Below are 57309 nucleotides of genomic sequence, written 5' to 3'. Positions count from 1 at the left end.
AGCACCAGCCCGACCACCCAGACCCGCTGTGGCCCGAACCGGTCGGTGAGCCCGCCCAGCGGCACCGTGCCGAGTAGCGACACCCCCGCCGAGATGGACAGGCCCAGGCCGACCTGGGCGGCGCTGAGCCCCAGCGCGCGGGTGAAGAAGACGGCGCTGCCGGCGTGGAACAGGCCGCTGCCGACGGCGTAGACCATGGCCTGCACGGCCAGCGCCCGGGTCAACCCGGCCGGCGGTACGACGTTCACGACGGCGGTACGAATGCTCTCTCTGGCCCCCATGGGCGGGAAGTGAACCGGGTGCCCACAACGGCGGTCGAGCCTTTTAGGCTGAACCGAATCCTGCTCCCGGGGGAGGGCGTGTGTCCGAGCTGCGGTTCAGTCTGGCCGACGTGGCGGGCGTGCGGCTCGCCGTGTCGCCGGCCAACGAGACGGTCATGAGCATGTGGGCGCTGGCCAGCCCGGTCCGCTACGCGGTGCACCTGCCCTGGATCGACCGTGCTCGGGTGACCCTGCGTCGTCCCGAGGTCGCCGCCCGGGTCCGACCCCTGACGGAGCTGACCTGGCGTGGTTGCCCGTTGCCCGACTTCATCACCCCGGCCGCCCGGCCGAACGTGGAGGTGGCCGACCAGCTCGACCAGATCGCCGCGACGCCGCCGGCCGTGGTCGTCCAGGACCTGCTGTCGACCATCGGGCGACGACCGCTGAGCTCGTTCGGGCAGGCGCTGCTCGCCGACCCCCGCGGGCTGTTGCCGCAGCTCGTCGACGCGATGCGGGTCTGGTACGACGAGGCGATCGCCCCGGACTGGTCGCGGATGCGGGCGCTGCTCGACGCCGACGTGGCGTACCGCGCCGCCCAGCTCGCCGAGAGCGGCGCCGGTCGGTTCTTCGAGCAGCTCCACCCGAGCCTGCGCTGGCTCGGCGACCGGGTGGTCAGCGACGACCCGTTCGAGCGGGACTTCGACCTGCGGGACCGGGGGTTGGCGCTGAACCCGACGGTGTTCTCCGAGCGGCGGGTGCTGTGGAACCTGCTGGAGGACTCGCTGCCGGCGGCCGCGTACCCGGTCCGGGCGGTCGGGACGCTCTGGGAGACGGCCGCGCCGCCGCCCGGCGACCCGTTGGCCCGGGTGGTCGGCTCCGGCCGGGCCGCGCTGCTGTACCTGCTCGACACCGCGTCCACCACCACCGACCTGGCCCGACGTACCGGGATGTCCGCCGGGAACGTCTCGGCGCACCTGACCGCGCTGCACGCCGCCGGCCTGGTCGACCGCGCTCGACAGGGTCGGCACGTCCTCTACCGCAACACCGACGCGGCTGCGGTGCTGCTCCGCGCCAGTCGGGGCGGCTGACGTCAGGGTCGGCCCGCCTCGGCTCGGCCGCCCTCCGGGAACAGCGCTAGGCGAGCAACAGATCGACGACCGGGCGGCGGTGCCGCAGGCCGGTCTCGCTGGCGCGCAGCTCCGCCGGCAGGGCGAACGGGTCGCCGAGTCGCCCGACGGCGGCGACCACCAGCGGTCGGATGCCGCCGGGCAGGTCGAGTTCGGTGGCGAGGCCGGCCCGGTCGAACCGGGTGAGCTGGCGTACGTGCAGGCCCAGGGCGGTGGCCTGCAGCGTCAGGTGGGCGATCGCCTGACCGAGGTCGTACGCGGCCCGCTCGGTGTCGCCGCCGGTGTGCGCGCCGACGACCAGGGTCGCGGCGTGCCGGGCCCAGCACTGGTCGCCGTCCGGGAGGTTGATCAGGATGCGCTTGAAGTTGTCGTCGTCCCGGTGCCCGAGGGCGAACCGCCAGGGCTGCCCGTTGTCCGTCGACGGTGCCCACCGCGCGGCCTCCAGCAGCGATGCCGCCTCCTGCGGCGTCAGGGTGGCGCTCGGGTCGAAGGCCCTGGGGCTCCAGCGGAAGGCGAGGAGAGGGGTCAGGTCAGCCATGCCGGCAATCGTCCCGTATGGGCGTTTAGCGGCGGAAAGTGGGCTGCGGAGATGTGGGCAAGAGCACCCGTAACGGTACGAAGATCAGGACGTTCCCGCGCTCGGGCTGACTGACGGATCGGGAGTCGGCGGGGCCGCGGTGTCCAACGGTTCCGCGTCGACGACCGGCCCCGCCAACTGCACGGTGGCGGGTGCCGCGCCCGGCGGGGCGGCCAGTCGCAGCGTTCCGGCATCGGTCCGGGCACCGGTCGGCGTGCCGTCCGGGTCGTAGCAGTAGATGCCGACGTCCAGCGGCGCGTTCAGCGAGGCCGAGGTGGAGTCGACCGAGTAGCAGGCACCGGTCAGGCCGTTCGGCGTGGTGGCAGCGGCCACCGCGAGCGGCGCGCGTCGGTCCGTCAACACGTCCAACCAGTCGGTGAGCGGATGCTGGATCCGGGGATCCAACCGGCGTGGGATGGCGTCGTCGCGGTCGCCGAGGCGTACGCAGCGCGCCGGCTCCGGGTGGCCCGTCGAGGGCAGGGCGCACTGGAACAGCCCGTCGGAGGTGGCGGCGAGCGAGACGTCGGCGGTGCCGCCGAGCGCCCCACCCGGCACGTCGACCCGCCAACTGCCGTCGTTCGCGCTGGTGAACACGATGGTGCGGTCGGGCTGACCACTCCGGCTGAACACGTACCGCGCCACCAGGTGGCGATCCTGGGCGGCGGCGGCCAGGGCGGCCAACTCGTCACGGGTGCCCTCCACCTGGACCGGGCCGGGATCGGCCGGCGGTGGAGGCGGGGGCTGGGCGCTGTCGCAGGCGACCAGGGCTACCGGCAGAGCGAGCACGAGCGGTCCGAGCACGCGGCCGGCCGGGCGGAGGAGGACGGGCACCGGCCCATTCTGGTGGGTGCGGGGCACCTGCGGGCAACGGCGCACAGTGGCCGCCTCCCGGCGTGTCGGAGCAGTTTGTCCGCGTACCCCTGGCCTCTTGCGGACCTGGCCAAGCGCGTCGGCCGGACGGCCGCGCGGGCCGGATGGTGGGATCACCCGACCCGCCGCCGTGACCCGCCGGATACGCTCAGGGGGTCTGACACGCGCCGCCGGCCCCGGTTCCGGCGGCGTCGGCACGCTCAGGGTCGCTGGGAGGGAGTGCACCGTCGTGGCACTCGTGGTGCAGAAGTACGGCGGGTCCTCCGTCGCCAACGCCGAGCGGATCAAGCGGGTGGCGGAGCGCATCGTCGCCGCCCGCAAGGCCGGCGACGACGTCGTGGTGGTGGTCTCCGCGATGGGGGACACCACCGACGAGCTGCTCGACCTGGCCAACCAGGTCAGCCCGCTGCCGCCGGGCCGCGAGCTGGACATGCTGCTCACCGCCGGGGAGCGGATCTCCATGGCCCTGCTGGCCATGGCCATCCACAACCTGGGGTACGAGGCCCGCTCGTTCACCGGCTCGCAGGCCGGCGTGATCACCACCTCGGTGCACGGCCGCGCCCGGATCATCGACGTCACGCCGGGGCGGCTCAAGGGCGCGCTCGACGAGGGCTCGGTGGTCATCGTGGCCGGCTTCCAGGGCGTCTCGCAAGACACCAAGGACGTCACCACGCTGGGCCGGGGCGGTTCGGACACCACCGCCGTGGCGCTCGCCGCCGCCCTGCACGCCGACGTCTGCGAGATCTACACCGACGTGGACGGCGTCTTCACCGCCGACCCGCGGATCGTGCCCAACGCCCGGCACATCCGGGACATCACCTACGAGGAGATGTTGGAGCTGGCCGCGTGCGGCGCGAAGGTGCTGCACCTGCGTAGCGTGGAATACGCCCGCCGGGCGGGGTTGCCGATCCACGTCCGTTCGTCATACTCGACCAACACCGGCACGATGGTCACCGGATCGATGGAGGACCTTTCCGTGGAGCAGGCACTGATCACCGGGGTCGCGCACGACCGCAGCGAGGCCAAGATCACGATCGTCGGCGTACCCGACGAGCCGGGTGCCGCCGCGCGGATCTTCGACACCGTCGCCGACGCCGAGATCAACATCGACATGATCGTGCAGAACGTCTCCACCGAGGGCACCGGCCGTACGGACATCTCGTTCACCCTGCCCAAGGCCGACGGTCCGACCGCGATGGCCGCCCTCAGCAAGATCCAGGAGCCGGTCAAGTTCAAGGGCCTGCTCTACGACGACCACGTCGGCAAGGTCTCGCTGATCGGCGCCGGCATGCGCTCGCACCCCGGCGTGGCCGCCGGTTTCTTCGCCGCGCTCGGCGCCGCCGGGGTCAACATCGAGATGATCTCCACTTCCGAGATCCGGGTCTCCGTGGTCTGCCGGGACACCGACCTCGACGCCGCCGTCCGCGCCATCCACGACCAGTTCGAGCTGGGTGGCGACACCGAAGCCGTGGTCTACGCCGGGACGGGTAGGTAGCGCCGATGACGGCGCTGCCCACCCTCGCCGTGGTCGGAGCGACAGGTGCCGTCGGCACCGTGATGTGCGAGCTGCTCACCGGGCGTCGCAACGTCTGGGGCGAGATCCGACTCCTCGCCTCCGAGCGGTCGGTCGGCAAGCGGGTGCGCTGCCGGGGCGAGGAGATGGTCGTCCAGGCGCTGACCCCGGAGGCGTTCGACGGGGTCCACGTGGCGATGTTCGACGTGCCCGACGAGGTCTCCGCCGAATGGGCCCCGATCGCGGTCGAGCGAGGCGCGATCGCGGTGGACAACTCCGGCGCGTTCCGGATGGACCGGGACGTCCCGCTGGTCGTCCCGGAGATCAACCCCGAACAGGTCCGCAACCGGCCCCGGGGCATCATCGCCAACGCCAACTGCACCACCCTCGCGATGATCATCGCGATCGCGCCGCTGCACCGCGAGTACGGCCTGCGGGAGCTGGTGCTCGCCTCCTACCAGGCGGTCTCCGGGGCCGGCCAGGCCGGTGTGGACATCCTGCACGACCAGCTCGCCAAGGTCGCCGGCGATCGGGCGCTCGGCTCACGCACCGGCGACGTCCGCCAGGCGGTCGGCGACGACCTCGGCCCGTTCCCGGCGCCGCTGGCGCTCAACGTGGTGCCCTGGGCGGGCTCGTCGGCCGACGGCGGCTGGTCCTCGGAGGAGATGAAGATCCGCAACGAGTCGCGGAAGATCCTCGGCCTGCCCGATCTCAAGGTCAGCTCCACCTGCGTCCGGGTGCCGGTGGTCACCGCCCACTCGGTGGCCGTACACGCCGTCTTCGCCACCGAGGTCGACGCCGAGGGTGCCCGCGAGGCGCTGCGCAACGCGCCCGGCGTGATCGTGGTCGACGACCCCGCAGCGGGCGAGTTCCCGATGCCGATCGACGCGGTCGGCACCGACCCGAGCTGGGTCGGCCGGATCCGCCGTGCCCTGGACGACCCCCGCGCCCTCGACTTCTTCGTCACCGGCGACAACCTCCGCAAGGGCGCAGCCCTCAACACCGCCCAGATAGCCGAACTCCTAGCCAAAGAACTCCGCACCCCCTAACCCCCGCGCTCCGCGCTGCCCCGGCCCCGCGCTCCCCGCCGCGTCGATCTTGCACTTTCTGTCGCCGCATAAGGCGTGAAGGTGACAGAACGGCAACCGAAAGTGCAAGATCGACGCGCTCCAGCGGGGCCTGGGGGTCGGGGGTTGGCGGGCCGGCCTGGGGGTTAGGCCGCCGCTAGGTGGACTCCGTCTCGGCCTTGGCGTTTTACCGCGTAGAGGGCCTGGTCGGCTCTTTTCAGGGTGCGGTCGGGGGTTTCGCCGGGGCGGGGGAGCGCGACGCCCACACTGATCGTGCGGCCGGTACGGCGGGCCGCCTCGGCCAACCGCTCGGCGATCCGGACCGCCTCCTCCGGGCGACTCACCTCGATCACCGCGACGAACTCGTCACCGCCGATCCGGTACAGCTCGTCGCCGTGCCGCAGCGCGCCCTCCAGCGCCCGCGCCAACCCGACCAGCACCTGGTCGCCGGCCTGGTGCCCGTACGTGTCGTTGACCGTCTTGAAGCCGTCCACGTCGATCGCCAGCAGGGCCGTACGCCCCGGGGTGGCCGCCGCGATCCGTTGCCCGAACGGGCCGGTGTGCCGCAGCCCGGTGAGCGGGTCGGAGCTGGCCTGCTCCCGCAGTCGGACGAGCGTACGCAGGCGGTCCAGGCTGGTCCAGGCCTGCCCGGCGAGCAGCTCCATGAGGCTGACCGTGGTGGGGTCCGGGTGCAGGGCGCGGCCGTCGGCGACCAGCAGCACTCCGTCGGCGTCCGCCGGCCCGACCGGCACGGCGACAAGCGTGCGTACCCCCGCCCGGGTCAGCGGTCGATAGTCCTCGGTCGGGGGATGCCCGGCCTCGCCCAGCGTGTATCCGGCGCCGTAGCGGTGTGCCCGTTCGACGATCCGGTCCAGGGCGGCCGGGCCCGCGCCGGCCAGCTCGGCACGGATCCGGGTCTCCAGTTCACCCGGGGTCGCCGGGGACGGGCCGAGCTGGCCGCCGATCACCAGCACCGCGGTGGAGAGGGTGGACACCTCCCGGGCGGCCTCGGTCGCCGCGCTGATCACGGCCGCCTCGGTGGGGGCGGCGGACAGCGCTGCGGCGTGCCGGAGCAGCTTCTCGCTGCGGCTCTCGGACGGCGGGCCGCCCAGCGTGGCGATCCGCGCGCCGAGCCGGGCCGCCAGCCGCTGCGCGGTCTCCCGCCAGGGCCGCAGGTCGACCGGGTCACTCCACTGCAGGTCCAGTACGCCGATCACCCGGCCGCCCGGGTCGCGTACCGGAACGCACAGCTCGGTCGTGACGTCGGGGCGTACCGGTAGGTAGTCCGGGTCGACGGTGACGTCCGGGACCGCGGCGGCGGTGCCGGTGGCGTACACCCGGCCGACGATCCCGGTGCGCGCCGGTACGGTCGCGAAGACCTGCCACGCGCCGGTCGCCGCCACGCACCGCAGCCGGTCGTGGGCCTCGAGCAGCACCGAGATGGTGGCCGGGGTGTGGTGGGACAGTGCGCTGACCGTCCACCGACAGGCTTCCGGCGCGCTGGACGCCATCGACAGGCGGACGCTGACGTCACGGATGACTCGCTGATGATCCACTCGCACGTCGTTCCAGGTAGGGGAGGGGCTGGAGCAAGCGTACTCACGTTTTCCGGAAGGGCTTCCGGCTTCGTACACATGTGCTATCCACAGGCTGTGGACGGGCCTGTGGGTAAGGTGCCGGGCGATAGCGTGGGGGTCCCGACGTCCTGGAGGCGAGCCGATGCTCATCGCGCACATCAGCGACCCGCACCTGACCACCGGTCTGCTCGCCGCCGAGCCCGCCGCCGGGCTGCACCGGGCGCTCGGCCGCGTGCTCGCCCTGAACCCGCGACCGGACTGCGTGGTCATCACCGGCGACCTGGCCGACCACGGCCGACCCGACGAGTACGCGGCGCTGCGGGAGTTGATCGGGCGGTTCCCACTGCCGATCTACCTGACCACCGGCAACCACGACGACCGCGAGTCGCTGCTCGACGCGTTCGGCGGCACGCCCTGGCTCGGGAACGGGTTCTCCGCGTACTACCACGTCGACCACGAGGCGGTGACCATCGTGGTGCTCGACTCGCTCGTCCCCGGCAGCGACGCCGGCCAGCTCGGCGAGGAGCAGCTCGGCTGGCTCGACGGGGTCCTCGCGGGCCGTCCGGAGGTGCCCGCCATCCTCTGCCTGCACCACCCGCCGGTCGCGGTCGGCATCCCCGCGGCCGACGCCATCCGGCTCGCCGACGGGCCCGCGCTGGCCGAGGTGATCGGCCGGCACCGGCACGTCGTGCGGGTCGCCGCCGGGCACCTGCACCGCACGGTCACCACCGGGTACGCGGGCATCGTGCTCACCGTGGCGCCCAGCACCTGGAAGCAGAGCACCCTCACCATGGCCACGGACGAGGTGATCGGCTGGGTCGCCGAGCCGAGCGCCTTCCTGCTGCACCGGATCGAGCCGGACGGCTGCGTGACGCACACCGTCCAGGTCAGCCACTCGGCCGGGCAGACCTGCGGCTTCTGAAGTCGCCGCCATGCCCGTCTGGTACGTCGCGTACGGGTCGAACATGCACGCCGCCAGGCTGGCCTGGTACATCGGCGGCGGCTGTCCACCCGGCGGCCGACGGACGTACCCGGGTTGCCGCGACACCCGTCCTCCGAGCCGGTCGGCGCCGGTCTGGATGCCCGGCGGGATCTACTTCGCCGGTGAGTCCGGCGCATGGACCGGCGGCATGGCGTTCTACGACCCGCGGCTGCCGGGTGAGGCTGCCGCGCGGGCCTACCTGGTGACCATCGACCAGTTCACCGACATCGCCGCGCAGGAGATGTACCGCCCGCCGGGCGACACCGCCGACCTGCTCCCGGCGACCGGCGCGGCCATCGACGCGGCCGTCGCCCACGGCCAGGCGACGCTCGGTCCGGGGCGCTACGAAACCCTCGTCTGCCCCGGTCGGCGTGCCGGCATCCCGATGCTCACCTTCACCGCGCCCGAACCGGCGTCCGCCGTGCCGCACCGGCCACCGGCACCCGCCTACCTGCGGATGATCGCCCAAGGGCTGCACGAGTCACACGGTTGGCCGGCTGAGCGGATCGTCGACTACCTGGCGCGGCGACCCGGGGTCGTCGACGGCTGGCGGCCCGAGGCGGTCGCCACAGTGGTCGCCGAAGCGCTCACCGCGGTCGGCTGATCCCGTCCCCTCTGGACCTTCGACCGACGTTGTTCCGCCACCGGTCATCGATTGTTCGACACGTGGGCCTGGTCCGACGATGGGCATTTCCGCAGCTCTCACGCTCAGCCCGACGCGTCGGTCGCGATCCGTCGCTCGACTCGACCGGCCGGCGTCCGGATGAGAGGCTGTCCGGGCGGGAGGCGATTCCCAACCGTGACCGACCCTCTCCGACGGTGTCGGTCGGCGGCCCGGTCGACCCACCGGCCGGGTACCGCACGCGTCGATTCTCACGAGGAGTTCCATGTCCGTACCCGGGATGCGTCGGGCCGCTGTCGGCCTGACCGCGCTCGCGGTGGCAGCGCTCGGCGCGGTCGCCACCACCCCCGAGCAGGCCGACGCGCGACCGAAGCCGGTCGACGTCACCCTGCTGGCCCTCAACGACTTCCACGGCAACCTCGAACCCCCGAGCGGCTCCAGCGGCACCATCGCCGGACAGACCGCGGGCGGCGTCGAATACCTCGCGACCCACCTGGCCGACCTGCGCGCCGCCGCGAAGAAGAAGAACACCATCACCGTCGCCGCCGGCGACCTGATCGGCGCGTCGCCGCTGCTCTCCGCCGCGTTCCACGACGAGCCGACCATCGAGGCGCTGAGCATGGCCGGTCTGGACTACGCCAGCGTCGGCAACCACGAGTTCGACGAGGGCGCCGCCGAGCTGCTGCGTATCCAGAACGGTGGCTGCCACCCGGTGGACGGCTGCGCCGACGGCACGCCGTACCGGGGTGCCGGCTTCACGTACCTCTCCGCCAACGCCTTCAAGACCGCCACCGGCAAGCCGCTCATGGCGCCGTACGCGATCCACAAGGTGCAGGGCGTCAAGGTCGGCTTCATCGGGATGACCCTGGAGGGCACCCCGCAGATCGTCAGCCAGCAGGGCGTCGCCGGCCTCACCTTCGCCGACGAGGCGGAGACCGCCAACCGGTACGCCCGTGAGCTGCGCCGTAAGGGCGTTCAGACCATCGTCGTGCTCCTGCACGAGGGGGGCGCCCAGGCGGCGACCGGTGGCATCAACGACTGCGTCGGCATGACCGGGCCCATCGTGGACATCGCCAACCGGATGGATCCGTCGATCGACGTGGTGGTCAGCGGTCACACCCACCAGGCGTACAACTGCAACATCAACGGCAAGCTGGTCACCAGCGCCAGCTCCTTCGGCCGCCTCGTCACCGACATCGACCTCAAGATCGACCGGCGCAGCGGTGACGTGATCTCCGCCGCCGCGAACAACGTGGTCGTCACCCGGGACGTCGCCAAGGACCCGAAGCAGACCGCCCTGATCGACCGCTACAAGACCGTGCTCGGCCCGGTCGCGGACCGCCAGGTCGGCGAGACCACCGAAGCCATCACCAAGACCCAGGAAACCCTCTTCGGTACGACCCTGGGCGAATCCCCGCTGGGTAACCTGGTCGCCGACGCGCAGCTCGCCGCCACCGACGACGAACAGAACGCGGTGGCCGCCTTCATGAACCCCGGTGGTGTCCGGGCCGACCTCAACGCCGGGCCGGTCACCTACGAGGAGGCGTTCACGGTGCAGCCGTTCGCCAACAACCTGGTGACCCTCGACCTGACCGGGGCGCAGCTCTACTGCGTACTGGAGCAGCAGTTCGTCACCGGTCGGACGCTGTACCCGTCGTCGACCGTCGGCTACGTGGTCGACCCGGCCGGCGCCACCGGCACCGCGGCCGACCCGTGCGCCGGCACCCGTGTGGTCCGGGGCAGCCTCACCATCGGCGGCACCGCCGTCGACCCGGCCGCCACCTACCGGGTGACGGTGAACAACTTCCTGGCCGGCGGCGGCGACGGCTTCAGCGCCCTCACCGGCGGCACCAACCAGGTCACCGGCCTGATTGACCTGGACGCGCTGGTGGCGTACCTGACCGCGCAGTCGCCGGTCTCCGCCCCGGCGCTCGACCGAATCCGCACCACCGCCGAGGTCCCCGCCGCCTGACGGCCGACCCCGCGACATCGGGCCCCGGAGCGGACGCTCCGGGGCCCGACCCGTCCCCGGCGGCCCCGCGCTGCCTGTGCGGCCCCGCGCTGCCTGTGCGGCCCCGCGCTGCCTGTGCCGCAAGATCACGCTCGATCATGGAGGTAGTGGCCTGCGAGTGCCGGGATGCCACTACATCCAGGATCGAGCACGATCAAGCGCGGAGTGCGACCAAGATCCGCGCACTATCGGGGATGTTGCCGTCTCCGACGCGGCGGAGGCAGCAGCATCGGTGAAGCTGCGGGGGCGGCCGAAGGGGTCTCACCGGGCGCGGGGACTCCGGGTTGCTCGCCGGGTCGGGGGGTGCTTGCGGAGGCGAGCGGCGCGGCCCGCCGGGCGAGGAGGCCCGGGGCGCCCACGGGTGCGGGTCAGGCGGAGGCGGGTGCCGGGATGGGCGTGGGCGGAACGATCGTCACGCGGCCGTCCTGCTCGACGGTGAGCAGCCGGCGTAGCGAGAGCGCGATGAGTGAAGCGGCCAGGCAGCCGCCGACGACGACCGCCACCCAGACCATGCCGTTCGCCGCGCCGATGAGCGGGCCGGCGGTCACCGGACCGATCACCCCGCTGATGCCGAAGATCATCGAACTCATGGCGTTGTACCTGCCGCGCAGTTCGTCAGTTGCCAGGGCGTTGGTGAGCGCCGGCATCACCGGCGACAGCAGCGTCTCGCCGAAACCGAAGATCGCCGAACAGGCCACCACGCACAGGGCGGCCACCAGGGCGTTGCCGGTGCTGACGACGCCGGCGACACCGAGGACCAGCCAGGCGGCGGCGAACACCGCCCCGACCACGGCGAGCGCGCCGGTGCGGCTGCGGCCCTCGATCCGGCGGATGACCAGCAGTTGGGCGAGCACGATCGTCACCGTGTTGCCCGCGAGCGCCCAGGCGACGACGCGGGGGTTCACCTCGGCGACCCGTATGGCGTACGCGGCGAATCCGACCTCGACCTGGGCGTACCCGCAGGTGGTGAGGACCAGGCCGAAGATCACGAGCCGGCGGAACGGGCGGTCCCGCAGCACCGTCAGGTAGCCCCCGCTCGACGGCCCGGCGTCGGTCGAGCGTTGACCGAGTCGGTGGCCGACGCCCGGCAGGGTCAGCAGGATCAGGGCCGGCATCAGATAGCTGACCGCGTCCAGCAGATAGATCGTCTGGAAGGTGTCGGGTCGCGCCGTGTCGACGATCGCCCCGGAGGTCATCCCGCCGATGCCGATGCCGAGGTTGAGCAGCGCGAAGTTCAGCCCGAAGACGCGTTGCCGTTCGCCGTCGTCGGTGAGCGACGCGAGGATCGTGTTCCCGCCGGACCAGATCGCCGAGCTGCCGATGGCGATCACCGTCATCACGAGCAGCGCCGAGCCGGTCGAGTGGACCAGCGCCAGCGAACCGGTGCCGATCGCCTCGATCACCAGGCACGGCACCACCACCCGGCGCGCCCCGATCCGGTCGATCAGCGTCCCGCCCAGCGGTGACAGCGCCAGGGTGACGACGCCGTACCAGCCGATCACCAGTCCGGCGCGGGTGTCGGTGAGCCCCCGCACGTCGGTCAGGTAGATGAACAGGAACGGCAGGGTCAGGCCACGCCCGATCGCCGACAGCAGGGTGCCGAGGAGCATACGGCGGGCTTCTGGACGGCGAGGCAGGGCGCGGCGCAACATGTCCGGCATTCTGTTCGGTGGGTGTGACGCACGCGAACCGTTTTGGACCAACGTCGCGCTGCCCCGGCGCGGCGTGACCAATGCCACGACGTCCGCCGGTGTCGGCCCGGTCTGCGATGCTGGCCCGATGACCGGCACCTGGCGACACCTGCCCGCGTCCGCCCGCGCCATCGCGGTGACCGCCACGGCAGCCGTCGCCGCCGCCCAGGCCCGCGACGACCAGGCGTACGACGAGACGGTGGACGACCTGGCGGCCGACGAGCGGTCCGGGCTGGTGCTCGGCACGGTGGTCCGGCTCCTGCTGGAGGAGAGCCACCCGGACGGCTTGGACGGCGACGACATCCGCCAGGTTCTGGCACGCTGCGTGCAGGACGCGGCGCGCTGGCGTTCGGATGTGGACCCGCACGTGGTGCTCGTACTGTTGGCTGGCGCGTTGGGGGTGTACGACCCCGAGGGCGACGACTCGCCTCCCGGCGCGTCCGCCCTGGCGCGGCATGCTCCGCTGCTCGTGGCCGATCTGTTGGCGGTGACGGGTGCGCCGCTGGCCGACTACCTGGCCGCCGCGTTCAGCGAGATCGAGCGCACTGAGCGACACGACTGACGGTGTCCGTCTCCCGACTCGGGGTGCTGTCGGTCACGGTGCTGGCCGTACGCTCCGGCCGTCTGACGACCACAGTTTCCGTCAGGGGTGGGCGTGCGACCTCGACAGAACCGATCTCCGATCTCGTGGCGGGCGGCCAGCCCAACGGTCCGGTTGCTCGCGCTCGTGTCCTGGGCTGTCGGCGTGGTGGTGCTGGCCGCGGGATGGCTCGGGGATCGGGAGGGCTTCTGGTCCGACCGGCCGTTCCTGACGAACGTCGCCTCGTCGCTGGCGACCGCCGCACTCGGGTTGCCGATCGCGCTGGTCGTGATCCAACAGTTGGTCGCCGGTGAGGAGTCGTACCGGCAGGAGTGGTTGGCCAGCGAGGAGCTGATCGAGGCCGTACGGGAGGCCCGTGGGTACGCCGAGGCGCTCACCGCCACCGCACCGGCGGCGGGCCCTGCCGTGCAGGGCATGCACGACGTCAATCTCCAACACGTGATCCTCGGGGCTCAGATGCTGCCGCTCGTGCCCGATCACGCGACGGCGCTGGCCGGGCAGTTGCAACTGCTCGCCGCCACGTGGCCGCTCTACTCGGTGGTCCTCGGGCACCTGCCGGCAACCGTGTCCGGCCTGCGGGACGCTTGGGCGACGGCCGGGACCGCCCTGACCGCTCTGCCGGCCGCGCGGAGGCCAGGGCTGGCCGACCAGATGTTGACCGAGACACACGAACTGGTCGATCGGACGGCCGCCGCCTTCGACCAACTCACATTGGGCGACCTCGACATGGCCTTCCTGCACCGCCTTGTCCGGGAACTGACGCGGGACCGGCCGATTCAGAAGTCCCGGGTGCTGCGGGACGTGCAAAAGCTCGCCCAACTCGGTCCGCCATTGGCGTCCGCGCAGTCGGCGGCAGCGGAACTGGCCGAACGACTGCGGGGTATCGAGGCGTTGATACGTCGATAGTCGCGGCCTGACGACATACGCAGAGGGCACATCCGATCGATCGGATGTGCCCTCTTACCTCTGGTCGGGGTGGCCGGATTCGAACCGACGACCTCTTCGTCCCGAACGAAGCGCGCTACCAAGCTGCGCCACACCCCGAGGCGTGCCGACAAATAGTAGCCCACCCGCTCCGATGGTCAAACTCGGTACCCCCGCCGCCCCAGCCCGGTCACGAGGGTGATCGACACGCCTTCTTTGAAAGCGCGGTGTCCGGTCCGGGCGGATGGGCCGGTTTGCGGGAAGTCGAGTCGATCAAGCCTAGCGGGGGATCAGGGTCAGGATGCTCGCCTCCGGTGGGCAGGCGAAGCGGACCGGGGCCGTCGGGTGGGTGCCGAGGCCGGCGGAGACGTGCAGCCACGAGTCCGAGCCCGGCCATCGGTGCAGACCGCGCGCCATCGAGCGGGGCAGGCCGCAGTTGGTGACCAGCGCCCCGTACCCCGGGACGCAGACCTGCCCGCCGTGGGTGTGCCCGGCCAACAGGAGGCCGAAGCCGTCGGCGGCCATCTGGTCGAGCACCCGCGGCTCGGGGGAGTGCGTCACGGCGATGGACAGATCGGCGGAGGACGCCACCCGACCCGACACGGCCGGGTAGTCGTCCCGGTCGATGTGCGGGTCGTCGACGCCGACGAGGTCCAGCTCGCGACCGCCGGCCTTGAGGCTCGTCCGGGCGTTGTTCAGGTCTGCCCAGCCGGCGCCGGTGAAGACCTGGCGTAGCTCCTCGTAGGGCAACTCGACGCCCTCGGTGTACTCCCGCTCGGGCAGGAAGTAGCTGAAGGGGTTCTTCAGCACCGGACCGGTGTAGTCGTTGGAGCCGAACACGAACGCCCCCGGATAGTCCAGCAGCGGTTGTAGCGCCCGCAGCACGCCCGGCACCGCCCCGGGGTGCGCCATGTTGTCGCCGGTCACCACCACCAGGTCGGGGTCCAGGGCGGCCAGCGACGCCACCCAGCGCTGTTTGCGGGCCTGGTTGGGCATCATGTGCAGATCCGACAGGTGCAGCACGCGCAGCGGCTCCGCGTCGGCCGGGAGCATCGGCACGTCGTACCGCCGCAGGGTGAACAGGTTGCGCTCGACGAGCGACGCGTACGCGAGGGTGGTCGCTCCAACCGCTGCGGTTCCGGCGGCGAGGCGGAATAGTGTGCGCTTTCGCATGGCGTTCAGGGTAGTTTGACCGTCCATGAGCACGCTGAAGGACCGCCTCACCGCCGACATGCGTTCCGCGCTCAAGGCGCGCGACGAGCTGACGACCTCCACGCTGCGGATGGCCCTGGCCGCCGTCGGCACCGCCGAGGTGGCCGGCAAGGCCAAGCGCGAGCTCACCGACGACGAGGTGCTCGCGGTGTTGACCAAGGAGGCCAAGAAGCGCCGGGAGGCGGCCACCGCCTTCGCCGACGCGGGCCGCACCGAGCAGGCCGCCAAGGAGACCGCCGAGGGCGAGGTGCTGGACCGCTACCTGCCCAAGCAGCTCTCGGATGCCGAGCTGACCGACCTGGTCGCGGGGGCGCTCGCCGCGGGCGGCTTCACCGGGAAGGCCCAGATGGGCCCGGCCATGAAGGCGGCCCAGGCCGCGGTGGCCGGCCAGGCCGAGGGGGGTCGGGTGGCCGCCGAGGTACGGCGACAGCTCGGCCTCTGATCCGCCACGCGGCTCCGGTTCGACCCAACGCAACGGGCGGGCACCCCCGAGAGAGGGTGCCCGCCCGTTCGCAGGTGTCGCCGGGCCTCAGCCGCCCGGACGGTTACCGGGGCGGCCGGGCGGGTTGCCGGGCTGCCCGGGCTTGTTGCTGTCCGGCGGAGTGCCGCCGGCGCCGGTGCTGATCTGGATGGTGACCACGCCGCCCTTGATGGTGCGCCCGTCCGGACTGGTGCCGGCGGCGGTGCCCGCCGGGCAGGACGACGCCACCTTCGTTTCGGACACGACCGGCTCGAAGCCGGCGCCCTTGATCCGGGACTTCGCGGTGTCGACCGGCTGGCACTTCACGTCGGGGATGCTGCGCTGGTCACCCTCGGAGATCTTCTGGCCCGGGGGTTCGAAGTTGATGCGCGGCTTGCCCTTCATGGCGTCCCGCAGCGTCTCGTACACCGGCGGGTTGATGCCGTCCTTCTCGGAGTGCTTCATCTTGACGTTCGTCTGCGGCCAGTCCGGGTCGGCCATGATGCCGGCCACCGCGTACTGCTTGGTCATCGCGACCAGCGCGGCCGTCTTCTCCGAGTCGGTGGTGCCGGACTTGCCGGCCACCGGCGCGTCGACGATGCCCTTCACCGCGGCGGCCGTACGGCTGCTGCCGCACTTGCTGGTCTTGGAGTTGTCGCCGACCGGGCAGCGGGCGGCGTCGACGGCGGCGCGGGCCACCTCGGTGCTGAACCGCTTCTCACAGCGCGGGTTGGCGATGTCCAGCTTCTTGCCCTCCGGGTCGCGGATCTCCTGCACCGGGATCGGCTCGCAGTACTTGCCGTCCGCCGCGAGGGTCGCGTACGCGTTGGCCAGGTCCAGCGGCGTGGTGGAGGAGACGCCCAGGGTGAATGCGCCCCACTGGTGGGCCGCGTCCTTGGTGGCGGCGAACTTGGCGTCGTTGCTGGCCCGGAACTGGATGCCGGCCCGCTTGGCGACGTCGACCACGTTCTCCGCGCCGACCTGCTGCTGCAGCGGCACGAAGTACGTGTTGACCGACTGGGCGAACGCGGTCCACATGTTCTGCACGCCACCGGCCTTTTTGCCGGAGTTGGTCGGGCAGTAGAAGTGGGTGCCGGGGCAGGCCGCTTCGCTGCTGCTGTCGATGATGTATTCCGACTTGAACTGCTGCGGCGCGTTCATCGAGTAGCTGAGCGGGACGCCCTTCTCCAGGGCCGCCACGATCGTGAAGATCTTGAACGTCGAGCCGGCCTGGTAGCCGGCGATGCCGTCACCGCCGGTGAGCAGCGGGTTGACCGTCGCCGGGTAGTTGCCCTTGATGCCCCGCTTGCTCTTCGCCGGATCGCTGGAGATCTTGTTCTTCGGGTGCTTCGGGTCGTCCAGCTTGAACTGCCGGTTGACCGCGAGCGCCCGCACCCGGCCGGTGCCCGGCTCGACCACGGCGACCATGGCGGCTTCCTTGCTGTTCTCGCTCTTGGACTTGCGGACCGCCTTGTCCGCGCCCTTCTGCGCCTGCACGTCGATCGACGTCACGACGGTGTAGCCGCCGCTCTTGAGCCGGCGCTCACGGTCGTACGGCGTCGAGCCGAACGTCGGCTGCTGCATCCACCAGCGGTAGAAGTAGTCGCAGAAGAAGCCCCAGCTGTTGACGTTGGTGGCGACGCAGCCGTTCGGGGTGCGCTTGTCCTGGACCTTCAGCTTGACCGCCTTGGCGGCGTCGGCCTCCTGCTGGGTGATGGCCTTGGTGTCGACCATGTTCTGGATGACGTAGTTACGACGGTCCAGCGCCAGCGGGTAACCGCTCTTGGTGGTCGGGTCGTTCGTCGTCGGGGCCTTGACCATGCCGGCCAGCAGCGCCGCTTCCTCGATCTTCAGCTTGCTCGGCGGCTTGCCGAAGTAGACCTGGCTGGCCGCGTAGATGCCGTACGCGCCATTGCCGAACGAGGCGAGGTTGAGGTAGCGGGTCAGGATCTCGTCCTTGGAGAACTCCTTGTCGACCTGCAGGGCGAGGCGCATCTCGCGGAGCTTGCGGGCGCTGGTGTCCTCGGTCGCCGCCACCACGTCGGCCGGGTGGGTGGCCGAGTAGGCGATCGCCAGCCGGACGTACTGCATGGTCAGCGTCGAGGCGCCCTGGCGGCCGGCGCTCTCGTTCTGGTTGTTGACGAACGCGCGGGCGACACCGTTGATGTCGACGCCGTTGTGCTTGTAGAAGTCGTGGTCCTCGGCCGCGATGATGGCCTTGATCATGTACGGCGAGATGTCGGCGTGCTTCACGTCGCGGCGGTTCTCGTCATACATCGTCGCAAGCGGTGTCTTGCCGTCCGAGGCCAACAGATAGCTGATCTGTGGCGCGCGGGCCACCGTCAGCTCCGTTGGCAGGTTGCCGAATGTCTCAGCGCCGGCCTTCGCGGCCAGTCCGGACATCGCCACCGCGGGGAAGGCCGCCGCAGCGACCACCACGCCGGCCAACAGGCCGCAGATGGCCAGCGATGCGGCGTTGGTCAGCACATTGTGGTCACGTTTCCGCATCCAGGTCACCTCGGCATGGTACGCGAGTAGGGAACGAGGGGCGCCTGGGCGTCTTTCCCCATTTCCTGCGCGCGCTGCCCTCGTTGTGCTAAACGCATGACCCCCGGTACGAGGTTGCGTGTGATCGGCGTGAGTCTCCTCCGTTTGGTGAAGGCGGCGCAGCGTTTTCGTGGACCTCGGCGGGGTAACCGGCGGTCGAGAGCCCGGGAAGCCGGGAGTGTCCGGAATGATGGATTTCGCCGACAACGTTGCGTAATCAGTCGACTACAGAGCATGATGATGGCGGCGACAGCGCCACATGTCGTCCGCGCCGCCTTGGGGAAGGTGAGCCGGGCGATCGGGGGGAAATTGCCGGCTGCCGTGCAACGAGGTCGGTAGGTACTGCAAGGGGGGACGAGTACACATGGGCATGATCACTGACTGGCCGTCGCTGGCGGCGTGTCAGAACGGGGACCCGGACGCGTTGTTCGTACAGGGCGCCGAACAGAACGTGGCCAAGCGGATCTGCCGAAGCTGCCCAGTTCGGTACGAGTGCCTGGCCGACGCGCTGGACAACCGGATCGAGTTCGGTGTGTGGGGCGGTATGACCGAACGGGAACGCCGAGCGTTGCTGCGTCGTCACCCGCAGGTGACGAGCTGGCGCAAGATGTTCGAGGCAGCGATGAAGAAGAACAGCAAGGACCAGGCCGGCAAGGACAAGATCCTGGTCACCGCGGCAACCTGACGCCGCTCACGACCGGCTGATCGCCGCGCCGATCGTCCGTAGCCCGTCGACGTCGTGCACGTCGGCGGGCTGCGCCGTCACCGACACCGCCGGCACCGCCGGGAACGCCTCGGTGAACCGCGCGGCGACCTGCTGCTCGCGTACCGCCTGACGCGCCAGCGCCGCGTGCGCCCGCAGCACGTCGGCGGTGCCCTCGTGTCCACCCAGCTCCGCCAACCGCTCCGCGGCGGCGCGACTCCGCTCGGCGTCCAGCTTCGGAACCACCGGGCGGTGCACCCGGTTGAGCACCAGGCCGGCGAGCGGCATCTTCTCCTCGCGCAGGCGGCCCGCGAAGTAGGCGGCCTCCCGGACCGCGTCCGGCTCCGGCGTCGCGACCAGCAGGAAGGCCGTCTCCCCCGCCTGGAGGATCCGGTACGTCTGCTCGGCCCGCTGCCGGAAGCCCCCGAACATCGAGTCGAGTGCGGCCACGAAGCCGGACAGGTCGGTGAGCAGCTGCGCGCCGAGGACCTTCTGCACCACCTTCGAGAACATCCCGAACGACGCCGTGACCAGGCTGAACATGCTCCGCCCGCCGCTGCGCGCCGGTGCCAGCAGCAGGCGCAGCATCCGACCGTCGAGGAAGCGGGAGAGTCGGGCCGGCGCGTCCAGGAAGTCCAGCGCCGAGCGGGACGGCGGGGTGTCCACCACGATCAGGTCCCACTCGCCGCGCGCGTGCAACTGGCCCAGCTTCTCCATCGCCATGTATTCCTGGGTGCCGGCGAACGTCGAGCTCATGGCCTGGTAGAACGGGTTCGCGAAGATCTCCGCGGCCTTCGTCGGGTCGGTGTGCGCAAGGACCACGTCGTCGAAGGTGCGCTTCATGTCCAGCATCATGGCGTGCAACTCACCGCCGCTGGCCTCGACGTCGATGCCCTTGACCTGCCGGGGCGTGTTGTCCAGCTCGGTCAGGCCCAGCGACTGGGCGAGCCGGCGGGCCGGGTCGATGGTGAGCACCACCGTGCGGCGGCCGTGCTGCTCGGCGGCCCGCAGCGCCAGCGCGGCGGCCGTGGTCGTCTTTCCCACCCCGCCGGCACCGCAGCACACGACGATCCGCACGCCCGGGTCGGCGAGGATCTGGTCGACGTCCAGCTGCGGCGCCGCGTCTTCGGAAGGCACCAATCGAGCGTATCGGGCCGCGTCGGTCCATGCGCCCGTGCTGCGCTCAGGTGTGAGTCAATCGGCGTGGACGAGGGCCTGGGCCAGGGTCGCCAGGCCCGTCCGGTCCACCCCGTCCGGCAGCAACGGCAGCTCGACCATCGGCAGCCCCAGCTCCACCAGGTCGGCGCGGAGGGAATCCTCCAGTTCGCGCCGGATGAGCTGGTCCCGTGCCTCGTCGTGCAATCCGGCCACGATGTCCTGATCAGCCGGCAGTCCAGCGGCGACCAGACCCCGCCGCAGGTCCGCCGCGGTGACCGCCGGTCCGGCCGGCAACGAGGGCCGGGCGCCGTTGACGATCACCTTCCCGATGCCGAAGCCGAGGGAGGTCAGGTCGGCGATGGCGTCGACCGTCTCCTGCACCGGCATCTCCTCCAGGAGCGTGACCACGTGCACGGCCGTCATCGGGGAGCGCAGCAGGGCGGAGACCCCCTCGCTCTGGGTCTTGATCGGGCCGACCTTGGCGAGCCGGGCCGTCTCGGCCGTCACGTTGAGGAAACGACCGATCCGACCGGTGGGCGGGGCGTCCAGCACCACGGCGTCGTACGCGCGCCGCTGCCCCGAGGTACGGGTGGTGGCCTCCTTCACCTTGCCGGTGAGCAGCACGTCCCGCAGGCCCGGGGCGATGGTGGTGGCGAAGTCGATGGCCCCCAGCTTGCGCAGCGCCCGCCCCGCCGCGCCCAGCTTGTAGAACATGTCGAGGTATTCGAGCAGGGCCTCCTCGGCGTCCACCGCGAGCGCGCGCACCTCACCGCCGTCCGGCGCGTCGGCGAGGTGTCGCTCCTCGTACGGCATCGGGTCGAGGCCGAAGAGTTGGGCGATGCCCTGTCGGCCCTCGACCTCCACCAGCAGGGTGCGCCGGCCACCGGCGGCCAGCGCCAGGGCCAGCGCCGCCGCCACGCTGGTCTTGCCGGTGCCGCCCTTGCCGGTCACGACGTGGAGGCGGGCCGACCATCCGCTACCGGCCGGGTCGGACGGCCGCTCAGGTGCACGCACCTGTCGAGCCTATCCAGGGCGACGGGTCACGCGACCTCGCAGACCCACCAACCCGTCTTCTGCACCACCGTGAAGCGCAGGTCCTGGTCGGCAACCTTCTCGTCGGCCGTGGTCATGGTGACCCGGGTGGAGACGGTGGCCCGGTCGCCGGTCTGGTTGTCGACCTTCGGGGTGGTCCACTTGAATCGGGGGTTCTGGTACGTGGCGGCGTACTTCTCCACCTCGGCCACCTTGGCGGCGATCTTCTTGTCGTCGCGCGAGGCGGCGCAGACGTGCTCGGCGGCCTTGCCGGCGTCCCGATCCTTGTAGACGGCGGTGAGGAACTCGTCGACGGCGACCGCCGGCTCCTTCGCGCCCTCGCCGGACTCGGCGTTGCGCAGGGTCAGGAACGTCACGACGCCACCACCGACGCAGAGCACCATGATCACGGCCAGCGCGATGACCGCGATCAGCAGACCGCGCTTCTTCTTCGGCTCGGCGGTGCCGGCGTACGGCGGGTAGCCGGGCGGGGGCGGCGGAATCGCGCCCGGGGAGACGGGCAGCGCCGACGTGTCGGCCGGGCCCCCGTTCTGCGGGACGCCACCGGGCGGGGCGGGCGCGGCCGACGCTCCGGGCTGCGCGGGAAACGCCCCTGCCCCGAGCTGACCGGACGAGAGTGGCTGGCCGGAGACGGGCTGGCCGGAGAGTGGCTGACCGGAGACAGGCTGGCCGGAGAGTGGCTGACCGGAGAGTGGCTGACCGGAGACGGGCTGGCCGGAGAGGGGCTGACCGGGGACTGGCTGGCCGGAGAAGGGCTGGCCGGGGAGGGCGAGCTGCCCGCCGGGGGCGGATGGGCCGGACCCGGCGCTCTGAGCGGGGAACGCCGGCGGGCTGGCCCCGGCGGGCTGGCCGGGCTGGGCCGACGGGCCGGGCTGGGCCGGGATAGCGGGCTGGGCCGGTGTGGTCGGCGAGCCGGACTCACCGGTGGAGGTCGTCGGGTCGGACTGTCCGGGGCTGGTCGCCGCGTCGGGCTGGCCGGTGGGGTCCGGGTGGGCCGGCGGAAGAGCGCGCGGGCCGGCCTGGTCGCCGCTGGGCGGTTGGGTCATCTCGTTCCCCCGGGGGTGCGGCGCCCGGCCGCCACCCCGGGCGCCGAGCGAGATCGAGCGGGCGGCCGGGCGCTGCGCGACCGTCCGACCGAGAGGGTAGCGGCCGACCGCCGGTTCGGTGTCGCCCCTACCGCGCCGTACGTCACTTCTCGAGCCGGAGAAGCGGATGGTGACATCCGACGCAGTCGGGATTCCTGCCCCCGGTCTGTCACATATGTGACTCTGGGTGACTGATCGTGCGCGTCCTGTTGGCGAGACCGCCCCCCTGGACCTACCTTCGTCCCGGTGCGGGGGACCGGAACGGTTGGTTGAACCCGACCGGAAGCGTGATCCGAGAGGTACGACCGGAGGCAGTTCATGCGCGACGCGGACAACATCCCTCGCACCCAGTTCCCGACGAACGATCGGCAACGGCGGCTCGGGTCCACGGGTGAGGTGGCCGGCGGGCTGGTCGGCAACCTGCCCATCAACGAGCGGTCGTACCGCCGGGTTTCGGAGCCGCCGGAGATCGCCCGAGCGTCGAACCGACCGGTCGAGCGGTCGCGGGACGACGACGAGCCGGGTTTCGTCATCCATCTGCCGATCCGGGTGCCCGATCTGGCGGCGGCGACCCTGCTGGCCGGGCGGGTCGCGGTGTCGCTGGGCTTCCTGCCGGAACTGGACGCGGGTGAGACGACCGTGTCCAACGCGGACGACCAGAACAACCGGCACCGGGTCTTCTGCGACCTGTTGCTGCCCGACCGCTCGCGTTGCCCGCAGGGGTACGGGCACGAGGGGCCCTGTGGAGAGCTGCCGGCCACGCCGGAGCAACGTCCCGCGCCCCGCCCGGCCAGCGGACCGTAGGCTGTGCCTCGACGAAGTCCGCACCACGAGGGAGCCCTCCAGCGATGCAGAAGTGGGAATACTCCACGGTCCCTCTGCTGGTCCACGCGACCAAGCAGATCCTCGACAACTGGGGTGAGGACGGGTGGGAACTCGTCGCCGTGGTCCCCGGCCCGAATCCGGACCAGCTCGTGGCGTACCTGAAGCGGCCCAAGGCGTGAGCGCCGGGACTCCGGCGCGGCGACGCTCCGCGATCGCGAACGACGAGGTGACGCGATGAGCAACGGCCCCCACGCGAAGCTCGCCGAGTTGGGCCTCGAACTGCCCGACGTGGTGCCGCCGGTGGCCAGCTACGTGCCGGCCGTGCAGTCCGGGCAGCACGTGTACGTCTCGGGCCAGCTGCCCATCGCCGAGGGCAAGCTCCTGGCGACCGGCAAGGTCGGCGCGGGGATCTCCGCCGAGCAGGCCAAGGATCTCGCCCAGCGGTGCGCGCTCAACGCGCTGGCGGCGGTCGACTCGCTGGTCGGCCTGGAGAACGTGGTCAAGGTGGTCAAGGTGACCGGTTTCGTGGCCTCGGCCCCCGGATTCATCGGCCAGCCCGCCGTGATCAACGGTGCCTCCGACCTGTTCGGCACCGTCTTCGGCGAGGCCGGCCGTCACGCGAGAAGCGCGGTAGGCGTGGCCGAACTCCCCCTGGACGCCCCGGTGGAGATCGAACTGATCGTCGAGGTCGCCTGACCCCACCGCGATCTTGCACTTCCTGTCCCGACGAATGCCGTGAACAGGCATGAAGTAGCAGCAGGAAGTGCAAGATCGCGGGGAGTGTCGGGCGGGGTCGTACGATCGCAGCCATGAGCGGGCACGTGACGGGGGCCGTGGCGGCATTGGCTGGCGAGCTGCCGGCGTGGGTTTCGCTGCTGCGCGCGCCGAACCCGGGGCCGATGACCCTCGACGGGACCAACACCTGGGTGCTGCGCGCGCCCGACGCCGACCACGCCGTGGTGGTCGACCCCGGGCCGGCCGACGAGGGGCACCTGAAGCGGATCGCGGAGCACGGCCCGATCGGCCTGATCCTCATCACCCACGGCCACCCGGACCACACCGAGGGCGCCGCCCGCCTGCGTGAGCTGGTCGGTGCGCCGGTCCTCGCCGCCGACCCGGCGCACACCATCGGCGGTACGCCACTGAGCGCCGAGACCACGCTCGACGACACCCTCGGCATCCGCCTGCTGAACACTCCCGGACACACCGCCGACTCGGTCTGCTTCCTCATCGAGTGCGGCGACGAGCGGGTGGTGCTCACCGGTGACACCATCCTGGGCCGGGGCACGACGGTGGTAGCCCACCCGGACGGGAACCTCGGCGACTACCTGGGCAGCCTCGAGCTGCTGTCCGCGTACACCGGGATCGCGGCGCTGCCGGGCCACGGCCCGGCGCTGGCCGACTGCGCCGCCGCCGCCGAGTTCTACCTCGCCCACCGGCGGGCCCGGCTCGACCAGGTCCGGTCGGCGGTCGACGCCGGCGCCCGGACGCCCGCCGACGTGGTGGCGGCGGTCTACGCGGACGTGGACCGCTCGCTCTGGTGGGCGGCGGAATGGTCGGTCCGTGCCCAGCTCGAATATCTGGGCGTCGACAGCGGGGAATCCGCGCCGGGGGTCAGTGGGTTGGAGCACACGTGACCTGCCCGGTGTGCGGAACTGTCGCCGTCCCCGGCGCACGGTTCTGCCACAACTGCGGCGCCGCGCTACCGGCGGCCGCCACGTTGCCGGCGGCCGAGCGCCGGGTCGTCACCGTTCTCTTCGGTGACCTCTCCGAATTCACCTCCTGGTCGGAGGACCTCGACCCGGAACGCGTCGGCGCGGTCACCGACCGCGTGCTCGCCGCCCTGGCCGGTGCCGTCAAGACCTTCGGCGGGCACGTCGACAAGCTGACCGGCGACGGGATCATGGCGGTCTTCGGGGCCCCGGTGGCGCACGAGGACGACGCCGAGCGGGCCGTCCGGGCCGCCCTGTCGATGCAGCGGGCGGTGCGCCGGGTGCTCGACGACGAGCGGGGCGGCGGCGCGCCGCTCGGTCTGCGGGTCGGCCTGAACACGGGCGACGTCATCGCGGGTATCCAGGCCGCCATCGAGTACACGGTCATCGGCGACACGGTGAACACCGCCGCCCGGCTGGCCGACGCCGCTGCCGTCGGCGCGGTCTACGCCGGCGGGCGTACCGCCGCCGCCACCCGGCACGTCGCCTCCTGGCGGGCGCTGCGCCCGCTGCGGCTCAAGGGCAAGCGGGAACCGGTCGAGGCGTACGAGCTGCTGGGCCTGTTGGACGCGCCGGGCACCCGCTCGGGTCTCGGCGACGAGGCGCCCTACGTGGGCCGGGAGACCGAGATCGGGCGGGTCGCCGGCCGACTCGCCGAGGTGATCGACCAGGGTGACCCGCGGGTGCTGCTGATGACCGCCGAGGCGGGCATCGGCAAGTCCCGGTTCGCCGCCGAGGTGGAGCGCCTCGCGGCCGGGTACGACGTGGGCGCCGGCCGGTACGCGGCGCACACCGGCGCGCGGGTGCTGTCGGTACGCTGCGCCGCCTTCGGCGAGCGGCGTCGGCTCGCGCCCCTGGCCGACCTGGTCCGTGCCGCCGTCGGTCTCCCCAGCGACGCCGCCACCGCGCTGACCCGGCCGGCCGTGGAGGAGCGGCTACGCCGACTCGGCCAGCGTCTCGCCCGCTCGGGTGAGACGGCTCCGATCGCCAACGACCAACTGCTCGCCCTGCTCGGCTACGCCGAACTGCCCGCGCACTCCGGCACCGACAACGGCGAGTGGGGCGCCGCGGGTGCGGCGGCCGCCGACGCCGAGGCGGTGCCGAACGCCGTGGCCGACCTGCTCAGCGGGCTCGCCTCGGAAGCGCCGCTGGTGATCGTGGTGGACGACCTGCACGACGCGACCGCCGAGACCATCAGCGCCCTCGGGTCGACCCTCTCCCGACTCACCGGCCCGGTGCTCGTCCTGCTGCTCGGCCGCCCCGAACTGGTCCGTACCGCCGGTGCGTTGACCCGTGTCGCGGACGCCGAGGTGCACTCCCTGCCGCCGCTGCGGGGCGCCGACGCGGCCCGCCTGCTGACCAGCTATCTCGGCGGCGGGAAGTTGCCGCCGGCCGACGCCGACCGGCTGCTCGCCACCGCCCAGGGCAACCCGTTCTACCTGGCCGAGTTGGTCACCCTGCTGATCGAGCGCGGTGCGCTGACCACCGCCGCCGGCACGCGGGACCAGGACTCGTCCGGCTGGCGGTTGGTGCCCGGCTCGCTGGGCAGCCGGCTGCTCTCGCGGGACCTCGCGGCCGTCCTCGCCGCCCGGATCGACGCGCTGCCTCCGGACGCCCGTTCCGTGCTGCGCGACGCCGCCGTCGTCGGCGACACCGTGCCGACGGGCGCGCTGGAAGCGCTCCGCGAGCAGCGCCGGGACGGGAGGCCGTCGGCGGTGGTCGCCGTCGAGTTCGACCGCGCCGTCGAGGAGCTGCTGCAACGCCGCATGCTGCACCGCACCCGCTCCGGGTACGCGTTCGCCACCCCGCTCATGCGGGAGGCCGCGTACGCCGGGGTGAGCAAGGCGGAGTTGGCCGAGCGGCACGCCGCGTTGGCCCGCTGGGCCGCGCCGGCCGAGGGTGTCACCGCGGGCGGCTTCTCGGAGGAGGCCCGCGACGACTTCGTCGCCGCACACGTGCAGCGGGCGGCCACGCTCGCCGACGCGGTGAAACTGCGACCGGACGCGCCGGCCCGCGCCGTGGTCCCGCTCGGGATCGCCGCACTCGGCCGGGCCGCCCGCCGCTCACTGTCCGCCGGGGAGCCCGCCCTCGCCGTCGAGTACGCCGAACGCGCCAGCGAACTGGCTCGCGACGGGGTGCCGGCGACCGACCGGGTGGTGCACGCCCGCGCGCTGCTGCAGATCGGTCGGGTGGTGGACGCGCTCGCCTTCGCCGAGAAGATCGCCGCGAACGCGGGAGACGACGCCACCCGGGCCAGCGCCCTGCTGCTCGCCGGGCAGGCCCAGCAGACCCTCGGTGAGCAGGGCCGGGCGGAGGCCGCCTGGCAGGAGGCGTTGCAGGTGGCCACCGCCGAAGGGCTGCCCACGCTGCGCGCGTCCGCCATGCGCCGGCTCGGCATGGGCGACTTCGTGGCCGGTCGGCTGAGCCAGGCGAGCAGCCGGCTGGCCGCCGCGTACCAGGTCAGCCTCGCCGCGCAGGATCGGCGCGGGCAGGCCTGGTCGCTGCAGAACCTGGCGTGGGTGACCACCACCCGGGGTGACTTCGCCGGCACCGACGCCGTGCTCGGTCGGGCCGCACGGCTCTTCGCCGAGCTGAAGGACCCGTACGGTCGGGCGTGGCTGCGGGGCACCACCGCGTTCGCCCGGCTGCTCGCCGGTCGGCTGCGGGAGGCGTGCCGCCTGGCGCAGGTCTTCCTGCCCTTCGGCGAGCGGGTGGGCGAGGCGTGGGCGGTGGGTACGCTGCGCGCGGTCGCGGCGTACGCCACCGCGGAGCTGGGCGACCTGGCCGAGGCGGACCGGGAGGCCCGCCGCGCGTACCGCGAGTTCGCGGCCGCCTCCGATGACTGGGGGCGCGGGTTCGCGCTGGTGGTCCGGGCCGTCGTGGCGCGTGGGCTGGGCGAGCCGGAACACGCGGCCGACCTGCTCACCGACGCCCTGGTGTACGCCGAGCAGACCTCCCACCCGCTGCTCACCGGAATGGCCGGCACGCTGCGCGGCTCCGTGGCGCTGGACATGGGCGACCACGAGACCGCAGAGCAGGCCGCACGGGCGGTGTTGACGGCCGTCGAGCCGCACAACCCGCAGGCGCCGGCGCAGGTCGCGCCCCGGGTGCTGCTGGCCACCGCCCGACTGGCGGCCGGCGATCCGGCGACTGCGGTCGGGCTGCTCGCCCCCGTGGCGACGGCCGCCGCCACCACGCCCTCCCTGCTCCTGTCCCGCCGCCAGACCATGGCCCGGTACGCGTCGGCGCTGCTCGCCCACGGTCAGCGGGAGCAGGCGCTGGACTGGGCCCGACGGGCGGTCGCCGCACCCGCCGAGGACGTACGCAGTCAGGTGATCGCGGCGAGCGTGCTCGCCGAGGCGTTGGCGGCCTGCGGCCACCCGGAGGAGGCCCGGTCCTGCGCCGACGAGGCGGTCCGCCTGGCGTACGCGACGGAACAGCGCAGCGAACGACGGGCCGCCAAAGCCCTCCAGGAACGCCTGACCCCCACGAACCCCCCGCCCGGTGATCATGAAGTTGTTGCCACCGACGCCGGCGTGTCGACGCAATAACTTCATGATCGTCGCCCGCGGGCGGGTGGGGGTTCGGTGGGTTTTGGCGGTTCTGGGGATGTGGTTGTCCCGGGGAGCGGCTAGCGTGTCACCACCGCGCGGTGCTCCACAGTGGTGACCGTCGCCGTGCCTGGGGGAGGCCCACCATGAAGCTGCCGCGTTCCGTCGCCGGCTGGACCATCGCGGTCTTCGGCGTCCTGGCGCTCGTGATGGGCGGCGTCGGTCTGCTCTGGCCGGAGGCGCAGTTGCGCATGCTCGGGTTCGAGGTGCCGGCGACGCGTTCCGCCGGCGACTACACCGGCACCTTCCTGCTGGCGTCCTCGATGGCGGCGTTCAACATGGGCGTCTACTACCTGCTCGCGACGGTCACCGAGTGGCGGTCGTTCTACCGGTTCACGGTGGTGTTCCGGTTGGTCACCTTCACCGTGTTCACCATCGCCGTGCTGGCCGACATCGCTCCCGACAGGTTCTTCGGCGTGGCCGCGTGGGAAGGGCTCGGTGCGGTGGCGACCGCGGTCGGCCTGCGGATGGACGCTCGCCGGGGCGCGCCGCCCGCCTCTGCCGCTTCAGCGCCGGCCGCTTCGGCGGACGCGGTGCGCTGAGCCACCGGCAGGGTTGGGTATTTTCGAGCGGTGACCGACACCCCGACCGGCGGCCTGCCGGTGCCGATCGTGCCCGGTCTGACTGATTTGCGGGTCTTTGCCCGAGGTGGTTACGCCACCGTCTACCAGGCCACCCAGATCTCCGTCGACCGCGAGGTCGCCGTCAAGGTCGAAAATCGCACGCTGGACAGCGAACGCGACCAGGCCCGCTTCCTGCGCGAGGCGCGGGCGGCCGGACGGATGTCGTCGCACCCGCACGTCGTGGACCTCTTCGACGTCGGCGTGACCGTCGACCAGCACCCGTACCTGATCATGGAACTCTGCGACGGGTCGTACGCCGAGCGGATGCGCAACTCGCCGCTCGGGCCGGTGGAGGCCCGCGACCTCGGCATCAAGATCGCCGACGCGTTGGCCCATTCGCACGGCGCCGGGGTGCTGCACCGGGACGTCAAGCCCGCGAACATCCTCTACTCACACTTCAACTCGGCGGTGCTTGCCGACTTCGGGCTGGCCGTACTGGCCGAGGCCCGGGACGCCTCGGTCACCCTGGAGGTGCTCACCCCGGCGTACGCGCCACCGGAGATGTTCAGCCACAGCCCGCCATCGCCGGCCGTCGACGTGTACGCGCTCTGCGCCACCCTCTACGCGGTGATGCACGGCCGACCGCCGCGGTGGCAGTCCGAGCGCAACCCCAGTCTGGTGACCGTGCTGGAGATGTTCAACCAGCCGATCCCCGCCCTGCCCGGCGTGCCGGACGAGCTGATCGACGTGCTGCGGCTCGGCATGGCCAACGATCCGGGCGAGCGGCCGTCCGCGCTCGAACTGCACGACCTGCTCACCACCCTGCCGTTCGGCGGGCCGGCCGCCCCGGTGAGTGGCGCCCCCCTCAGTGGCGGCGCCTCGATCGGCGGTGGCTCGCCCCGATCCGGCCTGTACGGCACGGGCCAGCCCGGTCCCCGTCCACCGGTCGAGGACACCCGCCCCGGCGTGCCCGGCGGGCGGCGCTGGCGGCGACGCTGGTTCCTCGGCGGCGCCGGCGTGCTGGCGCTCGCCGCCTCCGCCACCACCGGCGCCTGGGTGGCCAGCAGTGACGGGCCGCCCAGCCCGTCCCCCTCGGTGACCCGGGTCGCGGCCCCGGCAACCGGGCCGCTGCCCGGTTGCGCCGGCGTGCCGACCGCACTGCCCAGTGGCGCCCGCTGTCTGCCCGAACTGGAGTGCTTCGGCCCGGTGCGCATCCGCGGCGAACGTGCGGAGGCGGCCCGGGTCCCCTGCGACGGCCGGCACACCTGGGAGGCGTACGCCGAGGGCATCCTGCCGGTGCCGCTGGTGGGCGCGGACCACGACGAGGTGGTCGCCGCCGAGCAGGTACGACAGGTGTGCAGCGCCACGACGTTCCGGCTGACCACCGAGATCACCGAGCCGGCCGGCTGGCACCTGGAGGTGTTGCCGCCCGTCGACGGCAACGTCGACCGGGTCTACCGCTGCCTGGCCGGCCGGGGCGTCGACGCGCTCACCGCCCCCACTCTCACCGGTCGCTGAACCCGCCGCGCGTCCGTCCCCGGTCACGCACCGCACGCAACGCGTCCCGGCTGTCCAGCGCGTCGAGGGTGTCCGCGTCGATGCCGTACGGCATCAGGTCCGGTGGGGCGGTGGGGTTCGGCTGCTCCGCCGGCTCCGGTTCGTCACGCTGGCGGGCGGCCGACACGGCGACGGTGGCGACCGTCGCCAGCAGCACGCACAACAGCGCGAGAACGACCCCGACAAGGTCCTGCCGGCGCAGGACGACCAGCAGGATCAGCAGCGCGAGGGCACCCGGGGCCGCGACCGCCGCCACCATCCGCGCATCGATCCTGGAGAGTCGATTCACCCTTCCAGCATGTCGTGGCCCGGCTCGCTGTCAACCGCAGAGGCGATCCGCCACGCCGAGCGGCGTCGATCAAACGGTTGGGTCGACCTGACCGATCGGATCGCGTACGCAGTGGACTCGCCTCGCTACTCTCGGTGTTCCGCAGGCTGCTCCGTCAGCGAGGTCGCCCATGAACGTACGCCCACCCCGGTCCCGGCTCCGCTCGGTCGCGACGACGCTGGCGGTCGCTCTGACCCTCACCCTGGCCGCTGCGGCCGGATGCGACAGCCGCAAGGAGCCGGATCTGCCGTCGGTCCAGCAGAAACTGCGGGAGTCGCACACCTTCGGTCAGTCGACGCTGCGCATCGGCGTCGCCACCAAGGAGCCGCTGATGGGCGACCTGCGTAACGGCCAGCACGTCGGCTTCGACGTCGAGATCGGCAAGTACATCGCGGCCTCGCTGGGCTACCAGGGCGAGCAGCGGCTGGAGTTCGTGTCGGTGGCCACCGAGAACCGCATCCCGGCGCTGCAGGGCGGCACGGTGGATCTTGTGGTGTCCAGCTTCTCGATGACCGAGGAGCGCGAGAAGCTGGTCAGCTTCGCCGGCCCGTACTTCGTCACCACCCAGGAGGTGATGGTGCCGGTCCGGCTCAAGGACAAGATCCGCACCATTGAGGACCTGCGTGACCCGGCCTACAAGGTCTGCACCAGCGGTGGGTCCACCACGGAGGCCGAGCTGGAGAAGCACCAGGTCAGAACGTTCGTGGTGAAGGACGTGGGGGACTGCGTCGACGGTATCCGGCGCGGCCGGTACGACGCGGTCAGCTCCGACGAGACGATCCTCGCCGGCTTCCTGTCCATCTACCCGAGGGAGTTCGAGGTCGTCGACATGCCGTTCGGCACCAGCGAACTGCTGGGCATCGGCGTGCCGATCGGCGACCCCGCGCTGCGTGACCTCGTCGCGTACTTCCTGCAGAAGAGCTACCAGATGGGCCGCAACGGGGAGGCGAGCCCCTGGCAGATCGCGTACAACAGCACCCTCGGGCCGTGGTTGCACGTCGAGAAGCGTCAGCCGCAGCCGCTGAACGTGCCGAAACTGGTGGACTTCGACGACAAGTCGCCCTCGTCGTGAGCACGACGCCGACCGCCACCGACGGCCCGGTTCCACCGCCCCGTGCGGCGGTGCCGGTCGAGCCGACCGCCCAGGTCGAGCCCGGGCGCGTGCCCTGGGACCCGTCGGAACGGCGGGCGCGGGCCAGCCAGTCGTTCTGGACCGCAGTCGTGGGCGTGCCGGCGATCTTCTCGGTGCTCCGGCTCGGCGTGGAGGCGGGCGGCGAGCTACAGACCACCCTGTTGCTGGTCGCCAACGTCGGGACGGTCAACCTGCTCGCGGGTTTCCTCACCACCGCGGCCCGACTGCTCTCCACCGGGCTGGTCGCCGTCTTCGCGCTCGGCGCGGTGCTGGCCGTGAGCGTGGAGCGCCTGCCACCCGGCACCCGACGTCGTCCACTCTTCGCCCGCTGGGCGGACCTCACCCCGGCCTGGTTCGTGCTGGCCAGCTTTCTGCTCGCCCTGCTCACCTGGCCGCTGCTCTACCTGCCGCTGCTGCTGCCCGCGTTCGCGGCCGCGTTCCAGCTCCGGCCGGAGCGGTTGCACGAATGGGTCGTACCCCGGTTCCTGGCGATCATCGCGCTGTTCGCCGGGTACGGGTGGCTGATGGTGCCCACGCTGCGCGCCGCCGGCGCGGAGGGTGACCTGCTGGTGCTGGCGCTGCTGACGGTCCCGCCGGTGCTGGCGCTGTTCATCGCCGGGCCGCTGCCCGGCGTGGTCATCCGTCCGCTGGCGTCGGTGACCGAGGTGGCGGTGCTGGCCATGCTGCTCTGGGCCGCGCTGCCGGTGATCAGCACACCGGTCCTACCGCTCACCGTCACCACGGTGGGCGCCGAGAACGGCCCGACCGAGGACGTACGAGGGCACGTGGTGACCACCGACGACGTCAACATGGTGATCCTGCAGGAGCGGGGTGGGGTCCGGTACGTGCCCGTCGGACTCGTCCGGGCGCAGGTGCTCTGCCCGAGCGAGGAGGAGTTGCCCCGGCACCGGCTGCGCATCCACGACTTCCACGTCGAGGACTCGCTGCTGGAAGGGCTGGGCCGCCGCGTCCGCCCGGTGTACCGCATCGACGCCGCCTGCCGCGCCCCCGGGCCGCCCGCCGCGCCTCAGTAGGACTTCTCCTGACCCAGGACGTGCTGGGCGACGAAGTTGAGGATCATCTCCCGGCTGACCGGGGCTATCCGACCCGCCCGCACCGCGCCCAACAGCGTCGCCACCCCGTACTCGGTGGTCATGCCGGCCCCGCCGAGGGCCTGCACGGCGGTGTCCACGGCGAGCGCGGCGGCCTCGCCGGCCGCGTACTTGGCCATGTTGCCGGCCACCCCGGCCTCCAGGTCACGGCCGGCGTCGTACAGCGTGGCCGCCTTCTGGATCATCAGGCGGGCCAGCTCCACCTGCACGGCCGCGTGCGCCAGCGGATGCGACACCCCCTGGTGCGAGCCGATGCTCCGGCCACCCCAGACCTTGCGGGTGGCGGTGTACTCGCTGGCGCGCTCGATGGCGTACCGGCCGGTGCCGGCACCCATCGCCGCCACCGTGATCCGCTCGGGGTTGAGCCCGCTGAACAGGGCCGGCAACCCGGCGTCGAGGGACTCGCCGACCAGCGCGTCGGCGGGCACCCGCACGTCGTCCAGGTAGAGCAGGAACTGGTTCTCCGGGGACACGATCTCCATGTCCAGCTTGGACCGGGTCAGCCCGGCCGCGTCGGTCGGCACGATGAAGAGCGCGGGCTTGAGCTTCCCGGTGGCGGAGTCCTCCGTCCTCGCGACGACGAGCACGTGACCCGCCTCGTCGACCCCGGAGATGTAGCACTTGCGGCCGTTGAGCACCCAGTCGTCGCCGTCGCGGCGGGCCACCGTGCCGAGGCGGTGGAAGTTGGATCCGGCCTCCGGCTCGGTGATCGCGAAGACGATCTTCGCCGAGCCGTCGGCGAGACCGGGCAGGTGCCGTTTGCGCTGTTCCTCGGTGCCATGTCGGGCGATCACGGTGGCCGCGATGGCGGGGGACACCACCAACAGCAGCAGCGGGCAGCCGGCCGCCGCCAACTCCTCGCAGACGATTGCCAGTTCGGTGATGCCGCCGCCCCCACCGCCGTACTCGGTGGGGATGTTGACCCCCAGGTAGCCGAGCCGGCCCGCCTCGGCCCACAGCTCGGTGGTGTGCTCACCGGCCTTCGCCTTCTCGACGAAGTAGCCGTGCCCGTACCGGCGGCCGAGCGCCCGTACCGCGTCGCGCAACTGGTCCTGTTCGGAAGTGAGGTCGAAGTTCATCAGTGGTCCTTTCCGATAACGGCCAGCACGTCGCCCGTCCGTACCTGACCACCGGCGGACACCGGCAGTTCGGCGACCACGCCGTCGGTCGGGGCGAGCACGGGATGTTCCAGCTTCATCGCTTCGAGGGTGAGCAGAAGGTCGCCGGCCGCGACACGCTGGCCGACCTCGACGTGCACCCGGGTCACCGCGCCGGGCAGTGGCGCGAGCAGCGAACCGGCGGCCAGCTCCGCGGTCGGCAGGGGCAGACGCGGCAGCTCGGCCAGGCTCGCCGCCCCGTCCGGGCCGTCCACGAAGACCTCCGACCCCACCCGGTGTACGCGGTACGACCGCCGCACCCCGTCGACGTCGAGGACCACGCGGTCCGGGTTGGCCTCGACCAGCTCGACCACCTGCCGCTCGGCGCTCCCGTCAGGGGCGCCCGGTTGGCCGGCGGCGCGGCGTCCGTCGGGGTCGTCCGGGTCGGCGTGCTGCGCGACGGACCAATCGACCAGGCCGCCGGTGCGGTCGAGCCGGTAGTGGACCTCGATCTCGCCGTCCGGACCGGTGAAGCGGGTGACCTGTCCGACGGCCGGCACGTTGCGCCAACCGGAGGGGAGGCCGGCGAGCACCGGTGCGGTCGATCGGCGGTGTGCGGCGCCGGCCAACGCGGCGGCGAGCGCGGTGACCGGGAGCTGGTCGGCGGGGAGCAGCGGCGCGAAGACCTCCGGGTGCCGGTCCAGAAAGCCGGTGTCGATCTCGCCGGCCGTGAACTCCGGGCTGCGCAGCACCCGGACCAGCAGATCCCGGTTGGTGGCGACGCCGTGAATCTCGGCCCGCGCCAGCGCGCCCGCGAGCGCGCGGATGGCCTCGGACCGGGTCGGGGCCACGGCGATCACCTTGGCCAGCAGCGAGTCGTAGTGCACGCTTACCACCGAGCCGGCCACCACGCCGGAGTCGAGTCGCAGGCCCGCCCGCTGGATCGAGCCGAACTCGCGGTCCACGCCCGGCACCTGGAAGCGGTGCAGGGTGCCGGTGGCGGGCCGCCAACCCTGCGTCGGCTCCTCGGCGCAGAGCCGCACCTCGATCGCGTGGCCACGGGTGTCGGGATCGTGGTGCTGCGCCGGCAGCGGCTCACCCTCGGCCACCAGCACCTGCATCCGGACCAGGTCCAGCCCGTCCGCAGTGGTCAGTTCGGTGACCGGATGCTCCACCTGGAGTCGGGTGTTCATCTCGAGGAAGTAGACCGCCCCGTCGGGCGTCAGCAGGAACTCGACAGTGCCCGCGCCCACGTAGTCGACAGCTCGTCCGGCGGCCTCGGCGGCCTCGTGCAGACGCTCCCGCACCTCGGCTGACACGAGACCGGGCGCCTCTTCGATGATCTTCTGGTGCCGGCGCTGGATCGAGCACTCCCGGACGCCGAGCACCTGCACGGTCCCGTGGGTGTCGCCGAGGATCTGCACCTCGACGTGCCGGCCGTGCTCGACGTACCGCTCGATGAAGACCGTGCCGTCACCGAACGCCGAAGCCGCCTCGCGCCGCGCGGAGGCGACGGCCTCGGCGAGCTCGGCCGCGTCCCGGACGATCCGCATGCCCCGGCCACCGCCGCCGGCGGACGCCTTCACCAGCACCGGGAAGTCGGTGACCTGGTCGACGTCGGTCCAGCTCGGCAGCATCGGCACGCCCGCCTCGGCGAGCAGCGCCTTCGCCGCCAGCTTGTCACCCATCGCGGCGATGACCTTGGCCGGCGGACCGACCCAGGTCAGACCCGCGTCGGTCACCGCCGCCGCGAACTCGGCGTTCTCGGCGAGGAACCCGTAACCCGGGTGGACGGCGTCCGCGCCGCTGCGCCGCGCCGCGTCCAGGAGGAGATCCACCCGCAGGTACGTCTCGGCCGGCGTGGCGCCCGGCAGCCGGACCGCCTGGTCGGCCTCGGCGACGAAGGGCGCGTCGGCGTCCGCGTCCGAGTGCACGGCGACGGTCTGCACGCCCATCGCCCGGCAGGTGGCGAAGACCCGGCGGGCGATCTCGCCCCGGTTGGCCACGAGCAGTCTGGTGATCATTGGCGACTCCCTCTACATCCGGAAGACGCCGAAGCCGTCGGCGCCCCTGACCGGTCCGTTGTGGATCGCCGATAGACAGAGGCCGAGGACGGTACGCGTGTCCCGAGGGTCGATCACCCCGTCGTCGTAGAGCCGGCCGGAGAGGAACAGCGCGCCCGACTGCGACTCGATCTGCTGCTCGACCATCATCCGCATCGCCGCGTCGGACTCCTCGTCGTAGTCACGTCCACGGGCGGCGGCGGCCTGTCGGGCCACGATCGACAGCACCCCGGCGAGCTGTGCCGGACCCATCACCGCCGACTTGGCGTTCGGCCAGGTGAACAGGAACCTCGGCTCGTACGCCCGACCGCACATGCCGTAGTTGCCGGCCCCGTACGAGGCCCCGAGGTTCACCGTGAGGTGCGGCACCGTCGAGTTGGACACGGCATTGATCATCAGCGCGCCGTGCTTGATGATGCCGCGCTGCTCGTACTCGGTGCCGACCATGTAGCCGGTGGTGTTCTGCAGGAAGATCAACGGGGTGTCGGAGGCGTTGGCGAGCTGGATGAACTGGGCCGCCTTCTGCGCCTCCGCGCTGAACAGCACCCCCCGCGCGTTGGCCAGCACGCCAACCGGATAACCGTGCAGCTCGCCCCAGCCGGTGACCAGCGAGTCCCCGTACGCCGGCTTGAACTCGTCGAAGTCACTGCCGTCCAGGATGCGGGCCAGCACCTCACGCGGGTCGAACGGCACCTTCAGATCGGAGCTGACGATGCCCAGCAGCTCCTCCGGGTCGTACTTCGGCGGCCGGGGCACCGCCGTCCGCGGCGCGGGACCCCGCTTGCGCCAGTTCAGTCGGCGTACGCACTGACGGGCCAGGCGGATGCCGTCGCGCTCGTCCTCGGCCAGGTAGTCGGCCAACCCGGACGTGCCGGCGTGCATCGCCGCGCCGCCCAGCGACTCGTCGTCGGTGACCTCTCCGGTCGCCATCTTCACCAGTGGTGGCCCGGCCAGGTAGACCTGTGACCGGTCCCGAATCATGATCACGTGATCCGACATCCCGGGCACGTACGCGCCACCGGCCGTCGCGTTGCCGAACACCACGCTGACCGTGGGGATGCCCGCCGCCGAGAGGCGGGTCAGGTCACGGAACACCCGACCGCCGGGAATGAAGATCTCCGCCTGCGTGGGCAGGTCCGCCCCGGCCGACTCGACCAGGTTGACCATGGGCAGCCGGTTGGCCAGGGCGATCTCGCCGGCCCGCCGGGTCTTCGCCAGGGACCATGGATTGACCGCGCCGCCGCGTACCGTCGGATCGTTGGCGACGATCAGGCACTCCACGCCCTCGACGACCCCGATGCCGGTGACCACGCTGGCCCCCACCGGGAAGTCCGTGCCGTACGCGGCGACCGGCGACAGTTCGAGGAACGGACTGTCGGCGTCGACCAGCAACTCGATCCGCTCCCGGGGCAGCAGCTTGCCGCGTGCGTGGTGCCGCGACACGTACTTCTCGCCGCCGCCCGCGCGCGCCTGGTCAAGCGCGGCGTCCAACTCGGCCAGCCGCTCCACCAGGGCCGCCCGGTTCGCCGCGTATCCGGGCGCGGCCGGGTCGATCGCGCTGTCCAGAATGGTCACAAGCCCATGCCCTTCGCGATGATCTCGTTCATGATCTCGGTGGTGCCGCCGCCGATGCCGAGGATCCGCGCGTCGCGGTAGTGCCGCTCCACCTCGGCGTCGCGCAGGTAGCCGAAGCCACCGTGCAGTTGCAACGCCTGGTCGACGACGTGGTCGCAGGCGGCCACGGCCACGTTCTTCGCCATCGCCACCTCGGTCACCACGGGCTCGCCCGCAGCCACCCGGGCGGCCACCTCGTGGACGTACGACCGGGCCGCCTCGGCCCGCGTGTGCATCTCGGCCAACCGGTGCCGGACCACCTGCCGGCTGACCAGCGGACGCCCGAAGGTCTGCCGGTCCCGGCACCAGCGCACCGCCAGCTCCACACAGCGTTGCGCGGTCGCGTACGCCTGCGTCGCCAGCGAGAGCCGCTCCGCCGCGAAGTGCTGCATGATCGCCAGGAAGCCGGTGTTCTCCGCGCCGATCCGGTTGGTAACCGGCACCCGTACATCCACGAAGGACAGCTCAGCGGTGTCCGAGCAGTGCCAACCCAACTTCTCCAACCGGCGTCCCACGGTGAACCCGGGCGAATCCTTGTCGATCACGAGCAGGGTCAGGTTGCCGCTTCCCGGGAAGTCCGTGCACACCGCCGTGGTCACGAAGTCGGCCCGGTGACCGCTGGTGATGTAGGTCTTCGACCCGTTCACCACGTAGCGGTCGCCGTCCCGGCGGGCGGTCGTGCGGATGCCGGCCACGTCCGAACCGCCGTCCGGCTCGGTGATGGCCAGGGCGCCGATCATCGTGCCGGCCAGGGTGGGTCGGACGTACCGCTCGATCAGGCCGTCGTCACCCGGGGACGGGACGCCGGTGAGGCGACCGCCAAACGATCCGCCGGTGCGGGCACCGGCGGCGGCGACCATGTGCGGCAGCGCGATGCCGTGCGTGAACAGGGCCGCGACCAGCCCGGACGATCCGCCGGAACGGATCAGCTCCTCGGTCACGATGATCGAGTCGAGCAGGTCGCCGCCGCTGCCACCGACCGACTCGGGAAAGCCGATGCCGAGCAGGCCCAGCTTCGCGGCCGTGGCGTGCAGGGCCCGGGGGACCTCGCCGGCCCGCTCCCAGTCGTCCAGGTGCGGCAGCACCTCCCGGGTGACGAACGCCCGGGTCAACTCACGGAGCTGTCGACGCTCCGGCGTGTCCACGATGCTCATCGGGCGACCTCCGCCGGTAGGTCGACGATTCGCGCGCGGAGCAACTCACCGAGCGCCTTGGCCTGCGGGTCGAACCGGGTGGACGCGGCGACCCCGGCCCCGAGCAGGCCCTCGATCACGAAGTTCACCGCGCGCAGGTTCGGCAGCTCGTAGCGCCGGACGGCCAGCGGCGCCGTCTCCGGCAGCAGCCCGGCCAGCCGCTCGACGGTCAACCAGGCGCGCAGCCACGCGTACCCGGCATCGGAGCGCGCCCAGACGCCGAGGTTGGCGTCCCCGCCCTTGTCGCCCGAGCGCGCGCCGACCAGCTCACCCAGCGCTCCGCGCCGGGTCGGGCCGGTGACCGCCGCGTCGCCAGCCGACGCCGCCTCGTCCGGCGCGATCGGGGCCGTGCGGACCGGCGGGGCGATCGACACCCGTTCGCCGCCGGGCAGGACCGCCACCTGCGCTACCTCGTCCTGCGGCACGGTGTCGGCGGTGAAGACGCCGTACGGGGTCGCGTCGCCCGGCAGGGTGGTCAGCGTGCAACCCGGGTACGAGGCCAGTGCCAGCTCCACGGCGGCGGCCGAGAAGACCCGCCCGGCCCGCGTCCGGTCACTGTCGCGCAGGTGTACGTGCAGCAGGGCGCTGGCCGCCTCGGTGTCGGCGGCGTCGGGGTGGTCGGTGCGGGCGAGGGTGAACTCCAGCCCGGCGCTGCCGACCGCCTCGGCGATCTGCCCCCGTACCAGGGCCGCCTTCGCCTCGATGTCGAGGCCGCACAGGACGAACGTCATCGAGTTCCGGAAGCCGCCGAGGTTGTTGACGCCCACCTTGAGCGTGGGCGGCGGCGGGGTACCCCGTACGCCGGTGACGCGCACCCGGTCCGGTCCGTCGGGGTGCAGGGTCACCGTGTCCAGCCGGGTGACCACGTCCGGCCCCAGGTACGCCGGCCCGCCGACCTCGTACAACAGCTGGGCGGTGACGGTCTCCACGGTGACCGCGCCACCGGTGCCCGGATGCTTGGTGAGCACAGCGGAACCGTCGGGGCGCACCTCGGCGATCGGGAATCCGGGCCGGTGCCCGCCGTCGGGCAGCTCGGTGAAGAAGCTGAAGTTGCCGCCGGTGACCTGTGCGCCGCACTCGAGGAGGTGCCCCGCGACGGTGGCCCCGGCCAGCTCGTCGAGATCGTCGCGACTCCACCCGTACCGCGCGATGGCCGGGCCCACCACCAGCGACGCGTCGGTGACCCGACCCGTCACGACCACGTCGGCCCCGGCGTCGAGGCAGGCGGCGATCCCGAACGCGCCCAGGTACGCGTTCGCGGTGAGCGCGTCGGCCCGTTGGAGGGCGTCGCCCTCGACGTACCCGACCCGCACCGCCAGGCCCAGGCGGCCGGCGAGCGCCTCGATGGCGGCGGCCAGTCCGGCCGGGTTCAACCCGCCCGCGTTGGTCACGACCCGCACCCCCCGGTCGAGGGCCGTGCCGAGGCACGTCTCCGCCTGGCGCAGGAACGTCTTCGCGTAGCCGAGGTCGGGGTCGCGGAGCCGGTCCCGACCGAGGATCAGCATGGTCAACTCGGCCAGGTAGTCGCCGGTCAGCACGTCCAGCTCGCCGCCGTCGAGCATCTCCCGCCAGGCGGTGAACCGGTCACCGTAGAAGCCGGAGGCGTTGCCGATACGGATCACGGGCGTACCCCGTCTCCGCTGGCTGGCGTCCGGCCGTCGCCCGGCGGTCCGGCGAAGGCCTGGGCCACGTCGAGCCATTCGTCGGCGACCGGGCCGGTGGGCCGCAGGGCGAGATCCGCCCGGTGCCGGCGCTGGGTGACCAGGAGACAGAAGTCCCGGGCCGGACCGCTCACCCGGTCGGCGGCGTCCGCCGGCCCCCAGACCCAGGTGTCGCCGCCGGGCGCGGCCAGCTCGACCCGGACCGGCGACGCTGGTACGGCACGGCCGTGGGCGGTGAAGCCGTGCCCGAGGGTACGCACACCGAGGTGCGCCACGTGGCGGAGGCGGTCGGTGGCCGGACGGACGACACCGAGGGCATCGGCCACGTCCTCACCGTGCGCCCACGTCTCCATGATCCGCGCGGTCGCCATCGAGGTGGCCGACATCCGGGTGCCGTACCAGGGCAGTTTGTCGCCGGCCGGGACGGCGGCCAGTGCGTCGACGAGCGCGGCCCGGCCGGCCCGCCAGCGGGCCAGCAGGTCGGCGGGGGGTGCCAGGAACTCGTCGACCCCGGCGTCCACCAGTCGGGTCACGTCCGGCGCTCCGGTCACCGTCGCGTAGAACGCCTCGGCGTCGGTGGCGGCCAGCAGCGCGACGTGGTCGGTCCAGGCCAGGTGGGCGATCTGGTGCGAGATGGTCCAGCCTGCCGCCGGGGTCGGACGGGCCCAGTCGGCCACGGACAGCGGCGCGACCAGCGCGTCCAGGTCGGCGCACTCGTCGGTCAGATCCGTGAGCAGGTCACTGAGGTCGACCATGGTGCCTCCGGTCGGTGCGGGCCCCGATGGCCGGGGTCAGGGCGTGAGCAGGGTGGCGAGCTGACGTTTCCAGGTGACGAGCAGGGCGGTACGACGGGCCGAGTCGTCGCTGAGCAGGTTGGCCACTCCGAGCCCGCGCATCAGGTCGAGGGTGGCCTGCACCGCCTCGCGGACGCCAGGTCGGCGCTCGTCGACCCCGAGCAGCGCGACGGTGAGCCGGTGCATCTCCCGGCCGACCGTCGCCTCCAGCGGCACGAGGGCGTCGCGAAGCTCGCGGTCGGTGCGGGCCGCCACCCACAGTTCGAGCGCGGCGACGAAGAGCGGCCCGGTGAAGGCCACCCCGAGCAGATCGATCACCCGATCCAGTCGCTGCGGGCCGGCCGGCAACGCCTCGGCCTCGGTGCGCAGCTCGTCGGCGCGGCGTTCGGCCAGGTGCGCCACGGCGGCCGTGACCAGCGCGGCCTTCGTGGGGTAGTGATGCAACTGGGCACCCCGCGAGACGCCGGCCCGGGCGGCCACGACGGTGGTCGTGGTGCCGGACCAGCCGTGCTCGATGAGGCAGTCGACAGTGGCCTTCAGCAGGCGGGCCCGGGTGGCGCGACTGCGCTCCTGCTGGGGAACACGTGTCGATGCGGGAGGCATGCGAACAGCCTGTGGCCTGGGAAACAAACAGTCAAGACTGACTTTTTGTGGCGCCAGGCGACGAGCGGTGGCCCGGGGCGGCTCCCACCGGAGGTCTGCGGGCTCTGTCGAGCGGCTCTCACCTGGTGTTCTTGCGGTCTGTCGAGTGGCCCCACCGCTCTCCTTGGGCCCTGTCGGGCGGCTCTCACCTGGTGTTCTCGCGGTCTGTCGGGCGGCCCCACCGCTCTCCTTGGGCCCTGTCGAGCTGCCCCAGGAATGGGGCAGGCGGGTCGCGTCGCCTCCCGAATCGCCTGCCCCAGATTCGGGGCAGCTCGACAGGGCTCAACCACCTACTCCGCGGTCCTGCTCGCCACCGATCACCCGGCCGTGCCGGGGCGAGGGCTGGCTGGTCGAACGTGTAGGCGTCGGGCGGATCCGTGCGGTTCAGCGGCCGTCGCGGGGGCCGAAGACGGCGAGCGCGTCGGCGTCGCTGTGGCGGGAGCGCAGGTACTCGTCGGCCCACGCGGCGGCGTCCGGATAGCCCGACTCCGTCGTCACCCGGGCGCAGGCCGCGTCCACGTCGAAGGCGGTACGGCGGAGCTGGACGCCCGGCCCGAGCAGGGCCCACCACGCGCCCGCGCCCCCGTACGGCATGCCGACGCTGCCCGCGTTGACGACCAGCCGTCGGTCGACCAGCCGGGTGAAGGGCATGTGGGTGTGACCGCAGACGACCGTGGAGACCTCGGCCGGCAGACCGGCGAACACCTCCGCCCAGCGCGCCATCCGGGAGTCGACGAGCACCATCTCCTCGTCGTCGCGGGGAGTCGCGTGGCAGAACAGCGTCGGGCCCAGGCCGTCGATCTCCAGCGTCACGGTCGCGGGCAGCGCGGCCAGCCGGGCTACCTGATCGTCCCGAAGCTGGCCGGCGGCCCAGTTCGACACCTCTATCGGGGCGGGGCTTCCCGCACGCGCCTCGACCAGCTCACGTTCGCAGTTGCCGCCCACCCAGCAGGCCCGGTCACCGAGCCCGGCGAGCACGTCCAGCACCTCGACCGGCTGCGGACCGGCCGCGATGTCGCCGGTCAGCACGATGAGGTCGGCGGCGGCGACGTCCGGCTCGGCCAGCACCGCCTCCAGCGCGGGCAGCACACCATGGATGTCGGAGAGCACGGCGACCCGGTTCAGCATGGCCCCACACTTCACCCCGCCAGCCGTCCCGACCCAGCGATTCTGCGCCGGGCAGACAAACGGGCAGACAGATACGTCCCCGCCTTGCCGTCGGGGACGGAGGGCGGGGACGTACCGATGTCTCAGACGCGGGCGCGGCGGGCCAGACGCTCCGGGTCCAGGATGATGATGCTCTTGCCGTCCAGCCGCAGCCAGCCGCGCGAGGCGAAGTCGGCAAGCGCCTTGTTGACCGTCTCCCGGGAGGCGCCGACGAGCTGGGCGATCTCCTCCTGGGTGAGGTCGTGGGTCACGCGCAGGACGCCGCCGTCGCGGGTGCCGAAGCGGCCGGCCATCTGGAGCAGGTTCTTCGCCACCCGGCCCGGCACGTCCGTGAAGATCAGGTCGGCGAGCGAGTCGTTGGTCCGGCGCAGCCGCCGGGCGAGCACCCGGAGCAGCTGCTCGGCGATCTCCGGGCGGTTGTTGAGCCACGGCCGCAGCGCCTGCTTGCGCAGCCGTACCAGCCGGGTGTCGGTCACCGCGGTGGCGGTCGCCGTACGCGGACCCGGGTCGAAGAGCGACAGCTCGCCGACCATGTCCGACGGGCCCATCACCGCGATCAGGTTCTGCCGGCCGTCCGCCGCCCGGCGGCCGACCTTGATCTTCCCGGACAGCAGGATGTAGAGGCTGTCACCGGGCTCGCCCTCATTGAAGACGATCTCGCCCTTGCGGACCTCGATCGTCTCCATCTCCTTGGCGAGCGCCTCGGCAGCTTCCGGGTCGACACCCTGGAAGATCCCGCTGCGGGCCAGTACCTCGTCCATTGCGCACCTCCGGTTGCGCGTGCCGTCCGTCGGCCGGGGCCGCCGTCCGCTGATCCCCTCGCGCGCCGCCAAGTCTAGGCGCACGTGAGCACGAATCAGAGGTCGCCCCTGGAAACTTGATCGGTGGGCGTAACCTGCCCGACGTGCTGAGGGACCCGATTCTGACCAGCCGCGTCGAGGGCGGGCGAAACGTACCGCTGCTCGTCTGGCGGGCCGACGGGCCCCTGCGGGCGGTCAGCAGCGGCCCGCTGGGTGGTGGCGTCGGCATCCGGCGGTGGGTGCTGAACGCGACCGTGCCCATGTCGTACGACCGGGAAGACCCCGCCGCGCACCTGGCCGCACTCGCCGCGGACCTGGCCCTGGACGGGCCCGGGGTGGGTCTGCTGACCGGCGTCGACGTGACCGAGGTGGTGACCCGGACGGACACCGGGGTGCGGGCGTGGGCGACCGTCGGGCTCGGCACACCGGTGCCCGCCGCCGCGCCGGCCACGGGAGCGCTCAGCCAGCGGGTGGGCACGGTCAACATCGTGGTGTACGTGCCGGCCCGGCTCGCCGACTCGGCGCTGGTCAACGCCGTCGCCACCGCCACCGAGGCGAAGACCCAGGCGATCGGGGAGCTGGGACTGCCCGGGACGGGTACCCCCACCGACGCGGTCACCGTGCTCTGCCCGGTGGACGGGCCGGAGGCCGCGTACGGGGGGCCACGTTCGATGTGGGGCGCCCCGTTGGCCCGAGCCGTCCACGCCGCCGTGCGCGCGGGCGGCGAACGGCCGGTCGTGCCCTGGTCAGACCGGCTGACCGGCTGAACTTCCGACCGATCGGCCCTCGTCGGCGCGTTCCGAGGTCGGTAGGGTCGCGGGCGATGTACGCTACTGCCCCTTTCGCGTCCCGCCCGTTTCGCCGCGTCACCGCCGGCCTCGCGGCGCTGCTGGCCGCCCTGCTCGTCGCCGGCTGCGCCGACAGCGGGGACGCCCCGGTGTGGCAGCCCGGCGCCGGTGGCGGTGGCACGGGCGCGCCGCTGAACACGGCCGGCCCGAAGGCCAGCGGCGGCGCGACGGCCGCCAACGGGGGCGGCGTCATCTCGCTCTCCGCGACCGGCGACATCATCATGGGCAACGCGCCCGGTCGGCTGCCCGCCGCCGGTGGCAAGGGATTCTTCGACTCGGTCACCGGGGCGCTCAAGGCCGACCTGGTCATGGGCAACCTGGAGGAGCCGCTGACGGTGGACACCGGTGCCGGCAAGTGCGGGGCCAACTCCACCCGCTGCTTCCAGTTCCGTGCGCCGCCCGAGTACGCGGCGCACCTGCGTGACGCCGGGTTCCGGGTGCTCAACCAGGCCAACAACCACGGTTACGACTACGGGCCGAAGGGCTACCAGAACACGCAGCAGGCGCTGGAGAAGTACGACCTGGAGCACACCGGCGCGCCGGACGAGATCACCGTGGTCGACGTCAAGGGCGTCAAGGTCGCCGTGGCCGGCTTCTCCTCGTACGTCTGGTCCAACAGCCTGGTCGACATCGCCAAGGCCAAGACGGTGGTCGCGAAGGCGGCCACCCTCGCCGATCTGGTCGTGGTGCAGGTGCACATGGGTGGCGAGGGAGCGGACAAGACCCGGGTCAAGCCGGGCACCGAGCTGTTCCTGGGCGAGAACCGGGGCGATCCGGTCAAATTCTCCCACGCCATGATCGACGCGGGCGCGGACCTGATCGTCGGGCACGGGCCGCACGTGCTGCGGGGCATGGAGTTCTACCAGGGGCGGCTGATCGCGTACAGCCTGGGCAACTTCGCCGGCGGCGGCAACTCGCTGAGCAACGCCGGCCGGCTGGGCTGGGGCGGTGTGCTGAAGGTGTCGCTCAAACCCGACGGGAGCTGGAGCGGCGGCTCGTTCACCTCCACGTACATGAACTCGGCCGGCAAGCCGACGATGGACCCGGACGACCGGGGCCTGGGGCTCGTCACCGAGCTGAGCCGAACCGACTTCCCCAGGAGCGGGGCCCGGCTCGACGGGCAGGGCAGGATCACCGCGCCGACCGGCGGTTGACCCGGGAGGAACGTCCGGGGCGCGACGTAGGCTGACCGTCGTGACCAGTAGCCCTCCCGGCGCCAGCGAGACCGACCTCGGGCGCACCCGCCGCGCCCGCAAGATCGGCCGGGTGCTGACCGAGACGCACCCCGACGCGCACTGCGAGCTGGACCACTCCAACGCGCTGGAGCTGTCCGTCGCCACCATCCTGTCCGCCCAGTGCACCGACAAGAAGGTCAACGAGGTCACCCCGAAGCTCTTCGCCCGCTACCCGGACGCCGCCGCGTACGCCGGCGCCGACCGGGGCGAGATGGAGGAGCTGATCCGGCCCACCGGGTTCTACCGCAACAAGACGGACTCGCTGCTCAAACTCGGGCAGGCCCTCGTCGACAGGTACGACGGCCAGGTTCCCGGCCGGCTCGCCGACCTGGTGACGCTCCCCGGGATCGGCCGCAAGACCGCCAACGTCATCCTCGGCAACGCCTTCGACGTGCCCGGTATCACCGTCGACACGCACTTCCAGCGGCTGGTGCATCGGTGGCGACTGACCACCGAGACCGACCCGGTCAAGATCGAGCACGCGATCGGCGCGCTGTACCCCAAGCGCGACTGGACGATGCTGTCGCACCGGATCATCTTCCACGGGCGGCGGGTCTGCCACGCCCGCAAACCGGCCTGCGGGGCGTGCACGCTCGCGAAGCTCTGCCCCTCGTACGGCACCGGCCCGACCGAGCCGGCCGCCGCCGCCAAGCTGCTCAAGGGCCCCCGGGCGCGTGACCTGGCCGTGGCGGCCGGGGTCGACCCGGATCTGGTGCCGCCGCAGGCGGTCGCCGCGGAGGTGCCGTGAACCGCCTGCTCACGGGCGCGGCCACCCGGCGGCTCGCGCTGCTCGCCGTGCCGCTCGCGCTGTTCGTCGGCGGTTGCACCGCCAGCCCGGCCGACGACCCCGCACCCAAGTCGGCCGCCGCCGCCGCCGAACGACCGTCGCCCTTCCGGGACTGCGGCACGTTGAATGCGGCACCGACACCCAGCCCCGGGGCTGTCTCCACCCCGCCGGCCGCGACCACTGCGGCTGCGGACGGGCAGGAGTTGCCGGCGCTGACCCTGGCCTGCTTCACCGGCGGCGCGCCGGTCGCGCTGCGGGACGTGGCCGGGCCAGCCGTGATCAACGTGTGGGCCTCCTGGTGCGGGCCGTGCCGCAAGGAACTGCCGGCCTTCCAGCGGCTCAGCGAGCGGACCGCCGGTCGGCTCCAGGTCGTCGGGGTCAACACCCGCGACAGCCGGAGCGGCGCCCAGTCCATCGGCGAGGACTTCGGCGTACGGTTTCCGATCCTCGTCGACCAGGGTGACGCGCTGCAACGGGAACTGAGGCGCAACGCCTTCCCGCTGACCCTCTTCGTCGACGCGGGGGGTCGGATCCGGCACATCGACGCCACCGGAGCCCTCGACGACGCCTCGCTCACCACGCTGGTACGCCAGCACCTGGGCGTGGCGGCGTGACCCGTCGACCGCCCGGCTGGATCGACCCGCTGCTGAGTCGACTGGGCACGGCCCGCGTCGAGGACTTCACCCGCCTCACCACCCCCGCCGAGGGTGGCCGGGAGAGCGCCGTGCTGGTGCTGCTCGGTGAGCAGCCCGACACCGGACCGGACGTGCTGATCCTGCAACGGGCCGCGACCCTGCGTAACCATGCCGGCCAGCCAGCCTTTCCCGGCGGGGCGGCCGACCCGGAGGACGCGGACGCCCGCGCCACCGCGCTTCGCGAGGCCAACGAGGAGGTCGGGCTCGACCCGGCCAGCGTGACCGTGCTGGCCGAGCTGCCGAAGCTGTGGATTCCGGTCAGCGACTTCGTGGTCACCCCGGTGCTGGCCTGGTGGCACGACCCGCATCCGGTGCACCCCCGGGAGCCCGCCGAGGTGGCCCACGTGGCACGACTGCCGATCCGCGAACTGGTCGACCCGGCCAACCGGCTGCGGGTCCGCCATCCCAGCGGCTGGGTGGGGCCGGCGTTCTCGTCGCGCGGCATGCTCGTCTGGGGCTTCACCGCCGGGGTGTTGGCGGCCCTGCTCGAAATGGGCGGCTGGGCCCGCCCGTGGTCGCCCGGCCGGCTCGTCGACCTGCCGCCCACGGGCGCCACTCCCGCGCCGTCGGCCGGCACCGACGAGGTCGACGAGACCGCCCTGCGCTGACCACCCGGTCACCTTCCGCAAGCGATGGTCATCAGGTGGGCGCGGTGCCCGTACGCTGGACCCCGTGTCCGTCGTGGATCTCGTCCTGCTGCTGCTCATGCTCGTGTTCGCGATCAGCGGATACCGTCAGGGTTTTGTCATCGGCATCACCTCGCTGTCCGGCTTCTTCCTGGGTCTCCTGCTCGGCCTGCAACTCGGGCCGCTGTTCGCCCGGCAGTTCGTCGACGCCGGCACCCGGGTGCTGATCTCACTGGTGGCGATCTTCGGATTGGCGGTGATCGGGCAGGCGCTCGCCGGCTGGCTCGGCTCGCACCTGCGCAAGACGATCACCAGCGACGTGGGTCGGCGCATCGACGACGTCGGTGGGGCCTTCGTCTCGCTGTTCGCGGTGCTCCTGCTGGCCTGGCTGGTCGCTGTACCGCTCGGATCGTCGTCGGTGCCCTGGCTCGCCGCCTCGGTACGCAACAGCGCGCTGATCAGCGTGGTGAACGGGATCCTGCCGGAGGAGGCACACCGGCTCTCGACCGCGTTGGAGGACACCGTCGACACCGACGGTTTCCCGGACGTCTTCGGTGGCCTCGCGCCCACCCGGGCCCGGCAGGTCGAGCCGCCCGACCCGGCGCTCGCGGGCTCCCAGGTGGTGGTCAACGGTCAGCGTTCGGTGGTCAAGGTGCTCGGCTCCGCGCCGAGCTGCTCGCGTCGGATCGAGGGCTCCGGCTTCGTGTACGCCGACGACCGGGTCATGACCAACGCGCACGTGGTCGCCGGCACCCGTTCGGTGGCCGTGGAGCTGGGCGGCGAGCGGTACGACGGCCAGGTGGTGGTGTACGACCCCAACCGGGACCTGGCCGTGCTGTTGGTGCCGGGGCTTCCCGGCCCGTCGCTGCGGTTCGCCGCCGGCAACGCGGGCAGCGGCTCGGACGCCATCGTGCTCGGCTTCCCGCTCGACGGGCCGTACAACGCGCAGTCCGCCCGGGTCCGTGACGTCGACCGGATCAAGGGCCCGGACATCTACTCCTCCGGGGACGTCACCCGGGAGATCTACACGATTCGGGCCCTGGTGCGCAGCGGCAACTCGGGCGGCCCGCTGCTGTCGGCCAACGGCCTGGTGCTCGGTGTCATCTTCGCGGCGGCGGCCGACGACCCCAACACCGGTTTCGCAGTGACCGCCGCCGAGGCCCGCCCGGTGGCGTTGGCCGGTGCCGAGCGCAACCGGGCCGTCGCCACCGGCGAGTGCACCTGAGCGCCGTACCGGATCAGGTGCGGGCCGGCTCGGCGAGCGGCAGCTTCGCGCGTCCCCAGCGCAGTCCCCGGTCCAGGATCGCCCGCGCCATGATCGCGACGCAGGCGCCGCCGTTGAGGAAGGACGCCGTCACGTCGCTCGGGTGGTGCATCCCCCGGTACATGCGGGTCAGCGCCACGCCCACCGGCACCATCAGCAGCAGCGTCCACCAGGCGACCTTCGCGCCGGTGCTGCGCGCCCGCAGGGCCATCAGCACCGCGATGCCGACGTAGAGGGCGACCGCTGCCGAGGTGTGCCCGGAGGGGAAGCTCGACGTGGGCGGTGAGGTGTCCATGTGCTCCACCGCGGGCCGCTGCCGGTCGATCACCATCGTGGTCAGCAGGAACACCAGCGCCTGGGCGGTCACGGCCGCGCACAGGAACAGCGGCTCCCGCCAGCGCTTCAGCCAGAGCCGCAGCGCCAGCGCCACCAGCACGGTGACCACGACGATCATCTGAGTGCTGGCGAGGGTGCTGAACACCAGCGAGACGTCGTTCCAGCCGCCGGTGCGGTCACCGGCGAACTCCCGGTTGACCGCGTCCTCGACGGTGAACGGCCAGGTTCGGTTCAAGACACGGGTGACCAGCACCCCGAGCAGCACCATGACGCCGAACAGGAGGGACACCGGCAGCAGCACCCGCCGGACGATCTGGACCACGGTGTCGGACATGAGCCGGCCAATACCCGGTCGGCGTCCTCGTCACGCCTCAGGTCGCGTCGGGCTGCCGCTCGACCTCCGGCGCGACGCCGTCACGGGTCGGCCGCACCGGCCGGAGGCCCGTGTGCGCCCGCCAACTGGTGAACGCTGCGGTGGTCGCCGCGACCACCGCCACGCCGAGCAGCCAACCGCCGAGCACGTCGCTGGCGAAGTGCACGCCGAGCACCACCCTGCTCAGCCCGGTCACCAGCGTGACCAGCAACGCGGCGACCCAGAGCGCGACCTGCGCGGCCCCGCGCCGGACGTACGGCAGGAACACCAGCAGCAGCACTCCGGCGGCCAGGGTGGCGTTCAGCGCGTGCCCGGAGGGGAACGAGTAGCCGGCGGCCCGCGCCACCGGGTCGAGCAGTTCGGGCCGGTCCCGGCCGACGAGCAGCTTGAGCAGCGGGCCCATCAGTCCGCCGACGACCATGGTGGTGGTCGCCCAGAGGGCCAACCGGCGGGCCTGTCGGCGCACCAGCCAGATCACCACCAGCAGTACGACGACCCGCAGCGGCATCGGCGCGAACACCTCGCTCCACACCCGCATCAGCACGACCCAGGCCGGATGGTCCACCGCGTGCTCGTGCAGCGCGTCGGTGACCGTCGAGTCCAGCCGGTGCAGCGGCGCCCACGCTCCGAGCACCAGCAGCGCGAGCAGGGCGAACGGCACCAGCACCAGGAACGCCGCCGTCGCCGCCAGGGTCAGCCGCAGCCCCAGCGAGTGGTCCGGGTCGAGGCGACGCCGCCCCCAGGACGGGCGTCGGTCGGTGGCGAGGGTACGGGTGGCGGGCGTACTCATGCGGTCGGTTCTACCCCACCCGCCGGGCAATCAGGCCTGCCCGGTGCGTCGTTCAGCGAGCGCGCTGGCGGAACCGGCGCACCATCAGCGCCGCGCCGGTGACCAGAGCGGCGAAGAGCACGGCGCCGGTCCACAGTCGCTCCGGCGCGGATTCGGCCGGCACGCCCGCCGGTCGTGCCGTCCACCCCGTCTGCTGCCGGGGAGCGGTGAAACCGAGCGGGGCGCTGCCGGCGCCGCTCACCGGGTCGTCGTCGCCCGAACCGGGCGCCGGCCCGAAGCCGACCACGCCGGGCGAGGTCTGATCGTCCAGCGGGTTGGCGGCGACGGGCGGAACATCCGCGGTCAGCGCGGCCACCGGGTCGACCACCCCGTACCCGAACCGGTCGTCCCGGCCGGTCGGGCCGATGTCCCGGGCGGTGACCACGAGCCGGTTGACCACCTGGCCGGCGGGCATGTCCGGGTAGCGGGACCGGACCAGCGCGGCGGTGGCGGCCACCAACGGCGCGGCGAAGCTGGTGCCCTGCACCCGCCAGTACCCGTCGGTCGGACGGGCGCCGACCAGGCCGGTGGCCGGAGCGGTGAGCACCGTCGCCCGACCGGTGATCGACCCGGACCACAGGTTGTCGCTGTTGCGCTCCAACCCGGCGACCGCGATGACGCCCGGCTCGCGAGACGGATACCAGGGCTTGGAGTCGGTCGACGTGGCCAGGTTGCCGGTGCAGGCCACCACCACCACGTCGCGGACGAACGCGTAGTCCAGGGCCGCGGCCAGGGCCGGGCTGTCGCCACTGCCGCCCAGCGACAAGTTGATCACCCGGGCGCCGTGGTCGACCGCCCACCGGACGCCCTTGGCGACGATCAGCGCGTCGTCGTACTTGTTGCGTTCGTCCAGCACGCGTACCGGCAGGATCCGGGCATCCGGTGCCAGGCCGACCACGCCCCGCTTGTCGTCGTTGCGCCCGGCGATCAGACCGGCGACCGTGGTGCCGTGGCCCACCGGATCGGGACCCGCTCCGCCGGCCGGTCCGACCAGGTCGAGCCCGGGCAGCACCTGACCGGCCAGGTCGGGATGGTTCGCGTCCACGCCGGAGTCGACCACGGCGACGGTCACGCCCCGACCGGTCGAGGTGCGCCAGGCCGTGTCGGCCCGCAGCTCGTCGAGCTGCCACTGCTCGTCACGAACCTGGTCGGTGCGCGAGACGCTGTCACCGGGGGCGAACGCGGCCGACGCGCCGGCGAGCTGCCCGCCGCTGCTCGGCGCGGCGACGGGTGCGGCGCTCGGAACCGCGACAGCGGCCAGCGCCGCCATGCCGAGCAGCGCCCGGCCGGCCCGCCGGGCCACCGCCGGAGCGCTGTGCCGAACCCCAGTCACATCCACTGCCATTCATCCCGACGGAACCATGACGATCGGAGATTACCGGTTTCCCCACGCGTCACGGGGGGAACCGCGGAGACAGGTCACGGTGGCGGCAAATGTGCGAGCTGAACGAGGCGTACGCCCTCTCGCCGGGTGACCAACCGACCACGGCCCGCTGGCAGCGGCCCGGGTCGTACCGGCCCGACGAGCGCGCCCTCCTCCGGGCTGCCCGCCATCACCAGTCCGGCGGTGGAGAGTTCCCGCAGCCGCTGCACGATCGGCTCGTACTGGGCCCGACCCGCGCCGCCGGAACGGCGGGCCAGCACCAGGTGCAGGCCGACGTCGCGGGCGTGCGGCAGATGCTCCTCCAGCGCCCGCAACGGGTTCGCCGGCCCGGTCGCCACCAGGTCGTAGTCGTCGACCAGCACGAACAGTTCCGGCCCCGACCACCACGAGCGATCGCGCAACTGCTGCGGCGTGACCTCCGGCCCCGGCGCCCGCCGCTGCAGGTAACCGGCGGCCGACTCGACCAGGTCCGCGGTGTGCGCGGCCGCGGTGCCGTAGCCGATGAGGTGCGGTGTCTCGATCGCGCCGAGCAGGCTGCGCCGGTAGTCCACCAGGATGACCCGGGCCTCCTCCGGCGTGAACCGGGTGGTGATCGACGTGGCGAGCGCCCGCAGGAACGACGACTTGCCGCACTCGGCGTCCCCGAAGACCACGAAGTGCGGCTCGGCCGCGAAGTCGAGGTGCACCGGCCGGAGGTCGGCCTCGGCGACACCGATCGGCAGCCGCAGCCCGGTGGTGGCGGTGAGATCCAGATCGGCGTACGGCAGCACCGGCGGGAGGAGTCGGACCGGAGGCGCCACCGGCCCGGGCCAGCTGTCGGTGATCCGCTCGACCAGCTCGGCGGTGCCCCCACTCGGCCCCGCCAGTCGCGGGAGCGCGGTCAGGAAGTGCAGGCTCTGGGCCGTCACCCCCCGGCCGGGACGCTCCGGCACGTTCGCCGCGGCCCGCCGGGCGACCAGGGAGTCGGCCGGGTCGCCGAGGCGTAACTCCAGCCGGGAGCCGAACAGGTCCCGGATCGCCGGGCGGAAGTCCAGCCAGCGCAGGGCCGTGGCGACCACGTGCAGCCCGTACGACAGACCACGGGTCGCCAGGTCGGTGACCAGCGGTTCCAGGTCGTCGTACTCGCCGCGCAGCGTGCTCCATCCGTCCACCACCAGGAAGACGTCGCCGTACGGGTCGGCATCCGGCTGATCGGTCGTCGCCGTCGCGGCCCGACGTCGCCGGTACGTGGCCATCGACTCCACGCCCAACTCGGCGAAGCGGCGCTCCCGGTCGGCCAGGAGTGTGGTCAGCTCGCCGACGGTGCGTCGTACGGCGGTCGGGTCGGCGCGACCGGTCACCCCGCCCACGTGCGGCAGGTCGCGTAGCGCCGCGAGGCCGCCACCGCCGAAGTCGAGGCAGTAGACCTGCGCCTCGGCCGGGGTGTGGGTGAGCGCCAACGCGCAGATCAGCGTCCGCAGCGCCGTGGACTTGCCGCTCTGCGGAGCGCCGACCACCGCCACGTGCCCGGCCGCACCGTCCAGGGCCAGCCAGAGCAGGTCCCGGCGCTGCTCCAACGGCCGGTCCACGACGGCCACCGGCACGCCCAGCGCTCCGTGCAGCTCGGGGTTTGCCACGGTGAGCCCGCGGGCCGGGTCCACCTCGACCGTGCCGACCAACTCGTCCAGGGGCGGCGGATCACCGAGCGGCGCGAGCCACACCTGGTGCGCGGGCGGGCCCTGCCCGACGAGCCGGTCGACCAGCAGGTCGAGCAGGGTTTCCCGGCCGGGCTCGTCCTCGGCCACCATGGGCAGGGCCGGTGTCGTCGGCGCGGGCAGCGGTACGGCGTGGGTGGTGAACGTGAGCAGGCGGGCTTCGTCGTCGGCCGGGACGCCGGCCGTGGCGGCCCGGCGGCGCACGGCGCCCGAGACGTACGCGGCCTTGAACCGGGCCAACGGATCGGTGCCGGCGCGCAGGTAGCCGTGGCCCGGCGAGCGGGGCAGCTCGTGGGCGTCCGGCACGCCGAGCACCGTGCGGGACTCCAGCGCGGAGAAGGTGCGCAACCCGATCCGGTACGACAGGTGCGTGTCCAACCCGCGCAACCGGCCCTCCTCCAGGCGCTGGCTGGCGAGCAGCAGGTGCACGCCGAGCGACCGACCCAGCCGACCGATCTGCACGAACAGGTCGATGAAGTCGGGCTTGGCGGAGAGCAGTTCGGAGAACTCGTCGCAGATCAGCAGCAGCGACGGCAGTGGGGCGAGCGGGCTGCCGGCGGCTCGCGCCCGCTCGTAGTCGCGCACGCTGGCGAAGTTGCCGGCCCGGCGCAGCAGCTCCTGCCGGCGGACCAGCTCGCCGTTGATCGCGTCGACCATCCGGTCCACCAGGGGCAACGCGTCGGCCAGGTTGGTGATCACGGCGGCGGTGTGCGGCAGCCGGTCGAACGGCGCGAAGGTCGCCCCGCCCTTGAAGTCGACCAGGACGAAGTTGAGCTGCTCGGAGCTGTGCGTCGCGGCCAGCCCCAGCACGAGGGTGCGGAGCAGCTCGGACTTGCCCGACCCGGTGGCCCCGATGAGTAGACCGTGCGGGCCCATCCCGTCCTGGGCGGACTCCTTGAGGTCCAGTTCGATGGCGCCACCGTCGACGCCCACCCCGATCGGCACCCGCAGCCGGTCCCGGGGCGCGCGCGGCGTCCAACCCTGCTCGGCGGTGAAGCTCTCCGGGTCGCCGAGGCCGAGCAGCTCCGGAAGGCCCAACTCGATCTCCAGTGGGGCGTCCGGGCCGCGGGCCGTGCCGGCCAGCCGCAGTGGCGCGAGCCGTCGGGCGACGGCCTCGGCGTCGGCGAGGTCGAGGTGGTCGGCGCTGCCCACCTCGGCGTGCCCCTCGACCGACCACGAGTGCAGCCGCCGGCCGCGCAGCTCGAGCAGCAGCGCGTACCGGTCGAGCAGGCGCGGCGGTGGCGTCTCCAGGTCGAGCACGGTGACCGCGTCGATGCCACCGTCGCCGGTCAGGTCGGTGGCGCCGGTCAGGTCACCGCCGTCGAGGACCACCACCACGTGCGGGCCGTCGGTGGCCGGACCGGCCGGGCTGAACCGGGAGCGGCTGGCCACCACGTCGGCGAGCAGCCGCTCCAGTTCCGCGCCCGACGAGGTCACCAGCCGGGCGGGTCCGAGCGCGTCCGTGCGTCCGGGGTGGTGCGCGTGTGGAAGCCACTTCACCCACTCCCAGGCGGCACGGCGTTCGGGGCCGGCGCAGACCGCGATCAGCAGCTCGTCGGGCGCGTGGAAGACGGCCAGCTGGATCAGCACGGCCCGGGTCAGGGCCTGCGCCGCCGGGTCGCCGGTGGGCGTGGGTGGCCCGCCGGTGGTCGGGCCGCTGCCGGCGGCGCTGCGCACGTGCACCCGGGCGAAGCTGCGCAGGGACAGCGCCACCGGCAGCTCCGGCACCACCGAGTACGCGTCCAGGAAGCGGCGCAGCGCGCCGGCCGTCATCGGCTCCAGCTCCTCGAGCGGCCGGGTGACCGGCGGCACCAGCGGGGTGGCCAGCGTCTGCGGCCCGACGGCGACGCGAACCACGGCGAAGTCCGGGTCGCCGGGGCGGCGTTCCCAGACCCGGCGGCTGTCCACGGTCGACCACAGTCGGCCCGGGTCGGGGTGGCGGTAGTACAGACCCGCGCGCTGCTGTCCGGCGGTCTGCCGGACCCGACGGCGCAGCGTCGCCAGGTGGCGCAGGTACTCGCGGCGAGCCGCCATCATCTCGGACTTCTTCGGGGTGCCCGAGGCGCTGCCCCAGGTGGTCACCAGCATCGCGAGCGAGGAGAGCCCGAACATGCCGCCCACGACGTACGAGTACGCGCCGCCGCCCCGCCCGAACATCATCGCCATCGCCACCGTGCCGCCGAGCATGGGCAGCACCATCAGTGCCTGCTGCCACCGGCCGCCGGCCACCGCCGGGATCTCCGGCGGCGCGTCGACGGGCAGCTCGCCGACGGGGATCTCCGGCGCTGGCCGACGCGGTGGGCGCTTGATGACGACGGTGGACACTCGGCCTCCTGACTGCGCTGGGTAACCCGAGCCTGGCTCATGGTAGGTAAAGTCCTGTCGTCCCCGCAGCCTCCGATGCCGTTCGATATGGAGACCGGTCGATGACAACCGGACTGGCCCGCGTCACCATCAGCGCCCCCCAGCGGCGGGTGGACGTCGCCCTGCCGGAGCAGGTCCCCCTGGCCGAGCTGCTGCCCGACGTGCTCCGGCACGCCGGCGAGGGACTGGCCGACGACGGGGAACGGCACGGCGGCTGGGTGCTGCGCCGCACCGACGGGGCGCTGCTGGCGACCGCGCAGGCGCTGCTGCCGCAGGGCGTCCGCGACGGCGAGGTGCTGCACCTGGTGCCGGCCCGCGCCCACTGGCCCGAGCTGGAGTACGACGACGTCGTGGAGGCGATCGCCGACGGCGCCCGGCGACGTGGCGGAGCCTGGTCACCCGCCGCCACCCGGGTCGCCGGTCTGGCCGGCGCCGCCGTACCGCTCGCCGTCGGGCTGCTCGCCCTGCTCGCCAGCGGCCCGACGTCGAGCAGCGGCTGGGTCGCGGCGGCGGCGGTGGCGCTGCTGCTCACCGTGGCCGGTACGGTCGCCAGCCGTGCCAACGGCGACGGCGCGGCCGGCGCGACGCTCGGCGGGTACGCGCTTCCGTACGCCTTCGTAGCCGGTGCCCTCGCGGTCGGCTCGGGTGACCCGGTCGGCCCGCTCGTACCGGTGCGCTGGGTCGGCGCGGCCGAACTGCTGGCCGGCTCGGTGGCGCTGCTGCTCGTGGCGCTGGTCGGGCTGCTCGGGGTGGCGAGCCGACAGCGGATCTTCGTGGCCGGCGTCACGGTCGGCCTGCTCGGTGCCGCCGCGGCGCTCGGCGCGCTGCCGCTGACCCCCGCCGGCACGGCGGCGGTGCTGCTCAGCGCACTGGTCTTCGCCATCGGGGCGATCCCGCTGCTGGCCATCCGGCTCGGCAAGCTGCCACTGCCGCCGATCACCCTGCCGGCCACCCCGTCCGCGG

General features: G+C 72.6%; 50 protein-coding genes and 1 tRNA gene (2 of these 51 cut by a window edge). 26 read left to right on the top strand and 25 right to left on the bottom strand.

From position 1 onward, the window contains the following. Window positions 1-281, bottom strand: partial view of an MFS transporter gene (locus ACIBTX_RS13255; RefSeq protein ID WP_357132887.1) — the beginning only. The gene continues 991 nt to the left of window position 1, outside the view; 281 of the gene's 1272 nt are visible here — the first part of the coding sequence; the start codon lies at window positions 279-281; the stop codon falls past the left edge of the window. Window positions 282-361: 80 nt separating this feature from the next. On the opposite strand from ACIBTX_RS13255, the gene ACIBTX_RS13250 reads away from it, so the two are divergent. Next, on the top strand, window positions 362-1348 hold the full coding sequence (locus tag ACIBTX_RS13250) for a MarR family transcriptional regulator (RefSeq protein ID WP_357132885.1): 987 nt from the start codon (window positions 362-364) through the stop codon (window positions 1346-1348). A 46-nt stretch (window positions 1349-1394) separates the two neighbouring features. Here the strand turns inward: ACIBTX_RS13250 and ACIBTX_RS13245 are convergent, their stop codons facing one another. Together ACIBTX_RS13245 and ACIBTX_RS13240 are read right to left on the bottom strand one after the other, a co-directional pair. Beyond that, window positions 1395-1925, bottom strand: a complete 531-nt coding sequence (locus tag ACIBTX_RS13245) for a nitroreductase family protein (RefSeq protein ID WP_357132883.1) — start codon at window positions 1923-1925, stop codon at window positions 1395-1397. An 84-nt stretch (window positions 1926-2009) separates the two neighbouring features. After that, complete coding sequence (locus ACIBTX_RS13240) at window positions 2010-2795, bottom strand: hypothetical protein (protein WP_357132881.1); 786 nt, start codon at window positions 2793-2795, stop codon at window positions 2010-2012. A gap of 268 nt (window positions 2796-3063) precedes the next feature. Between ACIBTX_RS13240 and ACIBTX_RS13235 the strand changes: the two genes are divergently transcribed. After that, complete coding sequence (locus tag ACIBTX_RS13235; protein WP_357132879.1) at window positions 3064-4329, top strand: aspartate kinase; 1266 nt, start codon at window positions 3064-3066, stop codon at window positions 4327-4329. Window positions 4330-4334: 5 nt separating this feature from the next. Then, window positions 4335-5396: an aspartate-semialdehyde dehydrogenase gene (locus ACIBTX_RS13230; protein ID WP_357132877.1), complete on the top strand. Its 1062-nt coding sequence runs from the start codon at window positions 4335-4337 to the stop codon at window positions 5394-5396. Window positions 5397-5560: 164 nt separating this feature from the next. Here the strand turns inward: ACIBTX_RS13230 and ACIBTX_RS13225 are convergent, their stop codons facing one another. Further along, on the bottom strand, window positions 5561-6970 hold the full coding sequence (locus ACIBTX_RS13225) for a diguanylate cyclase (protein ID WP_396832488.1): 1410 nt from the start codon (window positions 6968-6970) through the stop codon (window positions 5561-5563). A gap of 163 nt (window positions 6971-7133) precedes the next feature. Between ACIBTX_RS13225 and ACIBTX_RS13220 the strand changes: the two genes are divergently transcribed. The 3 genes from ACIBTX_RS13220 (at window position 7134) to ACIBTX_RS13210 (ending at window position 10567) form a co-directional block, all read left to right on the top strand. Next, a complete protein-coding gene (locus tag ACIBTX_RS13220; RefSeq protein WP_357392902.1) occupies window positions 7134-7913 on the top strand; it encodes a phosphodiesterase in 780 nt (259 codons plus the stop codon). Between the two features lie 10 nt (window positions 7914-7923). Next, window positions 7924-8577 (top strand): histone deacetylase, encoded by a 654-nt coding sequence (locus ACIBTX_RS13215; RefSeq protein WP_357172679.1) that lies wholly within the window; start codon window positions 7924-7926, stop codon window positions 8575-8577. 283 nt (window positions 8578-8860) lie between these two features. Next, window positions 8861-10567 carry a bifunctional metallophosphatase/5'-nucleotidase gene (locus tag ACIBTX_RS13210; protein WP_357132869.1) on the top strand — a complete coding sequence of 569 codons (1707 nt, stop codon included), beginning with the start codon at window positions 8861-8863 and terminating at the stop codon, window positions 10565-10567. 407 nt (window positions 10568-10974) lie between these two features. Here the strand turns inward: ACIBTX_RS13210 and ACIBTX_RS13205 are convergent, their stop codons facing one another. Continuing rightward, window positions 10975-12258, bottom strand: coding sequence for an MFS transporter (locus ACIBTX_RS13205; protein ID WP_357132867.1), 1284 nt, complete (start codon window positions 12256-12258; stop codon window positions 10975-10977). Window positions 12259-12385: 127 nt separating this feature from the next. Here ACIBTX_RS13205 and ACIBTX_RS13200 point away from each other — a divergent pair, with 127 nt between their 5' ends. Both ACIBTX_RS13200 and ACIBTX_RS13195 read left to right on the top strand, forming a co-directional pair. Continuing rightward, window positions 12386-12859: a hypothetical protein gene (locus ACIBTX_RS13200; protein WP_357132865.1), complete on the top strand. Its 474-nt coding sequence runs from the start codon at window positions 12386-12388 to the stop codon at window positions 12857-12859. A 93-nt stretch (window positions 12860-12952) separates the two neighbouring features. Then, on the top strand, window positions 12953-13804 hold the full coding sequence (locus ACIBTX_RS13195; protein WP_357132863.1) for a hypothetical protein: 852 nt from the start codon (window positions 12953-12955) through the stop codon (window positions 13802-13804). Window positions 13805-13865: 61 nt separating this feature from the next. Here the strand turns inward: ACIBTX_RS13195 and ACIBTX_RS13190 are convergent. Further along, window positions 13866-13942, bottom strand: a tRNA-Pro gene (locus ACIBTX_RS13190). Window positions 13943-14101: 159 nt separating this feature from the next. Then, window positions 14102-14995, bottom strand: coding sequence for a metallophosphoesterase (locus ACIBTX_RS13185; protein ID WP_357132861.1), 894 nt, complete (start codon window positions 14993-14995; stop codon window positions 14102-14104). Between the two features lie 25 nt (window positions 14996-15020). Here ACIBTX_RS13185 and ACIBTX_RS13180 point away from each other — a divergent pair, with 25 nt between their 5' ends. Continuing rightward, window positions 15021-15476 (top strand): GatB/YqeY domain-containing protein, encoded by a 456-nt coding sequence (locus ACIBTX_RS13180; protein ID WP_355052539.1) that lies wholly within the window; start codon window positions 15021-15023, stop codon window positions 15474-15476. 87 nt (window positions 15477-15563) lie between these two features. Here ACIBTX_RS13180 and ACIBTX_RS13175 read toward each other — a convergent pair whose 3' ends face one another. Then, on the bottom strand, window positions 15564-18002 hold the full coding sequence (locus ACIBTX_RS13175) for a penicillin-binding protein (RefSeq protein WP_357132859.1): 2439 nt from the start codon (window positions 18000-18002) through the stop codon (window positions 15564-15566). Window positions 18003-18405: 403 nt separating this feature from the next. Here ACIBTX_RS13175 and ACIBTX_RS13170 point away from each other — a divergent pair, with 403 nt between their 5' ends. Next, window positions 18406-18726: a WhiB family transcriptional regulator gene (locus ACIBTX_RS13170; RefSeq protein ID WP_355052537.1), complete on the top strand. Its 321-nt coding sequence runs from the start codon at window positions 18406-18408 to the stop codon at window positions 18724-18726. 6 nt (window positions 18727-18732) lie between these two features. Here ACIBTX_RS13170 and ACIBTX_RS13165 read toward each other — a convergent pair whose 3' ends face one another. From ACIBTX_RS13165 to ACIBTX_RS13155, 3 genes are read right to left on the bottom strand one after another with little or no spacing between them, the layout of a single operon-like run. Then, complete coding sequence (locus ACIBTX_RS13165; RefSeq protein WP_357132857.1) at window positions 18733-19881, bottom strand: ArsA-related P-loop ATPase; 1149 nt, start codon at window positions 19879-19881, stop codon at window positions 18733-18735. Window positions 19882-19938: 57 nt separating this feature from the next. Beyond that, window positions 19939-20916 carry an ArsA-related P-loop ATPase gene (locus ACIBTX_RS13160; RefSeq protein ID WP_357132855.1) on the bottom strand — a complete coding sequence of 326 codons (978 nt, stop codon included), beginning with the start codon at window positions 20914-20916 and terminating at the stop codon, window positions 19939-19941. A 26-nt stretch (window positions 20917-20942) separates the two neighbouring features. Next, window positions 20943-21458, bottom strand: a complete 516-nt coding sequence (locus ACIBTX_RS13155; protein WP_396832507.1) for a hypothetical protein — start codon at window positions 21456-21458, stop codon at window positions 20943-20945. Between the two features lie 900 nt (window positions 21459-22358). Here ACIBTX_RS13155 and ACIBTX_RS13150 point away from each other — a divergent pair. From ACIBTX_RS13150 to ACIBTX_RS13120, 7 genes are all read left to right on the top strand, one after another. Then, on the top strand, window positions 22359-22844 hold the full coding sequence (locus ACIBTX_RS13150; protein WP_357132853.1) for a hypothetical protein: 486 nt from the start codon (window positions 22359-22361) through the stop codon (window positions 22842-22844). Between the two features lie 44 nt (window positions 22845-22888). Continuing rightward, on the top strand, window positions 22889-23044 hold the full coding sequence (locus ACIBTX_RS13145; RefSeq protein ID WP_007466198.1) for a DUF4177 domain-containing protein: 156 nt from the start codon (window positions 22889-22891) through the stop codon (window positions 23042-23044). Between the two features lie 55 nt (window positions 23045-23099). Then, window positions 23100-23561, top strand: a complete 462-nt coding sequence (locus tag ACIBTX_RS13140) for a RidA family protein (RefSeq protein ID WP_355052533.1) — start codon at window positions 23100-23102, stop codon at window positions 23559-23561. Window positions 23562-23674: 113 nt separating this feature from the next. Beyond that, window positions 23675-24502: an MBL fold metallo-hydrolase gene (locus ACIBTX_RS13135; RefSeq protein ID WP_396832487.1), complete on the top strand. Its 828-nt coding sequence runs from the start codon at window positions 23675-23677 to the stop codon at window positions 24500-24502. Further along, window positions 24499-28128, top strand: a complete 3630-nt coding sequence (locus ACIBTX_RS13130; protein ID WP_357392909.1) for an adenylate/guanylate cyclase domain-containing protein — start codon at window positions 24499-24501, stop codon at window positions 28126-28128. Before ACIBTX_RS13135 ends, ACIBTX_RS13130 begins: the two co-directional genes overlap by 4 nt. A gap of 146 nt (window positions 28129-28274) precedes the next feature. Beyond that, window positions 28275-28730 (top strand): hypothetical protein, encoded by a 456-nt coding sequence (locus tag ACIBTX_RS13125; RefSeq protein WP_396832486.1) that lies wholly within the window; start codon window positions 28275-28277, stop codon window positions 28728-28730. A gap of 30 nt (window positions 28731-28760) precedes the next feature. Beyond that, window positions 28761-30269: a serine/threonine-protein kinase gene (locus ACIBTX_RS13120; RefSeq protein ID WP_357132845.1), complete on the top strand. Its 1509-nt coding sequence runs from the start codon at window positions 28761-28763 to the stop codon at window positions 30267-30269. On the opposite strand, the gene ACIBTX_RS13115 is transcribed toward ACIBTX_RS13120, so the two are convergent. Then, window positions 30256-30597: a hypothetical protein gene (locus ACIBTX_RS13115; protein ID WP_357132843.1), complete on the bottom strand. Its 342-nt coding sequence runs from the start codon at window positions 30595-30597 to the stop codon at window positions 30256-30258. The genes ACIBTX_RS13120 and ACIBTX_RS13115 overlap by 14 nt on opposite strands. 169 nt (window positions 30598-30766) lie before the next feature. Here ACIBTX_RS13115 and ACIBTX_RS13110 point away from each other — a divergent pair, with 169 nt between their 5' ends. Together ACIBTX_RS13110 and ACIBTX_RS13105 are read left to right on the top strand one after the other, a co-directional pair. Continuing rightward, window positions 30767-31708, top strand: coding sequence for a transporter substrate-binding domain-containing protein (locus ACIBTX_RS13110; protein WP_357132841.1), 942 nt, complete (start codon window positions 30767-30769; stop codon window positions 31706-31708). Next, complete coding sequence (locus ACIBTX_RS13105; protein ID WP_357132839.1) at window positions 31705-32802, top strand: hypothetical protein; 1098 nt, start codon at window positions 31705-31707, stop codon at window positions 32800-32802. Before ACIBTX_RS13110 ends, ACIBTX_RS13105 begins: the two co-directional genes overlap by 4 nt. Here the strand turns inward: ACIBTX_RS13105 and ACIBTX_RS13100 are convergent. The 9 genes from ACIBTX_RS13100 to ACIBTX_RS13060 all read right to left on the bottom strand — a co-directional run bounded on the left by ACIBTX_RS13100 (window position 32796) and on the right by ACIBTX_RS13060 (window position 43872). Further along, complete coding sequence (locus tag ACIBTX_RS13100; RefSeq protein WP_357132837.1) at window positions 32796-33959, bottom strand: acyl-CoA dehydrogenase; 1164 nt, start codon at window positions 33957-33959, stop codon at window positions 32796-32798. The genes ACIBTX_RS13105 and ACIBTX_RS13100 overlap by 7 nt on opposite strands. Next, window positions 33959-36001 (bottom strand): biotin carboxylase N-terminal domain-containing protein, encoded by a 2043-nt coding sequence (locus ACIBTX_RS13095; protein WP_396832485.1) that lies wholly within the window; start codon window positions 35999-36001, stop codon window positions 33959-33961. Before ACIBTX_RS13095 ends, ACIBTX_RS13100 begins: the two co-directional genes overlap by 1 nt. A gap of 12 nt (window positions 36002-36013) precedes the next feature. Beyond that, entirely contained in the window at window positions 36014-37615 is a 1602-nt protein-coding gene (locus ACIBTX_RS13090) for an acyl-CoA carboxylase subunit beta (protein WP_396832484.1), read from the bottom strand. Next, a complete protein-coding gene (locus ACIBTX_RS13085) occupies window positions 37612-38808 on the bottom strand; it encodes an acyl-CoA dehydrogenase family protein (RefSeq protein ID WP_396832483.1) in 1197 nt (398 codons plus the stop codon). The genes ACIBTX_RS13090 and ACIBTX_RS13085 overlap by 4 nt, the downstream gene beginning before the upstream one ends. Further along, window positions 38805-40409 (bottom strand): acyclic terpene utilization AtuA family protein, encoded by a 1605-nt coding sequence (locus tag ACIBTX_RS13080; RefSeq protein ID WP_396832506.1) that lies wholly within the window; start codon window positions 40407-40409, stop codon window positions 38805-38807. The genes ACIBTX_RS13085 and ACIBTX_RS13080 overlap by 4 nt, the downstream gene beginning before the upstream one ends. A gap of 56 nt (window positions 40410-40465) precedes the next feature. Next, window positions 40466-41263, bottom strand: coding sequence for a TIGR03084 family metal-binding protein (locus ACIBTX_RS13075; protein ID WP_357132826.1), 798 nt, complete (start codon window positions 41261-41263; stop codon window positions 40466-40468). A 36-nt stretch (window positions 41264-41299) separates the two neighbouring features. After that, window positions 41300-41905, bottom strand: a complete 606-nt coding sequence (locus tag ACIBTX_RS13070) for a TetR/AcrR family transcriptional regulator (protein WP_357132824.1) — start codon at window positions 41903-41905, stop codon at window positions 41300-41302. A 423-nt stretch (window positions 41906-42328) separates the two neighbouring features. After that, entirely contained in the window at window positions 42329-43072 is a 744-nt protein-coding gene (locus ACIBTX_RS13065; protein ID WP_357132822.1) for a metallophosphoesterase family protein, read from the bottom strand. Window positions 43073-43194: 122 nt separating this feature from the next. Then, a complete protein-coding gene (locus ACIBTX_RS13060) occupies window positions 43195-43872 on the bottom strand; it encodes a Crp/Fnr family transcriptional regulator (RefSeq protein ID WP_007466162.1) in 678 nt (225 codons plus the stop codon). A gap of 143 nt (window positions 43873-44015) precedes the next feature. Between ACIBTX_RS13060 and ACIBTX_RS13055 the strand changes: the two genes are divergently transcribed. The 6 genes from ACIBTX_RS13055 (at window position 44016) to ACIBTX_RS13030 (ending at window position 49327) form a co-directional block, all read left to right on the top strand. Then, window positions 44016-44678 (top strand): adenosylcobinamide amidohydrolase, encoded by a 663-nt coding sequence (locus ACIBTX_RS13055; protein WP_357132820.1) that lies wholly within the window; start codon window positions 44016-44018, stop codon window positions 44676-44678. A gap of 56 nt (window positions 44679-44734) precedes the next feature. Further along, on the top strand, window positions 44735-45913 hold the full coding sequence (locus tag ACIBTX_RS13050) for a CapA family protein (protein ID WP_363660815.1): 1179 nt from the start codon (window positions 44735-44737) through the stop codon (window positions 45911-45913). A gap of 40 nt (window positions 45914-45953) precedes the next feature. Then, window positions 45954-46742, top strand: a complete 789-nt coding sequence (gene nth / locus ACIBTX_RS13045) for an endonuclease III (protein WP_357132816.1) — start codon at window positions 45954-45956, stop codon at window positions 46740-46742. 5 nt (window positions 46743-46747) lie between these two features. Beyond that, window positions 46748-47395, top strand: a complete 648-nt coding sequence (locus ACIBTX_RS13040) for a TlpA disulfide reductase family protein (RefSeq protein WP_357392956.1) — start codon at window positions 46748-46750, stop codon at window positions 47393-47395. Beyond that, complete coding sequence (locus tag ACIBTX_RS13035; protein ID WP_355052513.1) at window positions 47392-48084, top strand: CoA pyrophosphatase; 693 nt, start codon at window positions 47392-47394, stop codon at window positions 48082-48084. Before ACIBTX_RS13040 ends, ACIBTX_RS13035 begins: the two co-directional genes overlap by 4 nt. Window positions 48085-48148: 64 nt before the next feature. Continuing rightward, window positions 48149-49327 carry a MarP family serine protease gene (locus ACIBTX_RS13030; RefSeq protein ID WP_357132813.1) on the top strand — a complete coding sequence of 393 codons (1179 nt, stop codon included), beginning with the start codon at window positions 48149-48151 and terminating at the stop codon, window positions 49325-49327. A 13-nt stretch (window positions 49328-49340) separates the two neighbouring features. Here ACIBTX_RS13030 and ACIBTX_RS13025 read toward each other — a convergent pair whose 3' ends face one another. From ACIBTX_RS13025 to eccCa, 4 genes are all read right to left on the bottom strand, one after another. Continuing rightward, a complete protein-coding gene (locus tag ACIBTX_RS13025; RefSeq protein ID WP_357392923.1) occupies window positions 49341-50036 on the bottom strand; it encodes a phosphatase PAP2 family protein in 696 nt (231 codons plus the stop codon). Between the two features lie 37 nt (window positions 50037-50073). Continuing rightward, window positions 50074-50865, bottom strand: coding sequence for a phosphatase PAP2 family protein (locus tag ACIBTX_RS13020; RefSeq protein WP_357392925.1), 792 nt, complete (start codon window positions 50863-50865; stop codon window positions 50074-50076). Between the two features lie 52 nt (window positions 50866-50917). Next, window positions 50918-52249, bottom strand: a complete 1332-nt coding sequence (mycP, locus tag ACIBTX_RS13015) for a type VII secretion-associated serine protease mycosin (protein WP_357392927.1) — start codon at window positions 52247-52249, stop codon at window positions 50918-50920. A gap of 74 nt (window positions 52250-52323) precedes the next feature. After that, window positions 52324-56307, bottom strand: a complete 3984-nt coding sequence (gene eccCa, locus ACIBTX_RS13010; protein WP_357392929.1) for a type VII secretion protein EccCa — start codon at window positions 56305-56307, stop codon at window positions 52324-52326. Between the two features lie 101 nt (window positions 56308-56408). Here eccCa and eccD point away from each other — a divergent pair, with 101 nt between their 5' ends. Next, window positions 56409-57309, top strand: partial view of a type VII secretion integral membrane protein EccD gene (eccD, locus tag ACIBTX_RS13005; protein WP_357392931.1) — the 5' portion only. It continues 503 nt past the right edge of the window; only the first 901 of its 1404 coding nucleotides appear in the window; its start codon is at window positions 56409-56411; the stop codon falls past the right edge of the window.

Origin of the sequence: Micromonospora sp. NPDC049359 (assembly GCF_044466585.1) — a bacterium.
In the GTDB taxonomy this organism is placed as follows: Bacteria; Actinomycetota; Actinomycetes; order Mycobacteriales; family Micromonosporaceae; genus Micromonospora.
Note: the sequence above shows the minus strand (reverse complement) of the source record. Positions and strands in the feature narration are given on the sequence as shown.

Excerpts from the sequence above, each read along its gene's own strand:
- ACIBTX_RS13245 (WP_357132883.1), bottom strand. The coding sequence starts at position 1,925 with ATGGCTGACCTGACCCCTCTCCTCGCCTTCCGCTGGAGCCCCAGGGCC.
- ACIBTX_RS13230 (WP_357132877.1), top strand. The coding sequence starts at position 4,335 with ATGACGGCGCTGCCCACCCTCGCCGTGGTCGGAGCGACAGGTGCCGTC.
- ACIBTX_RS13220 (WP_357392902.1), top strand. The coding sequence starts at position 7,134 with ATGCTCATCGCGCACATCAGCGACCCGCACCTGACCACCGGTCTGCTC.
- ACIBTX_RS13215 (WP_357172679.1), top strand. The coding sequence starts at position 7,924 with ATGCCCGTCTGGTACGTCGCGTACGGGTCGAACATGCACGCCGCCAGG.
- ACIBTX_RS13210 (WP_357132869.1), top strand. The coding sequence starts at position 8,861 with ATGTCCGTACCCGGGATGCGTCGGGCCGCTGTCGGCCTGACCGCGCTC.
- ACIBTX_RS13205 (WP_357132867.1), bottom strand. The coding sequence starts at position 12,258 with ATGTTGCGCCGCGCCCTGCCTCGCCGTCCAGAAGCCCGCCGTATGCTC.
- ACIBTX_RS13200 (WP_357132865.1), top strand. The coding sequence starts at position 12,386 with ATGACCGGCACCTGGCGACACCTGCCCGCGTCCGCCCGCGCCATCGCG.
- ACIBTX_RS13185 (WP_357132861.1), bottom strand. The coding sequence starts at position 14,995 with ATGCGAAAGCGCACACTATTCCGCCTCGCCGCCGGAACCGCAGCGGTT.
- ACIBTX_RS13180 (WP_355052539.1), top strand. The coding sequence starts at position 15,021 with ATGAGCACGCTGAAGGACCGCCTCACCGCCGACATGCGTTCCGCGCTC.
- ACIBTX_RS13175 (WP_357132859.1), bottom strand. The coding sequence starts at position 18,002 with ATGCGGAAACGTGACCACAATGTGCTGACCAACGCCGCATCGCTGGCC.
- ACIBTX_RS13170 (WP_355052537.1), top strand. The coding sequence starts at position 18,406 with ATGGGCATGATCACTGACTGGCCGTCGCTGGCGGCGTGTCAGAACGGG.
- ACIBTX_RS13150 (WP_357132853.1), top strand. The coding sequence starts at position 22,359 with ATGCGCGACGCGGACAACATCCCTCGCACCCAGTTCCCGACGAACGAT.
- ACIBTX_RS13145 (WP_007466198.1), top strand. The coding sequence starts at position 22,889 with ATGCAGAAGTGGGAATACTCCACGGTCCCTCTGCTGGTCCACGCGACC.
- ACIBTX_RS13140 (WP_355052533.1), top strand. The coding sequence starts at position 23,100 with ATGAGCAACGGCCCCCACGCGAAGCTCGCCGAGTTGGGCCTCGAACTG.
- ACIBTX_RS13135 (WP_396832487.1), top strand. The coding sequence starts at position 23,675 with ATGAGCGGGCACGTGACGGGGGCCGTGGCGGCATTGGCTGGCGAGCTG.
- ACIBTX_RS13125 (WP_396832486.1), top strand. The coding sequence starts at position 28,275 with ATGAAGCTGCCGCGTTCCGTCGCCGGCTGGACCATCGCGGTCTTCGGC.
- ACIBTX_RS13110 (WP_357132841.1), top strand. The coding sequence starts at position 30,767 with ATGAACGTACGCCCACCCCGGTCCCGGCTCCGCTCGGTCGCGACGACG.
- ACIBTX_RS13100 (WP_357132837.1), bottom strand. The coding sequence starts at position 33,959 with ATGAACTTCGACCTCACTTCCGAACAGGACCAGTTGCGCGACGCGGTA.
- ACIBTX_RS13095 (WP_396832485.1), bottom strand. The coding sequence starts at position 36,001 with ATGATCACCAGACTGCTCGTGGCCAACCGGGGCGAGATCGCCCGCCGG.
- ACIBTX_RS13085 (WP_396832483.1), bottom strand. The coding sequence starts at position 38,808 with ATGAGCATCGTGGACACGCCGGAGCGTCGACAGCTCCGTGAGTTGACC.
- ACIBTX_RS13080 (WP_396832506.1), bottom strand. The coding sequence starts at position 40,409 with ATGCTCGACGGCGGCGAGCTGGACGTGCTGACCGGCGACTACCTGGCC.
- ACIBTX_RS13075 (WP_357132826.1), bottom strand. The coding sequence starts at position 41,263 with ATGGTCGACCTCAGTGACCTGCTCACGGATCTGACCGACGAGTGCGCC.
- ACIBTX_RS13070 (WP_357132824.1), bottom strand. The coding sequence starts at position 41,905 with ATGCCTCCCGCATCGACACGTGTTCCCCAGCAGGAGCGCAGTCGCGCC.
- ACIBTX_RS13065 (WP_357132822.1), bottom strand. The coding sequence starts at position 43,072 with ATGCTGAACCGGGTCGCCGTGCTCTCCGACATCCATGGTGTGCTGCCC.
- ACIBTX_RS13060 (WP_007466162.1), bottom strand. The coding sequence starts at position 43,872 with ATGGACGAGGTACTGGCCCGCAGCGGGATCTTCCAGGGTGTCGACCCG.
- ACIBTX_RS13050 (WP_363660815.1), top strand. The coding sequence starts at position 44,735 with ATGTACGCTACTGCCCCTTTCGCGTCCCGCCCGTTTCGCCGCGTCACC.
- ACIBTX_RS13025 (WP_357392923.1), bottom strand. The coding sequence starts at position 50,036 with ATGTCCGACACCGTGGTCCAGATCGTCCGGCGGGTGCTGCTGCCGGTG.
- ACIBTX_RS13020 (WP_357392925.1), bottom strand. The coding sequence starts at position 50,865 with ATGAGTACGCCCGCCACCCGTACCCTCGCCACCGACCGACGCCCGTCC.
- mycP (WP_357392927.1), bottom strand. The coding sequence starts at position 52,249 with ATGGCAGTGGATGTGACTGGGGTTCGGCACAGCGCTCCGGCGGTGGCC.